We start from the raw sequence: 57,671 nt of genomic DNA, 5'->3' as shown, positions 1-57,671 counted from the left end.
GTCTGGCCAGACCACCGAGGCATTCTATAACTCCATTGCCCACGCACGGCCGCTCAGTGTCGGCCTGAATTGCGCCCTGGGCGCCACCGAACTGCGCCCCTATGTCGAGGCCCTTTCCGGGGTTTGCGCCGAGCATGTTTCTGCCCACCCCAACGCCGGGCTGCCCAACGAGTTTGGAGAGTACGACGAAACACCGGAAGAGACCGCGGCGATCGTGGCGGAGTTCGCCCGCAGCGGCTTTATCAATATCCTCGGCGGCTGTTGCGGCACGACCCCCGAGCACATCGCGGCCATCGCCGCTGCCGTGGCCGATATCGCGCCGCGCAAACTCCCCCAGATCAAGCCAGCCCTGCGCCTGTCGGGCCTGGAGCCCTTTACCGTGGACGAGGACTCCCTGTTCGTCAACGTGGGGGAGCGCTGCAATGTCACCGGCTCTGCGCGCTTCAAGCGCCTGGTCCTCGACGACGACTACGACACCGCGCTGGAGGTGGCCGCCCGGCAGGTGGAGGACGGTGCCCAGGTAATCGACGTCAATATGGATGAGGCGATGCTGGACTCGGTCGCCGCCATGCGCCGCTTCCTGAACCTGGCCGCCACCGAGCCCGAAATCGCCAAAGTGCCGTTTATGGTGGACTCCTCCAAGTGGGAGGTTATCGAGGCCGGCCTGAAGTGCATCCAGGGCAAGCCGATCGTGAACTCCATCAGCCTCAAGGAAGGCGAAGAGGACTTTGTCGACAAGGCCCGCCTGTGCCTGCGTTACGGCGCCGCTGTGGTGGTGATGGCGTTTGACGAGAAAGGCCAGGCGGACACATTCCAGCGCAAGCGGGAAATCTGTGAGCGCAGCTACCGGATCCTGGTGGACCGGGTGGGCTTCAACCCGGGCGATATCATCTTCGACCCGAACATCTTTGCCGTCGCCACCGGTATCGATGAGCACAACAATTACGCGGTGGACTTTATCGAGGCCACCCGCTGGATTCGCCAGAACCTGCCGGGTGCACAGGTGAGTGGTGGGGTCTCCAACGTTTCCTTCTCATTCCGCGGCAACAATCCGGTGCGGGAGGCGATCCACTCGGTATTCCTCTACCACGCCATCAAGGCCGGCCTGAACATGGGCATCGTCAACGCCGGCCAGCTGGCGGTCTACGACGACCTGCCGCAGGAACTGCGCGAGCACGTCGAGGACGTGGTCCTCAACAAGCGACTGGACGGCACCGAGCGGCTGCTGGAGATAGCAGAAAAATATCGCGGCGATGGTGCCGGCCAGGCGCGCAAGGAGGACCTGGGCTGGCGCGAGTGGCCAGTCAACAAGCGCCTCGAGCACGCGCTGGTCAAGGGCATCACCACCTATATCGAGGAAGACACCGAGCTTGCCCGCGAGGCCGCCAGCCGGCCACTGGAGGTGATCGAGGGCCCGCTGATGGACGGCATGAACGTGGTCGGCGACCTGTTTGGCGAGGGCAAGATGTTCCTGCCCCAGGTGGTCAAGTCGGCCCGCGTGATGAAACAGGCAGTGGCCTACCTGCAGCCCTATATCGAGGCGGAGAAGACCGCCGACACCAAGCCCAATGGCCGCATCCTCATGGCGACGGTCAAGGGCGATGTGCACGATATCGGCAAGAATATTGTGGGCGTGGTGCTGGCCTGTAATAACTTCGAGGTGATCGACCTGGGCGTGATGGTCCCCGCAGAGACCATTTTGCAGACCGCGAGGGAAAAACACTGCGACATTATCGGCCTGTCAGGCCTGATCACGCCTTCCCTGGACGAAATGGTCCATGTTGCCGCCGAGATGGAACGCCAGGGTTTCGACCTGCCCCTGCTGATCGGCGGCGCCACCACCTCCAAGGCCCACACGGCAGTGAAGATCGAGCCGCAGTTCAAGCGTAACCAGGTGGTTTACGTTCCCGACGCCTCGCGGGCAGTGGGCGTTGCCAGCAACCTGCTTTCGGACGAGCACCGCCCGGGTTACGTGGCGGGCATCCGCGCAGAGTATGAGAAAGTTCGCCATCGCACGGCCAACCGCAAGCGCAATGACAAGCGCCTGAGTTACGAAGAGGCGCTGGCCGCGGCGCCACAATTCGACTGGCAGGGCTACACCGCGGCGGCCCCCCGCAAGCCTGGCGTCACCGTGCTCGACGATATTCCCCTGGACGCCCTGGTGGACACCATCGACTGGACGCCTTTCTTTATCTCCTGGGACCTGGCCGGCAAGTACCCGGCCATCCTCAACGATGAAGTGGTCGGCGAGGCAGCCACAGACCTGTACAAGAACGCCCGCATGATGCTGCAGCAGATTATCGACAAAAAGCTACTGCGGGCCCGTGCAGTGATCGGCCTGTGGCCGGCCAACAGCGACGGCGATGACGTGGTGGTTTACAGCGATGAGTCCCGTACCACCGAGCTGGCACGACTCCACCAGATGCGCCAGCAGGTGCAGAAGCGCGGCGGCGATGGCTTGTGTCGCTCCCTGGCGGACTTCGTTGCACCTGTGGGCTCCGGCGTGGCCGACTATGTGGGCGGGTTCGCCGTGACTGCCGGTATCGGCGCCGACGAGCTGGCGGCGGAATACGAGGCTGCACATGACGATTACAACGCAATCATGGTCAAGGCCCTGGCGGACCGCCTGGCGGAATCCCTGGCCGAGCACCTGCACCGCCAGGTGCGCACCGACTACTGGGGGTACGCCCCGGACGAATCCCTGAGTAACGAGGAGCTGATCCGCGAGGCCTATACCGGTATCCGCCCTGCCCCGGGTTACCCGGCCTGCCCGGACCATACCGAGAAAGAGACACTCTTCCGGCTGCTGGAAGCCGGGGAAAACGCCGGTATCAGCCTGACCTCCCACTTCGCCATGATGCCGGCGGCGTCGGTGAGCGGCTGGTATTTCGCGCACCCGGAGGCAAAATACTTCAATGTTGGCAAAATCGGCCGCGACCAGCTGGCGAGCCTCGCCGAACGCAAGGGCATGGGCGAGCAGGAACTGGAGCGCTGGTTGCGCCCCAATCTCGACGATTAAGCAATGAACGGGAATCGAGCCCCATGCAGAACGAGCCACAGGAAAACCGGGACAGGGATGGGCAGCGTGACGCTGAAGCGCAAGGCAAGCCCCCCTCATTCGGCCAGGTCGTGCTGAGCACCCTGGCCGCCGCTATCGGAGTCCAGAGCAGCAGGAATCGCGAGCGCGACTTCCGCGGCGGGAATATCAAGACCTATATTGCCGCCGGCATTATCTTCACCGGCCTGTTCGTGCTGACACTGGTGCTGGTGGTGAAACTGGTGCTGGGAAACATGGGCTGACACCAGCGACGCGTGTCACCGGGCTTGCCAGCGGGAGGCAGGAATCGCAGGGGCGTGATCAGCCCACCCGGTACCGCAACTACCCGGGCGGCTGGGGGCTGTGGCAGCTTACTGGGAAGCTACCCAGTAAACACAGGTGACCACAAAAATGGCAACCAGCGCCACCGCGGCGATGGCATCTACAGCATTATCGCTATCATTTGATACAACTACTTCTTCACTCATCGGAAAACTCCGCTTACGCATTATTCTTATTCAGGTAGCTGTGGCCGTTTTGCAACGGTCAGCCAAGTAGAGCAAATAGCCACAGGCAGCGCAAGCGGGTGGCGCACAGCACCGGCCCCGGGCCTGTCCGGCCCCGTCTTGCATATAACCATTAGTTACTGATTTAGCAAAAAATATTGTTATTTTTTGCATAAGCGCGCTGGTATGTTATGCGCCATCGGAGAATCAGCGGAGCTTTTCCCGCTGCTCCGGATTGCGCAAAAAAGGCAATGGAATCAAGCTCTTATGTATCGATATGACGAACGGGACCGGACCATCATCGGCGAACGCGTGGCGCAGTTCCGCGGCCAGACCGAGCGTTACCTTGCCGGTGAACTGAATGAGGAGCAGTTCCTGCCACTGCGCCTGCAGAACGGCCTCTATATCCAGCGCCTGGCCCCCATGCTGCGTATTGCCGTGCCCTACGGGCTGTTGAACAGCGACCAGCTGCGACGCCTGGCGCGCATCAGCCGCGATTACGACAAGGGCTATGCCCACTTCACCACCCGCCAGAACCTGCAATTCAACTGGCCGCGCCTGGAGGATGTGCCGGAAATCCTGGCCGAGCTGGCGGAAGTCGAAATGCATGCGGTGCAGACCAGCGGTAACTGCATCCGCAATACCACCTCGGACCCCTACGCCGGCGTCGCCCGCGATGAAATCGCCGACCCCCGGCCCTACTGCGAGCTGATCCGCCAGTGGTCCACCTTCCATCCGGAATTCGCTTTCCTGCCGCGCAAATTCAAGATAGCCGTCAATGGCGCCAAGGCAGACCGGGCCGCGATCCGGGTACACGATATCGGGGTGCAGGTCATCGAGCGCGACGGCGAGATCGGTTTCCAGGTCTATGTGGGTGGTGGCCAGGGCCGCACCCCGGTGATTGCGGAGCTGATCCGGGACTTCCTCCCGGAGCAGGACCTGCTGTCCTACCTCGAGGCCATTGTACGGGTCTACAACCAGCTGGGCCGCCGTGACAACAAGTACAAGGCCCGCATCAAGATCCTGGTCAAGGCCCTGGGCCCTGAAGAGTTCGGCCGCCGCGTGGAGCGGGAATGGGAGCAGATCAGGGACGGCGCCGACCGCCTGACGCCCGAGGCCCTCGACTGGGCGCGCGCATTCTTCGACGCCCCGGATTACGCCCGGTTTGATGCCGCCGCGACGGAGTCCGACCTGCAGGCGCAGGCGGATGGCGACAAGGCATTTGCACGCTGGCTGGAACGCAACACCTTCCCGCACCGGGTTCCCGGTTACCGGGCCGTGCGGCTGTCCACCAAGCCCACCGGCGTGCCGCCGGGTGACGTAACGGATTCCCAGCTGGAGGCCATTGCCGACCTGGCTGACCGGTTCAGCTTTGGTGAGGCACGGGTCACCCACGACCAGAACGTGGTGCTCGCAGACGTGCAGCAGGACGAGCTCCAGGCCCTGTGGCAGGCCGCCCGCAAGCATGGTTTTGCCACACCCAATATCGGTACCCTGACCGACATGATCTGCTGCCCCGGCGGCGATTTCTGCTCACTGGCCAACGCCAAGTCGATCCCTGTGGCAGAGGCGATCCAGCGCCGCTTCGACGATATGGATTACCTCTACGACCTGGGTGACCTGAACCTGAACATCTCCGGCTGTATGAATGCCTGTGGCCACCACCATGTGGGCCATATCGGCATCCTCGGCGTGGACAAGAAGGGAGAGGAGTTCTACCAGGTGCAGCTGGGGGGCAGCTCGTCGGAGAATGCCAGCCTGGGCAAAGTGCTGGGTCCCAGTTTCTCCCGGGCCGAGGTCCCCGACGTGATCGGCACAATCCTCAATATCTACGTGGAGCAGCGCCGCCCGGACGAGCTGTTCCTGGATACCTACCAGCGCATTGGCCTGCAGCCATTCAAGGAGAGAGTCTATGCCAAAGCCTAAAGCCGGACCGCAACCCCAGAACCCGGCCCAGCTGATCCGCGGTGGCGCTGTCGCCAGTAATGAATGGCGACTGCTGCCAGCCAGCGATGAGGCCCCGGAGATCACCGCCGATACGCTGGCTCCGGGCAAGGTCATATTGCCTTTCCCGGTCTGGCAACGACTGCGCGAGGACCTGTCCGACCGCAGCGGGGAGATCGGCGTATGGCTCGACAGCAACGAGACCGCCGACCTGCTCGGTGAGGCGGCCCGCGAGCTGCCCCTGGTTGCCGTGCATTTCCCGGCGTTCGCCGATGGCCGCGGCTTTACCACTGGCAGGCTCCTGCGCGAGCGCTTTGGCTTTACCGGCGAGCTGCGTGCTGTGGGCGCCTTTATCCGCGACCAGCTGACATACCTGCGCCGCTGCGGTTTTGACGCTTATGCCTACGAGGGCGAGGAGTCCCTGGAAGACCTGCTCCCGTCCCTGCATGACTTCAGCGACAGCTACCAGGCCGCCGTGGACGAATCCCGGCCCATCTTTCGCCGCCGCCCCCTGGCGGGATAACACCCTGCCCGTCGGCGACGACGGGCCCCTCCCTCCCCCTGGTCGTCCGCAGGGCGCGTCCCAGGTTCCACCACCCCCCTGGGACCCGCCCGGGGGCTGGATTTCCGCTCGCCAACAGTCCAATATGCCCGCCGTAATTGACCCGCGCGGTACTGTGCAAAATTCAGGCACCGCCGATGACTAGCCAATACAGAGCGAGAACAATGCAAGTCGAGTCTGTAGATACTCTTTTGAAATCCAGCGGTCGCGAGGGCGAACAGGCCCGGCTGCAGGGCTGGATCCGTACCCGCCGCGACTCCAAGGCCGGGCTGTCCTTCCTGGCGGTCCACGATGGCAGCTGCTTCGATCCCCTGCAGGTGGTGGTCGAGTCATCCATCAGCAACTACCAGTCCGAGGTTTTGCGCCTTACCACCGGCTGTGCCGTCGATATTGTCGGCACCATCAAGCCGTCCGAGGGCAAGGGCCAGGCAATCGAGCTGCTGGCGAGCGAAGTCCATGTAGTGGGCTGGGTCGAGGACCCGGACACCTATCCCATGTCCCCCAAGCGCCATACCATGGAGCACCTGCGCGAACACGCGCACCTGCGCCCGCGCACCAACGTGGGCGGCGCCGTGGCCCGCGTGCGCAACTGCATCGCCCAGGCGATCCACCGCTTTTTCCACGAGCAGGGATTCAACTGGATACACACCCCGATCATCACCGCATCCGACTGCGAGGGCGCCGGCGAGCTGTTCCGCGTCAGCACCCTGGACCTGGAGAACCTGCCGCGCACCGACAAGGGTGCGGTGGATTTCAATGAGGATTTCTTTGGCGAGGAGACTTTCCTCACCGTGTCCGGCCAGCTGAATGTGGAGAGCTACTGCCTGGCTCTATCGAAGGTGTACACCTTCGGCCCGACCTTCCGCGCGGAAAACTCCAACACCACCCGCCACCTGGCGGAATTCTGGATGGTGGAGCCCGAGATCGCCTTCGCCGAACTGGCTGATATCGCAGCGCTGTCAGAGAAGATGCTGAAATACGTGTGCAAGGCAGTACTGGAAGAGCGTGCCGATGACATGGCATTCTTTGCCCAGCGCATCGACAAGGAAGCCATCAGCCGGCTGGAAAACATCGTCGAGAACGACTTTGCACGTATCAATTACTCCGAGGCCATCGAGATCCTGGAGAACTGCAAGGAGAAGTTCGAGTTCCCGGTTTCCTGGAGTATCGACCTGGCTTCCGAGCACGAACGCTACCTGGCCGAGAAGCATTTCAAAAAGCCCGTTGTGGTAATGAACTACCCCAAGGACATCAAGGCGTTTTACATGCGCATGAATGACGACGGCAAGACCGTCGCGGCGATGGATGTCCTCGCCCCGGGTATTGGTGAAATCATCGGTGGTTCACAGCGTGAGGAGCGACTGGACAAGCTTGACGCGCGCATGGACGAAATGGAAATCCCCAAAGAGCACCTGGACTGGTACCGGGACCTGCGTCGTTACGGCACCGTACCCCACGCGGGCTTCGGCCTGGGCTTCGACCGGATCGTGTCTTACGTCACCGGCATGGGCAATATCCGCGACGTGATCCCCTTCCCGCGCACACCGCGCAACGCAGCCTTCTGATCGCTATCAACTGACCGATAGCGCACCGCCAGAGCCCCGGCCCGAAGCCGGGGCTTTTTGTTTCTGGCGCGACCAGAAAACTGGTGACCGCCCTGACCTAGGGCCGGTCCCCGCATTGGGCGAACGCGCTGCGGTGCTGTTGCTGGCCTGCATACCAGCGACTGTCAACGCATCTCAGGGGGGCGTCCGCGCTGCCGGCAGGCTGCAACAGCAGCTCGCCATCGCCCAGCTCCAGGGTCAGGGATGCCCCCGCATAGCGCCTGCCCGGGACACCCCCGGGGGGCACCATAAAGATATCCCGGCCGCGGAACGCTGCTGTCAGTGAGGGGACGCTGGTATCGTAAAATCGCAGGGTCAGGGCTTCGCCACGACAGTCATACCGGGTTACCCGCGCGGGGCCAGCCAGCGCCAGCTCAACCTGCAATTCGGCGATGCGGCGACGATAGTGGCGCAATGCACAGGTGCGAGGGTTTTCCGCCTGCCAGCAGCCATTGCGCGATTCCAGCCAGTCGCGCTGGGAGGCCTGCAGGCGCTTGCGCGCCGCCCCACCGAGATCCCGCAAGGTCGCGGCGCCGTCCATCACCTCCCGCAGCACGCGATCCAGGGCGCCCAGCTCCGCGTCCTGGCACACCAGGTTTTCTATTGCCAGGCCTGAAAGGTCTCCGCAACTGACCCGGCTCGCCGCCCCCTGGGCATCCATGGCCAGTAACGAAAGAACCCATAGCGCGAGGAAACAACCGACCAGGGGCATTGCCCTGCGCCGAAAACCTGAGACAGACATCACTTCTCACCGTCTTGGAATTCGTCTTTTACCAATCTAGCACTGGCGCAGGAATCTTTCCTGTTGACCCGGAAGTTCACCGACTGAAAGCCGCTGTGGAAATACAGGAATTCAACACCGGCATGCAGCACTCGGCCAGATCTGGGCTGCTATGCTGCAAAAACCTGATGTTTATATACCTGCCCACGGGGAGTGACATGGCCAGGCAGTTTTTTGTTTTTGGGCTCGCGCCCCTGCACCGCGAGTACCTGAATGCGGTGCGCGGTGCAGAACAGTTCCACTGGCATAAACTCTTTACCGACGACGAGATCGTCTGGTTTCCCGAACGGCCCATGGCGCAACTGCTCGACGACGCCGAACAGCAGGTCAGCGCCTACAACGGCGAGCTCGCCGGCATCATCAACCACTGGGACTTCCCCTCCAGCACCCTGCACCCCATCCTCTGCCGGCAACACGGCCTGCGCTCGGCAGACCTGCTGGCGGTGCTGAAATGCGAGCACAAGTACTGGAGCCGGCTGGAACAGCGTGCCGCCCTGCCCGACTGGATACCGGACTTCTGCCCGGTGGACCCGTTTGGGGACGATCCCCTGGGCCAACTCCAGTTCGGCTTCCCGTTCTGGCTCAAGCCAGTGGTCAGCCACTCCTCCCAGCTCGGCTTCCGGGTCGAGGACGAAGCGGGCTTCCACCGCGCAATCGGCATTATTCGCGGCGAGATCCGCCAGCTGGGGGAGCTGCTCAATTACGCCCTCGACCGGGTCGACATTCCGCCCGAGGTCGGTTCAGTGGATGGCAACTGGTGCCTGGCGGAAAAGCTCCTGAGCGGCAAGCAATGCGGTATCGAGGGCACCATGATCAATGGGCGCTACCGGGTTCACGGGATTGTCGATACCGTCAAGGACAGCCGCAACCAGAGTTTCACCCGCTACGAATACCCGTCAGTGTGGCCGGATTATGCGCAGGAAAAGATCTGTGCCGCCGGCGAGCGCCTGTTGCGCCAGATCGGCTTCGACAACTCCGCCTTCGGGATCGAGTTCTTCTGGGACCCGGCCACCGACAGTTTCCGGGTGCTGGAAATCAATACCCGGATTTCCCAGTCCCACAGTGACCAGTTCGTCAAGGTCCACGGCGTCTCGAACCACGAAGCGGCCCTGGACGTCGCGCTCGACCGCGTCACGGACTTTTCCATACTCCAGGGCCCGTTCAGGTGTGCCGCAAAATTCATGTTGCGCCGCTATCACGACACCGTCGTCACCCGCGTCCCCCCGGAGGCGGAAATACGGGCCCTGGAAGCGTCAATCCCCGGTTGCCGCATCCACCCGATCGTAGAAGAGGGCCAGCAACTGAGCGACCTGCCAGGCCAGGACAGCTACAGTTATGAGATAGCCGATATCTGCCTGGGCGCCCAGGACCAGGATGAACTCCTGGAAACCTACCGGAAACTGGCCGGCCAGCTGAGATTCGAATTTGCAGACGGGCGCAGTTTCGAGCCGTTCCAGTTCGAGAGCGTTCGCTTCTGAAATCAGCGTTCACGCAAGCCTTCGCCTGGGGAGTGTCGATGCGGGTAGTGACCGAATTCCCGTGCAAGATCACCGCGATCGAACATATCGAAATCCCGCTGGCGGACGGCGGCTGGCTGGCGGCGCGTATCTGGATGCCGGAGGATGCCCCCCAGCGGCCGGTACCGGCCATCATGGAATATATTCCCTACCGCAAGCGGGATAAAACGCGCCTGCGTGACTCCATCATGCACCCCTACTATGCCGGGCATGGTTACGCCTGTGTGCGCGTGGACCTCCGTGGCAGCGGCGAGTCCAGCGGCGTCATGATCGACCAGTATCGGGAGCAGGAGCTCAGCGACGCGGTGGAGGCCATTGACTGGATTGCGCGGCAACCCTGGTGTGACGGCAGTGTCGGCATGCAGGGTATTTCCTGGGGCGGGTTCAATGCCCTGCAGGTGGCCGCGCGGCGCCCCGGACCGCTCAGGGCCATCGTGTCCTGCTGCTCCACCGACGACCTTTACGTCGACAACATGCATTACATGGGCGGCTGTCTGCTCACCGACAACCTGTCGGAGGCCACCACCATGTTCTCCATCAATACCTGCCCACCGGACCCCGAACTGGTGGGCGACCGGTGGCGCGATATGTGGCTGGAGCGACTGCGCGGCAGTGGCCTGTGGCTGGATATCTGGCTGCGCCACCAGTACCGGGATGGCTACTGGGAACACGGTTCCGTCAGCGAGAACTACCACGCCATCCAGGTCCCGACGATGCTGGTGGGCGGCTGGGCCGATGGTTATACCAACGCCATCTTCCGACTGCTGCAGCACCTGCAGGGGCCCCGCATGGCCCTGATCGGCCCCTGGGGCCACAAGTATCCCCACCAGGGAATACCGGGCCCGGCCATCGACTTCCTCGGCGAGGCATTGCGCTGGTGGGACCAGTGGCTCAAGGGAGAAGAAACCGGTATTACCCGCGAACCCACCCTGCGGGCGTGGATGCAGGACAGTGTTCCCCCCACCACATACTACTGGCAGCGGCCGGGGCGCTGGGTCGGCGAGGACAGCTGGCCCTCGGACAATATCATCGAGCGTGTCTACGATCTCTCCGCCTACCGGATACTGTTCGGCAACGAGCCACCCTGTGTGATGGAGAATGTGCTCAGCGTACAGTCCCCCCTCAGCGTTGGCCTGTTCGCCGGTAAATGGTGCTCGTACACCGCCGCCCCCGACCTGCCCCACGACCAGCGCCAGGAGGATGGCGGAGCGCTGGTATTCCAGAGCGCACCCCTGCAGGACGACATCGAGATCCTTGGCGCACCGCGCATGGAGATTGAACTCTCCTCATCGCAACCGATGGCGATGGTCGCGGTGCGGCTCTCGGATGTAAATCCCAACGGGGCCGCGACCCGGGTTACCTACGGCCTGTTCAACCTGGCCCACAGGCACGGGCACGACAAACCCGCAGAGCTGGTGCCGGGAATGAAATACCGCATCAACGTGGCAATGAACCATGTCGCCCAGGTATTCCCGAAGGGCCACCGACTGCGGGTGAGCGTATCGACTTCCTACTGGGCCCTGGCCTGGCCGCCACCACGGCCGGTCAGGCTGGATATTTACTGCTCCTCCAGCAACCTGGTGCTGCCATTGCGCAAGCCCCGCGCCAGCGATGCGGATATCCAGTTCGACGAACCGGTGGGAGCAAAGCCGGAACAATCTGAATATATCAAGTCCCCACACAATAACTGGCTGGTGCATTCAGACCTGGCCGAGGATATCTGGACCCTGGAGGTGATCAAGGATGACGGCCTGATCCGCATCGATGAGATCGACCTGGAGTTCGCCAGCCGCATCTGGAACTGGTACACGTTCCAGGAAAACGACTTCAACTCCCTGAAGGGCGAGACCCGTACCGAACGCACTTTTTCCCGTGGCGACTGGTCTGTGCGCACCACCACACGCACAGTGCTCACTGCGGATGCGGACTTTTTCTATATCCACGCACAACTGGATGCCTGGGAGGGCGATGGCCGGGTGTACGCGGAAAACTGGCAACGGAAGATCCCCCGGGATTTCCTCTGACCAGTTCACTGGCCGGTGCCTGCAGGCTGTTCCTTTCTGCTTTCTTCATTTCCCGGATCCGGCAAGCAATGCTATGTTGTCTGCCCGGACGCCGGCGCGGGCAAACCCCGCCCGCAGCAAGTGGAAAATACAGGGATGGAATAACAGGGATGCCACAGGAGATTTCCGCCACAGAGCCCGACTGGACGCGCGAACAGCCCAGGGGCTTCTGGGACCCATCGCGCAGGCTGCTGAAAAGCATACGCGAGTACCAGTCTGCCGGCAGCGGTCCACTGGACAGGCTCCGCCGCAAGCTGGCGGTAGTGCGCCACCGCTTCTGGAGCATCGTTTCCGGGGCGGATATCCCCCTGAACTGTCGCATTGGCGGCGGCCTGCAGATGCCCCACCCCAACGGGGTTGTCATTCACCCCGGTGCCAGTGTGGGAGTCAATTGCCTGCTGTTGCAGCAGGTCACCCTGGTGAACGGGGTCACCCTGGGGGGCAATGTCGACATCGGGGCCGGGGCTAAAATTATCCGGCCTGTCACCATCGGTGACTATGCGCGTATTGGCGCCAACGCGGTGGTTCTGGAGAATATTCCCGCCGGTGCCGTCGCTGTCGGCATTCCCGCACAGGTCGCCAGGACCAGCACATTGAGCGATAGGCGGGAAAGTTCCGGGCCAATTCCAGGTGAGTCCCCAACGGACTGGGCTGCAACACTGGCGGAGTGAACACCGGCAGTACAACCCGGGGCAGCCTCTCTGCTCCCCCCGGGTCAGCCCCCGTAATCAGACAATTTTCTGCTTGCGCAACTCTTCGATCTCGCCGGCGCCCTTGCCCAGCAGGTCCCGCAGGATCTCCTCGGTATGCTGGCCGAGCACCGGCGGGGCCTGGTCGTATTGCAGCGGCGATGCAGAAAACAGCACCGGGTTGCGCACGGTACGCACAGTGCCCGCGGTCGGGTGCTCCTGCTCCACCACCATTTCCCGCGCCTGCACCTGGGGGTCCCCGAATACCTGCTGCAGGTTATTGATCGGCCCACAGGGTACGTGGGCTTCACTGAGTTTCTCCAGCCACCAGTCCGAATCCCGCTCCCGGGTCGCCTGCTCGATCAGCGGAACCAGCTTCTCCCGCGCCAGCACCCGCGCCGCGTTGGTAGCGTACGCGGGCTGCTCCGCCACTTCTGGCAGGCCGGCAATCTGGCAAAAGCGCTTGAACTGGTCATCGTTGCCCACCGCCAGCATAAAATAACCGTCCCGGGAGGGAACCGCCTGGTAAGGAACGATATTGGGATGGGCAGTGCCCTGGCGTTCGGGACTGCGACCGGAAGTAAGGAAATTCTGCGCCTGGTTGGCGAGCCAGGCCACCTGGGTGTCCAGCAGTGCCAGGTCGATATACTGGCCCTCGCCGGTCTGCTGCCGGTGGATCACCGCTGCCAGCACCGCCGACACCGCGTACATCCCGGTCATCAGGTCGGCAACCGCGACACCCACTTTCTGCGGGCCCGCGCCCGGCTGGCCCTCGGGCACCCCGGTAAGGCTCATCAGGCCTCCCATGCCCTGGATCATGGCGTCGTAGCCGGCGCGGTTGGCATAGGGGCCAGTCTGGCCGAAGCCGGTAATGGAGCAATAGATGATGCCGGGATTGATCTCGCGGATGGACGCGTAATCCAGCCCGTATTTCTCCAGGCCACCCACCTTGTAATTCTCCAGCAGCACGTCGCAGCGCGCCGCAAGGTCACGCACAATCTGCTGTCCCTGTTCCGTGGTGATATCCAGGGTCAGTGATTTCTTGCCCCGGTTGGCGCTCAGGTAGTAAGCCGCCTCACTGGTGTCGGCACCCTGGCCGTCTTTCAGGTAGGGAGGGCCCCAGTGGCGTGTGTCGTCGCCGCGCTCGGGGCGTTCAACCTTGATTACCTCGGCACCGAAATCGGCAAAGACCTGCCCCGCCCAGGGGCCGGCGAGAATCCGGCTCAGGTCGAGAACCTTCAGGTGGGAAAGCGGACCCGGCATAACTGTGTACTCCTTTATTCTTCACACCCGTGACCTACTGCAATGGTGGCACAGGCCCGGCGGGCTCAAATCCGGAACGCAGACTACCAGATTCTCCGGCGCGCTGTTGCCAGAAGCTTCGCCGGTGCCCGGGGAGAGGCCCCACCACAGGGAATGGCGCCGGAGTTTACCGCCGGCGACCGGCTTGGAGCCGGCCGCGTACGGGCGTACACTCTTGGCGAGAATAAAAATACCCACACTGCCCAGCACAGGAGGGCCCAGTGATGACGACAGAATCCCGGCAAGAGTCCCACACTTCAACACCTGGAGAGGAAGGCCAACCGGAAGCATTCCGCTCATTCGCCGACTTCTATCCCTATTACCTGGGTGAGCACGCCGATATCACCTGCCGGCGCCTGCATTTTGTCGGCACTTCACTGGTGATCGCGCTGCTGCTGCTCACGCTGGTTACCGGCAACCTGCTCTGGCTCCTGGCCATGCCATTGGCGGGATACGGGTTTGCCTGGGCCGGCCACTTCTTCTTTGAGCACAATCGCCCCGCCACGTTCAGGCACCCCCTCTACAGCCTGCTGGGCGACTTTGTGATGTTCCGGGATATGCTGCTGGGGCGGATCCAGCGCTGAACCGCGGACAACAGCTGAGGAGCCGCCCGGCCTCAGCGGGCCAGGCCGTGGCGGCGCAACTTGTTGGCTACTGACGTATGGGAAATCCCCAGCCTGCGGGCCATTTCGCGGGTCGACAGGCGCTGCTCCAGCAGCGCCTGCAGCAGCCCCAGCTCCACCTTGTCCATCACCTCGCGGTAACCCAGGCCCCGCGCCCAGTCAAGCGGCAGTCCATCTCCCGCCCGTGCCGGCTGTGGCAGGTCCCCAGCGCTGATCTCCGTTGCCCCTCGGTCGCGACAGCGGCGCACGGCCGCGGCGAGACAATCATGCAGGCCGGCAAAGTTACCGGGCCAGTCAAACCCATGCAGGCACTCCGCAGCCTGCTCGCCCAGGGCCAGCCCTTCCCGCTGACCCGCCGCCCCGGGTTTACCCAGCTCTCGCAATGTCGCACTGGCAAAACGGCCGATCGCGGGACGCATACTGCGCAGGGGTGGCAGCTCCAGTACCAGTTCAGAGAAAAACTGGGCCAGGGCCGGCTGCAGGAGCGCGGGTTGCTGGCTCGTGGCCACTGCCCGGACGGTTCGGGGCAGCGCCCGCAGCTGCCGCAGGAGTGACTGCTGCGCGGCCGGAGCCAGCCGCTCCGGCTCCTCGATCACCAGGGTTCCGGCATCCGGCCAAGCACCGGAAGGCAAGCCAGCCTCGAATCCCGGGGAAGGATCCAGGCGCATACAGTCCCCCCGGGAAGCCAGCGGCGACAGGTAATGAACCGCGCCGGCAAAGGTGCTCTTGCCGCTTCCAGCCTCTCCGGTTATCAAGAGCGGCGACGCCAACGCCGCCATTTCCTGCAGGTCCAGGCAGGCCTGCCGGCGAAGATCGAAATCCCACAACGCTACCGGTGATGGCAGTCGCGACAGGGCCGCTGTATCTGCGTCTGGCTGCAGGGTCAACACTGCGCCAGCGAGGGATTCCACCGCGCTGTCGTCCCCCAGTGCAATGGGTACCCACTCCAGCCGGAAATCCTGCCCGCGCACGGTAACCGGCACCCCATAGCGTGGCACAGCAAAATCCCGCAGTAACTCCGCCACCTGCAGCAGCGGCAGGAAGCGCTGCAGTTGCATGCCCGGCACCCGGTCCATACTGACGCCGAAGGCCCGTGCTGCGGCCAGGTTGGCCGCGACCACCCGCCCCTCGCGGTCGACCGAGAGTACCGGCTCCGAGACATGGCGCAGGAGTGTGTCCAGCTCGAAGTGGCGGCGTTCGGAGGGAATCAGGGAAATACGGCGTACCCGTTTCAGGCCGGGCACCTGCAACAGGGATTTCTCGATCGCGCTGAACTGGGTATTGAGCATCCCCGGCGCCGACAGGTAGACCTTGTCACCACTGTCGCCACCGAGCTCACCGGAAGTCACGTTAACGCGAAAATCGGCAAATATGGCCGTAATTTCCTGCAATATACCTACACGATTTTCACATGTTATTTCTATTCGCATAAGAATCTGTAAACAATTATTTACAGAAATCTTAGTCCCGGCGCACCCCAGGGCGCAACTATGGGCCCCGGGGACTGCCGTTCGGGCCTGCGCCTGTCTAAGAATGTACGGGTGATAACAACAAAGAGTTAACGCGCCCGCGGGACCCTGCGGCCATCGGCACGCAGGGACGTCAAAAGCGGAGCGACGGGAGAACAGAGCCATGAAGAAAGAATCACAAGCCAACGGCAAGAAACCGAGCAAGTATGTGGCCCGGGAGCCGGACGCGCAGGGCTATATCCACTACACCGATGTGGAGCACCAGACCTGGCAGCGCCTGATCGAACGCCAGCTGGAAGTGGTGCCCGGACGGGCCTGCGACGAATACCTGCGCGGCCTCGAGCTCCTGGACCTGCCCCGGGACCGCATCCCGCAACTGGAAGAAGTCAGCAGCGTCCTGCGTCGGGAGACCGGCTGGGAAGTTGCACGGGTGCCCGCCCTGATCGGCTTCGAGACCTTTTTCGGGCTGTTGGCGGACCGCAAATTCCCGGTCGCCACCTTTATCCGCACCCCGGAGGAGTTCGATTACCTGCAGGAACCGGATATTTTCCATGAGATTTTCGGTCACTGCGCCATGCTGACCAACCCGGCTTTTGCCAACTTCACACAGAAATACGGCCAGCTGGGCCTGGCGGCATCCCCCAAGGAGCGTGCGTACCTGGCCCGCCTGTACTGGTTTACGGTGGAATTTGGCCTGCTGCAGACCAGTGACGGCCTGCGCATCTACGGCGGCGGTATCCTGTCTTCTCCCAAGGAGACCCTGTATGCACTGGGCGATGAACCGGCCCGCTACGACTTTGACGTGCTCGATGCGCTGCGCACCCCCTACCGCATCGATATCGTACAGCCGATTTATTACGTGCTGAACGACCTGCAGCAATTGCAGGAGCTCACCGAAATAGACCTGATGAGCCATGTGCGCGAGGCCATCGACCGGGGCCTGTTCGAGCCCCGCTTCCCGCCCAAGAACGCAGCCTGACCCGGTACGCGCCACAGGCCCCCTGTGGCGCGCATTCGGCAATGCCCACCTCCCGCTTCCCCACTCCCCAGCCCCGGGGAGAAATCCGGGCTACCGACTCGCCTCACCGGAGATTAACGTTACCGGTGTGAGTGCAGTGAGAGGCCAACGATTCCCAATGTCGGATCCCCGCACTGCATACAAATTAGCCGGGGTATTTTGTTGCCATTGACGGCCCCCAGTTTACGGTTCAGGGATACACACCCCGCGTTATAGGGAGCCTTGTAGAACAATGTCCTCACTTGACGCGATTGACAGACAACTTCTTGCTATCCTGCAATCAGATGTTAGCCTCTCCATTGAAGAGCTGGCCGAGCGTGTGGGGCTGACCAAGACCCCATGCTGGCGGCGGATCCAGAAGTTGGAAAAAAGCGGCATCATCCGCCGCAAGGTGGCCCTCCTGAATGCGGAGGTGCTGGGGTTGCCGGTATCGGTTTTCGCCCAGGTGAAAACCGACCAGCACACAGCCGAGTGGGCCGAATCATTTGCGGCCCTGGTGGCAAAACTGCCCGAGGTGGTCGACTGCTACCGCATGGCCGGTGAGTACGATTACCTGCTACGCATCGTAGTCAGTGATATCGCCGCGTATGACCGCTTCTACAAGGAACTGATCCGCCAGGTGGGCATCAGCGATATTGTCTCCAACTTTGCCATGGAGCAGATCAAGAGCACCACCGAACTGCCGATCCCCTCCGGAGAGTGACACCGGCCGCTCGAGTACCGTACCCGATAATTTTAACAACGATCGACGGCGGGCCACGCACCACCCCACGCAGCGGAAGCACTGCCGGCGTGGGGCCCGGGGCGCGTCCCGGGCCGTCAGGCAGTAGAGGTAGACATGCAAGACCTTGCCCCCCTTCTCGAGCGTATCCGTACCAGCGTCATCGGTGAGCGCCTGCCGCTCAGCACCCCCTTCGGCACCCGGCCACTGGTCTACGCCGACTACACCGCATCCGGTCGCGGCCTGACATTTATCGAGGATGCCATTCGTAACCAGGTCCTGCCCTGGTATGCCAACACCCATACCGAGACATCGGCGACGGGCCGCCAGACCACAGCTTTCCGGGAGCAGGCACGGGCGGCGGTGCGCAAATCCGTCAATGCCGGAGAAGAGCACGCGGTAATTTTCTGCGGTGCCGGTGCCACCGCCGCGGTCAACCGGCTGGTGGATTGCCTGGGACTGCGCGCCGACCATTACCAGCGCTTCGGCGCCGCCTCTGCGGAAATCCCCGCGGCACAACGGCCAGTGGTGTTTATCGGCCCCTATGAGCATCACTCCAACGACCTGCCCTGGCGCGAGTCAGTCGCGGAGGTGGTGACCATTCCACAGGGCGACAATGGCAGCGTGGACCTCGAGGCGCTGGAACAGGCACTGCGCCAGTACGCGGACCGCCCCCTACGCATCGGCAGCTTCTCCGCCGCCTCCAACGTCACCGGTATCCGCACTGACGTGGATGCCGTGACCGCACTGCTGCATCGCCACGGCGCCCTGTCGTTCTGGGATTACGCCGCCGCCGGGCCCTATGTCCAGATCGACATGCAGGGGGATGGCAACAGCACCTGCAAGGATGCGCTGTTCCTGTCACCGCACAAGTTCGTCGGTGGCCCCGGCACGCCGGGCCTGCTGGTGGTGCGCAAATCCCTGCTGCCGGCGGAACAGCCGGCGGTACCCGGAGGCGGCACCGTCTCCTGGGTGGGCCCCGAGAGCCACACCTACCTCCCCGCCGGTGAGCGTCGCGAGGAAGCCGGCACCCCGGCCATCGTGGAATCCGTGCGCGCCGGTATGGTCTTTGCACTGAAAGACCGGGTAGGCGCGGCTGAGATCGAGGCGCGGGAGGCCCAGTGGCTGGACCGCGCCTTCAGCCGCTGGGGACAGAACCCCAATATCGAGATCCTCGGTGGTACCGGGGCACCGCGGGTGAGCATCGTATCGATGCACATTCTTCGCGACGGCAAGCCCCTGCACCACGGGTTTGTGGTGGCCCTGCTGAACGACCTGTTTGGCATCCAGGTCCGCGGTGGCTGCTCCTGTGCCGGCCCCTACGGCCACCAGCTGCTGCACCTGACCCCGGAACAGAGCGCCGCGCTGGAACAACTGGTCAGTGAGGGCGAGAGTATCCTCAAGCCAGGCTGGGTGCGCCTCAACTTCAATTACTTCCTCGACCAGGAGACTGCCGATTACCTGATCGAGGCCATCGAGATCATCGCCGCAGAGGGCTACCGGCTTCTACCCTATTACCAGTATGACGCCGCCGGCGGGGTGTGGCGCTACCAGGGCGAGGCGGCCAAACCGCCACTGCAGCTGGAGATCGACAGTGCCGGCACCGACATCCCGGCCCCGGTGACCGGCGCACTGGACGGTTTCCTGGCGGAAGCACGGGAGATCCTGCGCGCACCACAGGGCAAGACCTGCGCCCAACCGATCCTGTCGGAGCGGGCCGAGAACCTGCGCTGGTTCAACCTCTGAATGTTCGCCCCTGCCGGGGCGACATTGCCTCGGTGGTTTCCGCTGCGCCGGCTTCCGTGGATAATGGATGCGGGGACCAGCCCCGGACGGGACAGCGACACAAGGAGCGACAGTGGCGGAAACCTCCCTCTTCCAGTCTTTTTTCCTGATCTTCAGCGGCGCCGCGCTGATTGCCACCCTGGCGCTGTATGGCCGGCAGCCTTTGCTGGTAGCGTATATCGCGCTGGGGGTGCTGCTGGGCCCGTCCGGCGTGGGCGTGGTCAACAATGTCCAGCTGCTGGCCGACATGTCCACCATCGGCATCATCTTCCTGCTGTTCCTGCTGGGACTGGACATGCAGCCCCGGGCACTGGTTTCGGTAATGCGCAAGGCCACGTTTGTGGGCCTGATCAGCTGTGCGCTGTTCCTGGGAATGGGCTATGCCATCGGCCAGCTGTTCGGTTTCACCAACGCCGAATCCTGGGTGATCGGCATGGCGATGATGTTTTCCAGCACCATCATCGGCATCAAGCTGCTGCCCACGACCGTACTGCACCACAAGCACCTGGGCGAGATCATGGTGGGCCTGTTGCTGTTCCAGGATTTCGTCGCCATTGCCTGCCTGATGATCCTCCTGAGTGGCAGTACCGGCGAGGTCGATTTCGTCCGCCTGGGCATGTCGTTTGCCGCCCTGCCCCTGCTGGTGGTCGCCGCCTGGGCGGTGGTGAAATACGTCCTGCTGCCCCTGCTGACGCGCTTCGACCGGTTCCACGAATACGTCTTCCTGGTGGCACTGGGATGGTGTATGGGTATGGCGGAAGTGGCCGAGATAGCGGGCCTGTCGCGGGAAATCGGCGCCTTTATTGGTGGCATCACCCTCGCCACCAGTCCCATCTCCCAGTACATTGCCCTGAGCCTGAAACCGCTGCGGGACTTCTTCCTGATCCTGTTTTTCTTCAGCCTGGGGGCCCAGTTCAACCTGGCCATGGTGCCGGAGATAGCCCTGCCCGCACTGGTGACGGCGGCGGCTGTGCTGGCGGTAAAGCCGGTGGTGTTCCGTTACCTGCTGGGAAACCAGAGCGAGCAGAATGTGCTGTCCTGGGATGTGGGGTTTCGCCTCGGGCAGATCAGTGAATTCTCGCTGCTGATTGCCTTCCTCGCCGCAGGGCAGCAGTTGATCGGCAGTGCCGCTTCGCACCTGATCCAGGCCACCGCCATTATCACCTTCCTGGTGTCGTCCTATATTGTGGTGCTGAATTTCCCCAACCCGATCGCCATCAAGGACCACCTGCGTCGGGACTGAGCGGGGAACGCCGGCCGGTGCGCAGCAACCCGAACCGGGCCGGAATGTCCCGCGCAAACATCAGGTACAGGCAGGGCACCAGCAACAGGGAAATGGTGGTTGCGGCGAGGATGCCGTAGCCCAGCGAGATGGCCATGGGAATCATAAAGCGCGCCTGCACCGAGGTTTCGAAAATCATCGGCATCAGGCCGCAGAAAGTGGTGACAGTGGTGAGAATGATCGGCCGGAAGCGGCGCGCCGCGGCCCGCTTGATCGCCTCGGTGATCTCGACACCTTCTTCCCGCAAGCGGTTGCCGTACTCGATCATGACCAGGGTATCGTTGATCACCACCCCAGCCAGCGCCACCATCCCCAGCAGGCTGACCATACTGAGCCCGTAACCCATTACCAGGTGCCCGAGCACCGCGCCGATGACACCAAAGGGAATCGCCACCATCACCGTCAGCGGCTGGATATAACTCTTCAGCGGAATCGCCAGCAGCAGGTAGAGCGCCGCCATGGTCAGGGAAAAGGTGAGCCCCAGGGACGACAGCCCCTCGCGCTCCTCGGCCTGGCGCCCCTCATAGGAAATGCCCAGCCCTGCGTACTCTGCACGCAACTGTGGCACCACGGAGGCGTTCAGTTCGTTGATTACCAGGGTGGCCTGGTCCGAGGGTTCGACGTTGGCAGTCACCGTCATTACCCGGCGCCCCTCGCGCCGGTTGATACCGGCGTAGGCACGCCCCTTGTCCACCTCGACCAGGTCCGGCAGCGGCAACCAGAGGTTGTTGCCGGCACGGATCATGATACTGGACACGTCTTCAAGGGTGCCCCGCTGTGCTTCCGGCAGCCGCACCATCACCTTGACCTGGTCGCGCCCGCGCTGCTGGCGCATGGCCTCGGCGCCGTAGATCGATGAGCGCAACTGCCGGCCGATTTCCTCCGCGGTAAGCCCCAGGCTCTTCGCGGTTTCCGTCAGGGTGAGGTCCAGCTGCTGCTTGCCCAGCGAAATACCCGGATCGATATCGCTGACATTGGGGAAATCCTCCAGCGCCGACGCCAGCCGCAGCGCCACCTCTTCCAGGATCCGGGTATCCGTGTGGCGCAGCTCAACCGTCAGCGCCGGACCGGCACCGGGACCGCCGCGGTCCGCGGCAAAACGGGAACTCAGGGCCCCGGCCACCGGCCCCACCGCGCGCCGCCAGTCACGGACAAATTCCCCGGTGGTAAAAGTGCGCTGGTCGGAAGGCACAAAATAAACATCCACCTGCACCTCATTGCCCTGGATCAACCCCCGCATTCCCAGGAACACATCCTCCCGCCCCCTTTCATCCAGGACACGGTTTGCGGCGTCGATAATCTGGGCGCGGGCACGCTCGAGTTGCTGTTCCGCGGTGCCCGCCGGAAAAGTGATCTGCACCCGGCCCGAGTCCCGCTCAACCCTGGGCATCAGGGTGAACCCCATACGCCCGCTGGCGGCATAGCCGGTTACCACCATCAGTGTCGCCAGTGCCACCGCAATGGTCGTATATCGATGGCGGATGCACAGGTCCAGGAATGGCCTGAAGCGCTTTTCCACGAAGCGATCAAGACTGCGGGCAACGATTTTCTGGCGCGCGGCGAAACGTCGCGCCTGGTTGTTACGGTAACCGCGCCGGGAATATGCCAGGTGCGACGGCAGGATAAACAGCGCCTCCACCCAGGAGATTACGAATACCGAACCCACCACCAGCGGGATAATGCCGAAAATCTTGCCCATGAATCCCGGCAGGTGCATCAGCGGTATAAAGGCAACGATATTGGTGAGGATGGCAAATGTGAGAGGCACCGACACCTGCCGCGCACCGGCAATCGCCGCCTCCAGGTTGCTGTAACCCAGCCGCCGCCACTCGTAGATATTTTCCCCGGCGATGATCGCATCATCCACCACGATACCCAGCGCAATGATGAACGCGAACATGCTCACCATATTGATGGAGAGATCCATCGCCGGCAGGAACAGCAGTGCACCGAGGAAACTGGTGGGAATACCAAGCGTCACCCAGAAAGCCAGGCGCAACTCCAGGAAAGCCCCCAGGACCAGGAATACCAGCATCAGCCCGATAAACCCGTTTTTCAGCAGCAACGACAGGCGCTCGCGAAAAATCTTTGAGTCGTCATCGCGCACGCTGATCTGTACACCCTCCGGCAGGGTGCGACGCACTTCGGCCAACACCTCGTGCGTGGCCTCGCTGACACTCATGGGGGTCTGGGTACCGATACGGAACACGTCGATGCCCATTGCCGGCTCGCCGTTAAAGGTCATGTTGCGCGGCTCTTCCACCAGCGCGTCGCGCACCGTGGCGATATCCCTGAGCCGCACCGTGCCCCCACCGGTGCCCTGCACCACCACGATATCACCGAACTCCCGCGCCCAGTCGCGGCGCTCGGTAACCCGCACCAGCACCTCGCCGGCCCCGGTCTTGACGCCCCCGGCGGGCACATCCACCGCCGCATCGCGCACCAGTGCCGCCACATCTGGCAACGACAAGCCGTAGCGACGCAGGTCCTCACGCCGGACTTCCACCGCCACCTCGAAATCCCGCACACCATAGGTTTCCAGCGAGGTGATACCCGGGTGAGCTTCCAGCTCCTCGTAAATCTGCATGGTGATGGCGCGCAGCGCGCGCACGTCGATATCGCCGTGCACCACCAGGTCGAGTACATCCCGCTGGCGGTCGGCAAGACTCACCTGCGGGCGCTCGATATCACCGGGGAAGGTGGTTACACGGTCGATCGCCTGCTGGATATCCTGGTAGACCTTACTGCCGTCAGCGTCCTCGTCCAGCTCCAGGGTCAGCGAAGCACTGCCCTCGCCCGCACTGCCACGCATCTCGCGGATTCCGGGAATGCCCTGCACCGCCTGTTCGGCCGCCACCAGCACGCCGCGCTCCACTTCCTCGGGACTGGCGCCGGGATAGGAGATCTGCACCGTCACCATGTCCAGGCTGAAATCCGGGAATACTTCTTTCTTCACGATCATCGAAAATGCCAGCCCACCAACGATCAGCACCAGCATCAACAGGTTGGCAGTGACATGGTTGTGGGCCATCCAGGCAATGGCGCCACCGCGGGTCTCCACCACCGGGCGGCGTGCGGTTTTTTCCGCAGACGGGTCACTCATTTGTGCACTCCCCGGTCCTTCACTGGTGCGGCCGGATCATCGGCCGGCGTTTCCGCGGGACCAGCCTGCCCGGACCCGGGCGGGCGACTAGTGGGGCGCCTGCCGGCGCGGTTCGGGTCCCCGGCGGGCCGCTCGCTGCCACGCATCGTGGCCGGGGCAGCGACGCTGACCTTCATTCCATCGATCACCGTATTCAGGCGCGTGGTAACCAGGATCTCACCACCGGTAAGGCCCTCATCCAGCAGCGCAAAATCGCCACTAAGGTAGGCCACCTCGACCGGTTGTATACGGATCCTGCCGTCTGCCACGACCCAGACCACATCGCCGTCCTGCACCGCCGACAACGGCACCCGCACGCGGTCCCGTGACGCCGGGCTGACAATACGGACCCGTGCCAGGTCATTCAGCAACAGCTGCGGCTCGCCGGGATTGGCGATCGCCAGCGGGTCCTCCAGCTCCACCAGTACCCGCGCGAGCCGGCCCTGCTCTTCCAGCACCGGGATCAGCCGCACGAAACGGCCCGCCCGAAAACGGTTGGCCGGCCACTGGCTCCCCTGCACATTCACCTCCACGCCCTTGCTACGCAGGCGCGCGAGCTGGTTTGCCGGCACCTCCACCTCGATATGGAAGCGATCAGCCCCGGCCAGTTCGTAGAGCACAGTACCGGGCCCCACCCTGTCCCCCACATCGACAGTGCGGCTGACCAGCAATGCCTTGAAAGGCGCGCGGATCTCAGTCAGGCGCAGGTCCCGTTGCGCCAGCCGCAGCTGGGCCTCGGCCGCATCTACCCGGGCACGAGCCGCCGCCAGCTGGGGCTCACGCAGTACCAGGGCGCGGTCCGCCTCCGGTAGTGAGCTGCCCAGCAACTCGTACTCCTCCTGCGCCACCTGTCGCTGGCCCTGCTCCTGCTGTAACTCGGCACGTCGCTCGGCCAGGGTGCTGCGCGCGGTCTGCAGGGCCAGTTGATAGGGCTCGGTTTCGATACGGGCCAGCAGCTGGTCTTCCTCCAGTGTCGATCCCTGCCCCAGGTCGTAATCGAGCCAGTCCACCCGACCTTCCACCTGTGGCTGCAATTCCACCATTTCCCGGGCCTGCACCCGGCCCAGCGCCTCCACGGTCACCGGGAAGCGCCCGCGCTCAGCCACGGCGACATCCACGGTCGGAGCAGGCGGTGCCCGGTCGGCGCGGCTCATGGTGGGTCTCTCCCGCAGGAACCAACTGGCAAGCAACACGGCACCAACCAGCAACCCAATGGGCAATACGAAATTCCAGTTGAGGCGTCTCGCCATCAGGATTCCCCCGCCCGGTACAACTCCAGCTCCACCGGCAGCGCCGGGGGCAGGTCCTCTCCGGGTATCCCACCGGACAGCGCCCGGTAGAGGGTTACACGGTTCTCGATCAGCTCTCGCCTGGCGGTGAGTAGTTGCCGCTCCAGGCTCTGCTGGTCATTGGTGGCAGCCAGGACATTGAGAAAATCCACGGTGCCGCGGCTATAGGCGCGCCGCTGGCGCTCCACAATCAGGTCAGACAGCGCCGCCCGCTCTCGCAGGTGTTCCAGGCGCACGCGCACCGCCTGTTCCTGCACCAGCGCCTGCTCCACCTCAGACAGGGCCTCGAGTACCGTGGCCCGGTAGAGCTGCCACTGCTCCTGCTCCGCGGCTTGCTGCCGCTGTTGCTCTGACGACAGCTGCCCGCCGTCGAAAATCACTCCCTCGGCGGCGGCGGTCAGGGTCAGCAACCAGTCCCTGGCGATATCACTGATGGCCGGACCGCCCCCGCTATAGATCGCCGACAGGCTGATCACCGGCAACCGCTCGGCCCAGGTCTGTTTGGCCAGGTAGTGGCCCTGCAGCAGGTTCCGCTGCGCCTCGCGCACATCGGGACGGCGCAGCAGTAACCGGGAGGGGACCCCCGTGTCGGGCAGTGCCGGCAGCGCCGGGAGACCGGCCGCCGGTTGCACCATGGTTTCGAGCTCACCGGTATTCACGCCCACCAGGGTGGCGAGCTGTACTTTCAATATCTCGATATTGAACCCGGCCGCATCCAGCTCCTGCTGTGACTGCTCCACCAGCTGGCGCTGCTGCAGGACATCTGCGGCAGCGCTGGTACCGCCACCAAACCGCAGTTCCAGCACCCGCAATGTTTTGCGGTTGGTATCCAGCTGCCTGGCCAGCAGCTCCCGCTGGCCCCACTGCTCGCGCAGTTGCAGCCAGGTGGCTGCCACCTCCGCTGCCAGGCTGAGTGCGGCCGCCTGCAGGCTCTCTTCCTGCGCCAGCTTCGCTGCCTCCGCGGCGAGTGCACCGGAGCGCACCCGCCCCCACAGGTCCACCTCGTAACTGGCCGCCAGGCGGCCACTCCAGCTGCCGCCCTCGTTCTCACCACCGGAAAAGTCGAAATCACTGTTACTGGAGCGGCGCTGCTCGGTGTGGTCGAGGCCACCGGTCAGCCGTGGCCACAGGCCCGACCGCGCCCCGCGCGCTGTGGCCTCGGCCTGTTGCAGGCGCCACAGCGCCCCCCGCAGGTCCGGGCTGTCGGCGAGCGCTCGGGTGACCAGCAGGTCCATCTGCGGATCCCGGAAATTGTCCCACCAGCGCAATCCCGGCTCCGCCTCACCCGACAGGGAAAAGGCGTCCGGCAACCCCAGGGCCTGCTGCGGCAGTCCCGGTGGCAATGGCTGGGTGGCACAGGCCGTCAACAGGGGTAACAGCAGTGCCAGTATTCGCGAAATAGACAAAAAACGTCCGCCAGTTGTGTTATTCAATCGAAAGCCGGGAAATTATTGCGCAGCCAGGCGCCCGGACAAGCGTATTTACGCTTGTTTACCCTTCCGCTCTCGCTCCTCTCTACGTTCTTCGGGTGGTAATGGCCTTTCCATCCGGAACTGGGGAGTGCCCTCTGCCGCGGACTCCGGTATCATGGCCACCACTGGAAAGTGATCACAAATTCCAGCAAGGATGACCATAGCCATACTAGCGGCCGCCCAGTCAGGCGCCGGTCGCGGACCTACCCGTGGCAATTATGGTGCAACTGATTACCATGCAAGCAGCAATGCCCGGGGCCGGCCCCGGAAGCAACCGACAGCGAAGGTAGACGAGACAAATAATGAGCAAACAGCAACCACTCGCCCATTGGGACGATATCCTGCTCCTGGACCGCCAGCTCACCGACGAGGAGCGCATGGTGCGCGACACGGCGCGCGAATACTGCCAGACGCGGCTGATGCCGCGGGTGCTCGAGGCCAACCGCCACGAGGAGTTTGACCGCCAGATCATGAACGAGATGGGCGAGCTGGGCCTGCTGGGCTCCACCATCGAGGGCTATGGTTGCGCGGGACTCAACTACGTTTCCTACGGCCTGGTGGCGCGTGAGGTGGAGCGCGTGGATTCCGGCTACCGCTCCGCCATGAGCGTGCAGTCGAGCCTGGTGATGTACCCCATCTCCGCCTACGGCAGCGAGGCGCAGAAAGAGAAGTACCTGCCGAAGCTGGCCACCGGTGAGTGGGTCGGCTGTTTCGGCCTCACCGAGCCCGACGCCGGCTCCGACCCGGGTGGCATGAAGACCCGCGCCCGCAAGGTCGACGGCGGCTACCGCCTGAGCGGTTCCAAGATGTGGATTACCAACAGCCCCATCGCCGATGTATTCGTGGTCTGGGCCAAGGATGACGACGATGTAATCCGTGGCTTTGTACTGGACAAGGGCATGGAAGGGCTGAGCGCCCCCAAGATCGAGGGCAAGTTCTCCCTGCGCGCCTCCATCACCGGTGAAATCGTGATGGACAATGTGTTCGTGCCGGAAGAGAACAAATTCCCCGATATCGGCGGGCTGCGCGGCCCGTTCGGCTGCCTCAACCGGGCCCGCTACGGCATTTCCTGGGGCGCCATCGGTGCGGCGGAATTCTGCTGGCACGCGGCGCGCCAGTACGGCCTGGACCGCAAGCAGTTCAACCGCCCGCTGGCCCAGACCCAGCTGTTCCAGAAGAAGCTGGCCGACATGCAGACCGAAATCACCCTGGGCCTGCAGGCTTCCCTGCGGGTGGGTCGCCTTATGGATGAAGGCAAGGATTTCGACCCCACCATGATCTCGCTGGTCAAACGCAACAACTGCGGCAAGGCGCTGGATATTGCCCGCGTCTCCCGTGACATGCACGGTGGTAACGGTATCTCGGACGAGTTTCATGTGATCCGCCACGTCATGAACCTCGAGGCGGTCAACACCTACGAGGGTACCCACGATGTGCATGCCCTGATCCTGGGCCGGGCACAGACCGGGCTGCAAGCCTTCTTCTGATGCCTGTATGATGCGCCTGTAGCCGCCCCCGGGCGGCCTGCAGGCGCACTCTCAACACGGGCACCTCCCAATGGAACAACTGCTGTACTGGTTCGATCTTATCGGCATTGTGGTCTTTGCCTTTACCGGTGTCCTCGCCGCCGGCCACAAGCAGATGGACCTGTTCGGCGCAGTGGTGCTCGCCTGTGTCACCGCTACCGGCGGTGGCACCACCCGCGACATGATCCTCAATATCCCGGTCTTCTGGCTGCAGGAGAGCCACTACCTGTGGCTGGCGGCGGGTACGGGAGTGGTCAGCTTTTACCTGATCCGCTACCTGCAGGTGCCGATGCGGCTGCTGAAAATTGCCGACGCCATGGGCCTGGCAGTGTTTGTGGTGATCGGCACCCAGAAGGGCCTGGACCTTGGCCATAGCCCCGCCATCGCCATTGTCATGGGCGTCATGACCGGCACCTTTGGCGGACTGATCCGGGACATCCTGGCAGGTGACATCCCCCTGCTGTTGCGCCGTGAAATCTATGCCACCGCTGCGCTCTCCGGTGCCGCAACACTGGTGTTACTCGACGCCAGCGGTAAACTTCCCGGTGAGGCGGTGGTGGCCATCGCCGTACTGGTTACCCTGGGTATCCGCCTGGCCGCCCTGCGCTGGAACCTGAGCGCGCCTATTGCGCGGTTCGGCAACCATTGAAAGCAACCGGCCGAAATCCCCGGTCCGTAGATTACAGGTGACTACGCTTGACTGAACTCCGTATTGCCAGGGCAGCCCTGGCGCTGCTGATGTGCGCTACGCTCTGGGCCTGCGAACGCGACCCACGCACGGCCGCCGTGGGCGAAGAGCCCACTCGACTGGTCCCCAAGCCCTGCTGGTTCGAGACCGATGGCGACTGGCCCCTGGCACAGTGCTTCATGATGGAAGTACCGGAGGACTACGCTGAGCCGGCCGGTCGACGGATCCAGTTCCCGGTGGTGCGGTTTGTCGCTTTCGAGCCGGATCCCGACAAGGTTCCACTACTCCACCTCGGCGCGGGGGGCCCCGGTGCGGCACTGGGGCTGGAACCTGAAAACGCCTCCGAGTGGTTGTGGATCAACTATGCCGAGATGACGGTCGACGATGGCCGCGACCTGATCGTGATGGACCCCCGCGGCACGGGCATGGCCCGGCCCCGGCTGACCTGTGACGAGTTTATCCGGGATGCGGAGACCGCTTTCCAGCGCCACCTGTCGCGGGATGAGGAGGCCCGGGTCTTCACCTTCAGCATGGAGCGCTGCTACAGCCGGCTCAGCGAGCAGGCTGACCTGGCCCAGTACCACAGCGCCAATGTGGCCCGCGATGTGGATGCCCTGCGCCAACAGCTGGATCTCGACAAGCTCAACCTGTACGGGGTCTCCTACGCCTCCCGCTACGCCCTTACCGTGGCCCGGGACTTCCCCCAGTCGGTGCGTGCGCTGGTGCTGAACAGCGCCGTATTCCCGGAAATCAAGTACACCCAGCAGTTGCCTGCAGACACCCTGGAAGCGTACCAGCGGGGCCTGGATTTCTGCCGCGAGGACAAGCAGTGCAACAGCCGCTATCCGGACCTGCAACGCCGCCTGGAAAGCCTGGTGCAGACCCTGGACGAGAATCCACGCAAGATTGATATCCGGCATCTCTACTCCGAGGAGGAATACCCGTTCGTACTGACCGGCCAGCGGCTGCTGCGGGTCCTGTTCCAGGCCCTGTACGACGAGAGCTTCTACCCGGAACTGCCGCGAGTGATCGAGGGGCTGGAAAACGGCAACAATGCCCCGGTAAAAGAGGCGATCGGCAAATTCATGAACATCCTGCTGGACCCCTATTTCGGGGATGCCGCCGGGGTGAGCCATTTCTGCCACGAGGAGGCGCCGTTCGTTAATTTCGACCGGGCACGGACAGAAGCGGCAGAATCGGGCATCCTCGGTGGCGCTGTGCGCGCCGATGTCGACCTCCTGCAGGTACAGTGCCGGATCTGGGCCATTCCCTCGGCACCACTGGACGAGTCCAGGCCGATCCGCACACCGTTACCGGCCCTGGTACTGCACGGCGCCCTGGACCCGGTGCTGGATGCCGCGGATGCGGACGAGGCCCGGCAGGAACTGCCCAATCACCAGTGGCTGCTGTTCCCGAAACTCGCCCATGATGTGATCTCCGCCAGTAACTGCGCCGAGAGCGCCGCCGCCCGCTTCCTCGACAACCCAGGCAACGACGCCACAGAGGGGGTTGCCCAGTGCCGCCAGGAGGAACTCGCAGCGGAAAAGGCTCCCGTGCAACCCGAGGAGCACCCGGGCGACAACGGGGAGAATCCGCTCGCAGAGCCGCCGGAACAGGCAACCGGCCAGGCTACCGACGGGACCTCTCCGGCGGATCCCGGCAGCCGTAGCGACGCGGTGTCGCAGGAAACACCTGCTGCGCAGTAATTGTCCCGGGGCGGCGCACCAGAGGTGTCGCCGCTATCTTTCCGCCCCTACCTTTCCCCGTTCTTTCCCTTCGCCCCCACGGGGAAACGATATCGAAGTTGTCGGCCCCTGCCACGCCCATGCGCCCCAGCCTTCTAGACTAAACGGGGTTTCCTGTCAGGACTCTCTGCCCGGTTACCGTTACCAGTCGCCTCGACGAGCATTGGAGAATTTCATATGGCGCGCGTTTCAAGTGGCAACCTTGGCACCTTCCTCCGGACAATCCACAGGCAGGGACCGGCTCCCTGTGTAGCCCTCTGTCTCGCGACACTGCTCGCCAGTGGAGCCACAGGGCAGGACAATAGTGTTCCCGAAGATGCCCTCTTCCACGATTCCCATTTCCACCTGACCAACTACGTTCAGGAAGGCACCGATATTGACGATTACCTGGACATAATGGGTGACACTGTCGGGCGCTCTACGCTGTTCGGGATTCCGCTGCAGCAAACCTGGTCTTACGAGAATACCGGCGAGACAGCACCAACCTATTACCTCGAGTCGGACTCACCCCTGTATTACTACTCCTTCACCGACGCCCACATTGCCGAGGCCTATAACAGCCTCTCGGACGAGCAGAAGGCCCGGCTCGACCCCATGATCACCGGCTTCAACCCGGCTGACATGTACGCTGCCGACCACATCCGCCGCGTGCTGGAAACCTACCCGGGCGTATTTTCCGGGATCGGGGAATTCACCATCCACAAGGAGTTTGTATCGTCCAAGGTCGCGGGCGATACCGCCAGCCTCACGGACCCCGCGCTCGACAAAATTTTCGACTTTGCCGGGGAGACCGGCCTGGTGGTCATCCTCCACAACGATATCAATACGCCATTTCCCAAGCCGGGCAAGGAACCCTTTGCCCTGAAGCAGTTAAAGGCCCTTTTTGAGCGCCACCCGGAGACAACCATTATCTGGGCCCATATGGGACTGGGGCGTGTGGTGAGGCCAATCAAGGACCAGCTTGCGATCGCGGAAAAGATTGTTACCAATCCCAAGATGAAGCACGTGAATATCGATATTTCCTGGGATGAAGTGGCCAAGTACGCCACGGAGACTCCAGAGGCTGTACAGAAAACAGCAGACCTTCTCAACAAGTATCCCGACCGGTTCCTGTTCGGTTCCGATGTGGTTGCCCCCGACTCCATCGAAGCGCAGAAAGCGGTCTATGAAAAGTACAATCCGGTCTGGGACAAGCTTACACCGGAAGCGAAAGAGAAGATTACCAAGGGCAACTACGAGCGTATTTTCAATGAAGGCCGGCGCAAGGTGCGCGCCTGGGAAGAGAAAAACGTAAAGCAGTGAAACGCCCTGTTACCTGCGTACGCACCTGCAACTGCTGACTGTCCCGCTTCCGGGGCAGCTTCCACCCGACAGGGGCCGGGAATGGCCCCGGTCCACACCCGGCAATGATCACGGAAGATTCATGAGAGCTTTACAACCTGACGCTGCCTTCCCCCGGCAAGGACTGCGACTGCGGCCGGCAATATTCCTGGCACTTGCATGGTTAACAGCACCGGTCTCTGCCGCACAGGACGGCGGTGAGCTGTTCGGCAAGCCACACCTCAACCTCTACACCACTATCCAGCTGGATATGGGATACGAAAAGAACCAGACAGCAGACGACTGGTTTGATGTCATGCGGCCTACCAAATTGCCAGCGTTCGAGGATGAATTCCCACCGGATGGAAATTTCTATGCCAGCGTGCGGCAGACACGCATGGGCTTCAAGGGAAACTGGCAAACCCGTTGTGGCGAGGTAAAGACCTGGTTTGAATACGAACTTTTTGGTTCCGGCAGCAATGTCGGGGAGACCACCTTCCGTTTTCGCCATGGCTGGGCGGAATTCTGCCAGGTGGGCGCAGGCCAGACCTGGACCCTGTTCATGGACTCCTCGATATTCCCCAATGTGGTAGAGAAGTGGGGCCCCAACGGCATTCCTTTCTTCCGCAATGTCCAGCTTCGCTGGACTCCCTGGAGGGACGGTGATTCGCATTTTGCAGTGGCGCTGGAACGCCCCGGGGCAACCCGGGACGAGAGCGACTACGACGAATTTATCCAGCTAGAGGGCGTTGTGGGGCATTTCCGCCTTCCGGACGTTACCGCCCAGTACCGACAATCGACCCACTGGGGCCACTTCCAGATGGCCGCCCTCGCCCGCCGGATCGAATGGCAGAATTCACCGAATAGTGAGTTTGACCTGGACGGCGATGTGACCGGCTGGGGCATCAACTTCTCCGGCAGTATCAAGATGGATTATACCGAGCTAAACCTGAGTGCAACATACGGGGAAGGCATACAGAGCTATATGAATGATGCGCCCGCGGACATCGGCGTGGTGGAAAACTTCAACAACCCGGTAACCCCTCTCACCGGTGAGCCACTGCCGATGCTGGGACTCATGGCATACCTGGACATTGACTGGAACGACAACTGGACGACTAGCGTCGGCTGGTCGGGTCTCGACATCAACAATACCGATGGCCAGCTGGAACGGGCCTATGAACAGGGTGAGTATGCGTCCATCAACCTGCTGTACCACCCGGTGAAGAGTGTAATCCTGGGCCCGGAACTGATCTGGGCCGACCGCGAGGCCCGGGACGATTTTCGCTCGGAGGACTGGCGCCTGCAGTTTTCCTTCAAGTACAAATTCAATATGGACCTCGTTGGAGACTGACTTGCCCCCGCGAGCACCAGCCAGGACCCGGCGCAGCCCGGCTGCCTCGCGGGATGCCCCCCGCATCACCCAGCTGGCTCCATTCCGCGGCAACTGGAGCCGCTTGGCTCAGCGCCGTCTTTACCCCGCCAACTGTCATCCGCTAGAGGCTGGACACGGCCACCGTTTGTCCGTAATTTCTACCTCATAACAATACAAAGACGTTACGGAAGATGAATACCCAGGCCGTTATCGAAGTTGCCGAACTGTCGGATCTCCTCAAGGATCCCGAACTCGTTATCCTTGACTGCCGTTACGACCTCGCCCAACCGGATGCCGGCCAGGGCTGGTTTGCGCAGTCCCATATCCCGCGGGCCCAGTATGCGAGCCTGCACGGGGACCTCTCCGGGCCGCACGAGCGCTATGGTGGCCGTCACCCCCTGCCCTCGGTAGAGCAATTTGCCGAGGTTGCCCGCCGGCTCGGGATCAGTGCCGATTCCCGTGTGGTGGTCTACGACGACCAGCGCCTGGCTTTTGCCGCGCGCGCCTGGTGGCTGTTGCGCTTTTTCGGGCTGGGGCGGGTATCTGTGCTGAATGGCGATTTCTCGGCCTGGCGCGAAGCCGGCCTGCCGGTGGAAAGCGGCGAGGCGCAACCGGTGCCCCATGGCACCTTTGCCCCCAGCCCGGATCCCGCCGCGGTCGCCGACCACTGGGAGATCTACTCGGGCCTGGCCAACCCCGCCTGGCAACTGGTGGATGCCCGGGACCCGGCGCGCTTCGACGGCACTGACGAGCCCATGGACCCGGTGGCGGGCCATATCCCCTCCGCCATCAACAAACCCTGGCAGGAAAACACCGGGGAGGACGGCAGACTGAAATCGCCACAGGCGCTCAGGGAGCATTGGCAGGACGTCCGTTCCGATGAGCCATTGATCTGCTACTGCGGCTCCGGCGTCACCGCCTGCGTCAACCTGCTGTCCCTGCATCTCATCGGTCGGGACGATGCACGCCTGTACCCGGGCAGCTGGAGCGACTGGTGCGCCCACATACTGCATCCCACTTCCCATGAGGCCGGCTGACGCCGGGTAGCGGCCCGCCCAGCCCCAAAACAGAAGCGGCCGGCACCCTGCTGGTCGCATCGGGGCCGGCCGCGTCGGCCACTCATCAGGCTATGGAAAAACCTTAGCGAATCAGGCAGGCGCCGGTACCCGCCAGGCCGCAGTAACCCTCGGGGTTCTTCGCCAGGTATTGCTGGTGCTCCTCCTCGGCGTAATAGAATTCCGGCGCCATGGCGATTTCCGTGGTGATTTCGTCATACCCCTTGTCTTGCAGGGCCGCCTGGAACTTCTCTTTCGACTTCTTCGCCTGTTCCAGCTGGGTTTCGTCGAAACAGAAAATACAGGAGCGGTACTGGGTACCCAGGTCATTGCCCTGGCGCATACCCTGGGTGGGGTCATGCTCTTCCCAGAAGCGCTTCAGCAGGTGCGCGTAGCTCACCTTGTCCGGGTCAAACACTACCAGTACCACCTCGGCATGGCCGGTGCGGCCGCTGCAGACTTCCTTGTAATTCGGGTTCTCGGTACAGCCGTCCGCATATCCGGCAGCTGTGACGTACACTCCGTCGATTTCCCAGAACAGGCGCTCGGCCCCCCAGAAACACCCCATGCCAAAAATGGCCTGTTGCATTCCCTCGGGAAATGGTCCCTTCATGGGTTTGTCGTTGACGAAATGAATCCCGGTGATGTCCATGGGCTCTTTGCGGCCCGGCAGTATCTGGTCCGCGCAGGGCATCTTGAACTTGTCGTATTGCATCGTCTCTCCACCTCTCCGGGCCGGCTGGCCCTGGTAAATCTTAACTCCCGGCTTCACCGGCAACCATGATGCAGCCGCTGGCCTTCATCGGCCTGCTGACCTGCCATTCCCGGTAATCCGCCCCCAGCTTGTCCTGTGCGCGCTCCGCCAGTCGCCGGAACGGTGAGCGGCCGGGATCCACCAGGACCACCCTCTCTACGCCGGCCCGCAATGCCCGGCGCGTCAGATTGAAGAGTGGCGCCTCCAGCTTGTCCCAGAAACAGATGTCCGTCCCGATGATCGCGTCAAAGGCGGCAAGGTCCTTTTCAGTGACTTTCTCGTAGCGGCAGCGCCAGGTTTTGACATCGACCCCATTCAACTCTGCATGATAGTCGACAAAAGGGAATACGCTGGGATCCGCATCCAGACCAGTCACATCAGCAGAAAACTGCTTTGCACAGAAGATTCCACCCAGCCCCCAGCCACATCCCAGGTCCAGCACACGTGCGCCCTTCCTGAGGGGATGGCGCTTGAGGTAGTCCATGGTGAGGCAGGAACTCTTCCAGAACTTGTTGCCGTGCAGGGTGGGGTCACCGGCTTCACGCCGCAGGCGGCGCATATCCGGATGGGCGTTCTTGCGTACGGTCAGCCCGAACAGGCGACGGGTATCGTTTTGCGTGCCAGTCACGTTTTTTTCAGCTCCCGGGTTCAGTTCGCTCAACCAAAACAAGGCAGTAGCCGTCAGTTGGGCGCCAGTTTAACTATTTAGGACTGTGGTTTCAGCTTACTGGGCTATTTTTCAATGACCAATCGCAGTGCAATGCACTGTGAATCACCACATGGATATCGTGGACTTAGGATGTACAAGCATATAGCAACCGGTATTGCCGGTGTCACCCTGCTCGGCGCAAGCCTGGCGAACGCAGTCCCGGTTTACGAATCGGATGAGGTCACGCTGTTTATATCCGGGTATTTCAGCGCAAACCAGATCAATACCGATGGCAACACCTTTCTGGATGATGGCTTCAACCGCATTCGCCTGGGCCTCAATACCTCTGCCTACAAGGACTGGAATGTCGGTTTCAATGCAGAGTGGGGGGTCAATGCGATCTCGGCGGGGCAACCGCTGATCATCGCCGGTGACCAACAGGCGGGCCTGGGCGATCGCGGTCGGTCGCTGTTTATCCGCCAGGGCCATGTATTCGCCAAGCACGAACACTGGGGTGACTTCGTCGCCGGCAAGCAATGGGCCGTCTATTACGATGTCGCTGGCTATACCGACTGGTATGAGATTTCCGGTGGCCTTGCCAGCGGCGCCTTCTCGCTGGGCAGCGATGGCGGCATCCTCGGCACCGGTCGCGCCGACAGCGCCATCACCTGGCACAAGAGCTGGGCCGGCCTGGGCGGCGAAATGAAGATTGGCCTGCAATACCAGGCCCACACCGCCCCGATTGATGTCAGAGTAGAGAACGTGGTCGGCGAAGACCTGCTGCTGGAGTGCCCGGAGGGAGACTGTGAATTCGGGCTGGGACACTCGATTTCACTCCAGTATACGGCCGATGTCGGCGACGGCCTCACACTCGGCGCGGCCTATAACCGCGTGAAGATTGACCTGGAAACCACGCGCGGGCGCGTGTTCGATATTACCGATCCCCTCAATCCGATCCTGATAAGGACCGACTTCAGTATCGGTGCCAGCAGTAACTCCTGGGCCCTGATTGCCGGATTTCAATACGGCAAAGGACCCTACCAGGAAGGCCTCTACGCCGGGGTTGTGGCCCAGCGCTCGCAGAACAATGAGCTGGCCCCGGAGGGCTCCACCGAGGGCATTACCAACTTCTTCGATGCCGAAGGCAGTGAGTCCATCTTTACCTACACCTGGGGCCTCAAGGACTGCTACTCGTTCTATTTCGGCCACAATATCCTGCGCTCCGATGATCCCGGTTTCGAGGAGGCGCTGATCGACGAGGACCTGTTCGAGCTTAAAAAGTATTTCATCGGCTTCCAGTATCGCTGGAGCGACCGTGTCAAGCTGTATACGGAAAACACCATCGATGACAGTAACTCGCTGGGTGCGGCGTTCGCCGGTGATGTGATTGCGGTCGGCATGCGCGTCGACATCTGATAACCTCACGGCCCCGGGTTATTTAACAAGGAACACCCAGTGGCCAGAATCATCCTGCTGATTGCGCTCGGCATCTTTGCCTGGATTGCGTGGCAGAAATTTACCGCCAGCCCCCCGCGCCAACGCCGCAAATTGTTACTGCAGTGGACGCTGCTGGCCGTGGCAATGGTGGCGGTATTACTGGCTGTCACGGGCCGCCTGCACTGGGTCGGTGCCGCCGTGGCGCTGGTACTGCCGGTACTGGGCCGCATCCTGGGCTGGCTGGGCCGGCACCTGCCCTGGCTGGCTCCACTGATTGCCCGCCACGCGCAGGCGCGGCAACAGGAGTCAGGACAGGATACACAGGGGCAATCCACGCAGGGCACGGGCGAGAGCCCACTTACCGTGGCAGAGGCACGCCGGATTCTCGATGTACCCGAGGGTGCGACCCGGGAAGAAATACTCGCCGCCCATCGCCGCCTGATCCAGAGGATGCACCCGGACCGGGGCGGCAACGACTACCTGGCTTCCCGCATCAATGCCGCCAAGGAATTACTCCTGAAGCAGCTCTAGCCAATTAATGACCTGGCCAGCTTTCCAACAGGCCGCCCCCGCTGCAAGCCCTACCAGCCCGCCCTGAAAATCACCCTGCCCCGCATCAGAGGGGCCTCCGGCACAGCAGGTGCACATAACGCGCCAGCTGCCGGTAGGGATCCCGCCGTGAAAACTCCAGCTCCTTTCCCACTACTGCACTGGCAGGCAGCTTGTCGCGGATCGAGGGCGTCATAAAATCGTTGAAACAGCGAATACCGCTGTGTGCCGTTACCGTCAGTCCTGCCTGCAGCACCCAGTCCTGCACCCATTCCGGGCACAGCGGGTTATCCGGGGTCAGGCTGCCAGGGTGGCCGCCCCAGTAGCCACTGTCGATATTGCGATCCAGCTGGCGGAAACTGCCCCGCTGCAGCAGGCGAAACTCCAGCGCGCGCCGGTTGTAGAACGTCAGGGACAAATGCCCCCCCGGGCGCAGCATCTGCACGAGCTGCTGTACGGCCTCATGTGGCTTCTCCAGCCACTCCAGCACCGCATGACACAGTACCAGGTCGTTGCCCTGGTGCTTTTCCTCCCGCCCCAGCGCCTGCAGGGGCCCCTGCACGAACGCAACCCGCTCCTGCAGGTGGCGCTCGGCCGCCAGCTCCCGCGCCTGCGCCAGCATCCTGGCGGAGATATCGGCGATAGTGACCTGGTGACCCGCCTCCGCCAGGTCGAGCGCGAACTGTCCCTGGCCGCCACCGGCATCCAGCACCCGCAGCCTGGCGCCGGTGTCCAGCACCGGCTGCAAGTCCCGGTTCAGTACCGCCAGCCGGATATCGCCCTTGAGCCCGCCGTAGATACGCTTGCGGAAACGCTCTGCCAGGTCATCGAAGTTCCTGTCCGCCATTGCGCTTCAGTCACCCCGGCCCGTTTCGGCGGGCAAGAAGCGCCGCCGGTTCTCTGTGATCTTGCCGGCAACGGCCGCTTCCAGGTCGACCCCCATCACCGACGACAGCTTGAGCAGGTACATCTGGATATCCGCCAGCTCCGATGCCATGGCCGCCCTTGCTTCGCTTTCCGGCTCCGCCAGCAGCTGCTCGATATCGCCATCGGTGCGCCACTGCAGGTGGCGGCCGAGCTCGGCCACCTCCACCGCAAGCGCCATGGCCAGGTTCTTGGGGGAATGCAGTGACTGCCAGTCGCGCGCCCGCGCAATGGCATCGAATTCCCGCAGGATTTGCCCGGTATCCATAGTCACTCCCCCTCTCTAGCTTTCCCCGGCACGCTCGAGGACCTTGCCCTCGGCCGCCAGGATTGCCCGCAGGGTGCGCGAGCGGAATTCCCGCAGGAACAATACCAGCGCCACCACCAGGTAGCCGGCAACAAACAGCAACGGGTGAACAAACCAGCCCATTACCGCCATCGCGAAATAGTATGAGCGCAGTCCGTAGTTGTAGCTGTGACCCGCCTGGTCGATCACCTTGGCGGTGCTGATGGCGAAGCGGCGCCGCTCCTCGTCGGACGTATCATCCGCGTCGGGCAGCGGGGCCGCACCGATGAGGACGTTGGCGAAGGAATACTGCCGCAGCGACCAGGTGAAGTTGAAGAAGGCGAAGATAAAAATCAGGATCAGCAGCAGGATCTTGAGTTCGAACTGCTGCACCGTGGTCTCTTCGGCAAACGGCAGGGTACTCAGGACCTTGATCGCCGCCTGATTGGCACTCAGCGCGGTCACCAGGCCCGCCAGGATCAGGATGCTGGTAGAGGCGAAGAAGCCGATCACCCGCTCCAGGTTGCCGATGATCGCCGCATCCGGCATACGCATGTCGCGATCGAGCATCCGCAGCATCCACTCCACCCGGTACCACTGCATGGATGAAGCGAGGCACCACGACACCTTCGCTTTCTTGCGGGCGAACAGCGTATACCCGCCCCAGGTAACAAGAAATCCAGCCACGCTGGCAATGTCCAACCAGGTCAACATCTGTCTCCGTATTCGTCTACATTTATCCTGCCGGAATCCCGGCTATAGTGCCGGGACGCCAGAGCCTGGAACAGCTGTCCGCAGTCTTTGGCCTGCTGGCACCCTTGTCAACACTGTTTTTCCCGGACGGCGAGGCGGTAGAATAACGGCCAAATCCTGCCGGGCCCGCCCGGAGCAGCCGGCATCACCGGCCCGCAAGCTAACTCATGGAGCTGTCTTTTGAGTAATTCACATCCCGCTTTCGAACAGGTCACCAGCGCTGAGATTGAGTCCCTCGGCGTCAGGGTGGAGGAATACCGCCACAAGGTGACAGGCGCGCAGCACCTGCATATCGCTGCGGACAACCCGGAGAACGTCTTCCTGGTGGCCCTGCGCACCGTGCCCCAGGATTCTACCGGGGTGGCCCACATCCTCGAGCATACGGCGCTCTGTGGCAGTGACAAGTACCCGGTACGCGACCCGTTTTTCATGATGATACGGCGTTCCCTCAACACCTTTATGAACGCCTTCACCAGTTCCGACTGGACTGCCTACCCGTTCGCCAGCCAGAACCGCAAGGACTTCAACAACCTGCTCGATGTCTACCTGGACGCAGTTTTCTTCGCCAAGCTGGACCCGCTGGATTTCGCCCAGGAGGGGCACCGGCTGGAATTCAGTGAGGCGGGTAACGCCGACAGCGAGCTGGTGTACAAGGGCGTGGTGTACAACGAGATGAAAGGTGCCATGAGCTCTGTCACCTCCCAGCTATGGCAGTCGCTCAGTCGCTACCTGTTCCCCACCACCACCTACCACTGGAATTCCGGCGGGGAGCCCGCAGACATTCCCAAGCTCACCTATGAACAACTGCAGTCGTTTTACCGCACCCATTACCACCCCAGCAATGCCACCTTTATGACATTCGGGGACATCCCCGCCGCCGAGCACCAGGCAGCCTTTGAGGAAAAGGCCCTGGGCAGGTTTGAGAAACTGGACAAGGTCATCGAGGTCGGCCGCGAAGACCGCTACCTGGCGCCGGTGTCGGTCGAGGAGTTCTACCCCCTCAGCGAAACCGAGAGCGAAGAAGGCGACAGCGGGAACGTAGGCAGCAAGACCCATATCGTGCTGGCCTGGCTGCTGGGCGATGTCACCGATCTCGAGTCCGTGCTGACCGCCCACCTGCTGGCAGGCGTCCTGCTGGACAACAGTGCCTCGCCACTGATGAAGCTGCTGGAAACCACCGACCTGGGTACCTCGCCCTCCCCGCTCCTGGGCCTCGACGATACCCAGCGGGAGATGGCATTTGTCTGCGGCATTGAGGGCAGCGAGCGCGACCGTGCCGATGAACTGGAGCAGCAGGTCATGGATGTGCTGCGGGACGTGGCCGAAAACGGTATCCCCTACGAGCAACTTGCCGCCAGCCTGCACCAGCTGGAGCTGCAGCAACGGGAGATCGGCGGCGATGGTTTCCCCTACGGCCTGCAATTGATCATGACCGCCCTCACCGGCGCCACCCACCGCGGCGATGCCATTGGCCTTTTGAATATCGACGCCACCCTGGAAAAGCTGCGCGAACAGATCAAGGACCCCCGCTTCATCGCCGATGTGGCCCGCGAACTGCTGGTGGACAACCAGCACCGGGTCCGCCTGGTGCTGCGCCCCGACACCGAGCTGGCCGGGCGCCGCGACCAGGCCGAGAAAGCGCGCCTGGCGGAAATTCGCGCGGCCCTGAGCGAGGGCGAGAAACAGCAGATTATCCAGACCGCCAGCGCCCTGCAGGAGCGACAGGAACGCGAGGACGACGCCTCAATCCTGCCGCGGGTCGGGGTGGAGGACATTCCGCCGGAGATGCCCCGGGTCGAGGGCGAGGAAGTGGAAGTCGGGCGGCAGAAACTGACCCGCTATAGCGCCGGCACCAACGGCCTGGTTTACCAGCAGGTGGTCTGCGCCCTGCCGGAATTCACCGAAGAGGAAAAGCAGCTCCTGCCCTACTACTGCCAGGTGCTGAGTGAAGTCGGCCTGGGCGATAAGGACTACCTGGAAGTCCAGCAGTGGCAGGCCCGCGTCTGCGGTGCGCTGCACAGCTTTACCAGCAGCCGCACCGCCATCGACGACCTGCAGCAACTGCGCGGGCATTTCGTCCTGTCCGGCAAGGCACTGGCGCCAAACCAGGAAGCGCTCACGGAACTGATGGACGCCACCCTGGAGCAGGTGCGGTTCGACGAACTGCCGCGTATCCGCGAGCTGATGTTGCAGACGCTGGCGCGTCGGGAACAGGGCGTGGTGGGCAACGGCCATGCACTGGCAATGGCCGCCGCCAGTGCCGGTTTCAACCGTGCCGCCTTTGAGAGCCACGCTACCGGGGGACTACTGGGCCTGCGCCACCTTAAGGGCCTGGTGCGCAGCTTCGATGACAGTGGACTGGACGTCCTCCAGGAGAAACTGCAGGCGATCCATCGCAAGATCCTGTCAGCAGAGCGACAGTTCCTGCTGGTGGGGGAAGAGGAAAAACTGCCGGAGTTTACCCGCGCCATGGCCAGCCTGGGCAACGAAGCCAGCGGTGCCGGCGCGACCGAGAACGGCTCATTCAACCCCCACCAGGTGGGGGAGCTGTGGCTGGCTAACAGCCAGGTCAACTTCTGCTCCAAAGCCTATGCGACCGTCCCCATGAGCCACCCCGACTCTGCCCCGCTGGCAGTGCTGGGCGGCTTCCTGCGCAATGGCTTCCTGCACCGCACCATCCGCGAACAGGGTGGTGCGTACGGCGGCGGTGCCGGCCATGACAACAACCTGGGGGTCTTCCGCTTCTTCTCCTATCGCGACCCGCGCATGGCGGAGACCCTGCAGGATTTCGATGCCTCCCTGGAGTGGCTCGCCAATGGGCAGCACCAGGATTCGCAGGTGGAAGAGGCCATCCTCGGGGTGGTCGGCGGGCTGGATAAGCCCGGTTCTCCTTCCGGCGAGGCCAAGAAGGCGTTCCACTCCGCGCTCTACGGCCGTACCCACGAGGTAAGGGAAGAGTTCCGCCGCCGTGTTACCGAGGTAAAACTCGGCGACCTGCAACGCGTGGCAGCCACTTACCTGAGCCCGGAAAAGGCCGGTACTGCGGTAGTCACGGGCAACCAGGGGCGCGAGGCGGGACTGGCTCTCGGGCTGGAGGAAGAAAAGCTCTAAGCGGAAATGGGCACACTGGCCGCTGGGTGCAGTGCACCGACGGCCACCAGCCTATTCCACGCAATCGCTTTGCAGAAATTCATGAGCAAGAAAGACAGCATTTACGCCAATCCCCTGGGCGACGTGGCGGGCTTCCGCTTCGACCAGTCCGTGGTGGATGTTTTCCCGGACATGATCCAGCGTTCAGTGCCGGGCTATACCACCATCGTCGCCATGATCGGCACCCTGGCCGAGCGCTATGCCCAGTCGGGTAGCCGTTGCTATGACCTCGGCAGCTCCCTTTGCGCTGCCACGCTGGCCATGCGCCACCGCATCCCGGCAGCGGACTGCGAGATCGTAGCGATCGATAATTCACCCGCGATGGTTGAGAGGGCCCGCACTGTCCTGGCGGCAGACAGCGGCCAACTCCCGGTCCAGCTAATCTGTGATGACCTGCAAAATGTAGCCATCGAAAACGCTTCCGTGGTGGTTCTCAACTTCACCCTGCAATTCATTCCCGTTGCCGAGCGGGAAAGTATCCTGCGGAGAATATTCGAGGGGCTGAGACCGGGCGGAGTCCTGATCCTGTCGGAAAAAGTCGCCTTCGAGGATCGCGACCACCAGGAGCTGATGATCGACCTGCACCACTCGTTCAAGCGCGCCAATGGCTACAGCGAACTCGAAGTGGCACAGAAGCGCTCCGCCCTGGAGAACGTCCTCATCCCGGAGACCCTGGCAGCACATCGGGACCGCCTCAAGGGAGTCGGGTTCGGCAGTGTCGACGTATGGTTCCAGTGCTTTAATTTTGCCTCGATGATCGCCATCAAGGCACCGCACTGAGGTCGGGAACAAGCAATGATCGACTACACCCAGCTCTATCAAGGCCTCCAGCATACCCCTGCCCTGCGCGGCTGGCTGGCCACGCTGCCCCAGCAGGTAGCTGCCGGTCTGAGCGAGCATCGCTGGGGCGACCTGCCCGACTGGCGCGCGGCATTGAGCAACCTGCCCGCAATCACCTGCGACTCCACCGAGTTTGTCGATGGCGTAGTGATCGGCCAGGCCGGTGACGCCACACCGGGACAACTGGAAAGCCTGGAGCGCGAGCTGCGCCGCCTGCACCCCTGGCGCAAGGGGCCCTGGGAAATATTTGGCCTGCATATCGATACTGAGTGGCGCTCGGACTGGAAGTGGGAGCGTGTCCTGCCGCACCTGGAGTCGATGGAGAATCGTCTGGTACTGGACGTCGGCTGCGGGAATGGCTACCACTGCTGGCGCCAGTATGGCGCGGGTGCGCGCCGCGTGATCGGCATTGACCCTTCGGCCAAGTTCGTCGCCCAGTTTTATGCGCTTAAAAAGTACATGGGAGACGAACTGCCGGTGGATGTCCTGCCCATCGGCATCGAGTCAGTCCCGCCGCAATTGCGCGCCTTTGATACCACTTTCTCCATGGGGGTGCTGTACCACCGCCGCTCACCCATGGCCCACCTGCGCGAATTGCGCGAAACCCTGCGGCCCGGTGGCCAGCTGGTGCTGGAAACCCTGGTGATCGACGGGGAGCTGGGCCAGTGCCTGGTGCCCGAGGGGCGCTATGCCAAAATGCGCAATGTCTGGTTCCTGCCCAGCTGTGCGACCCTGGAAAGCTGGCTGCGCAAAAGTGGATTTACCAATCCGCGCACGGTGGATGTTGCCCCCACCAGCCTGGGTGAGCAGCGCCGGACCGACTGGATGCATTTTGAGTCCCTGGCCGACTTCCTCGACCCGGAATTCCCGGACCGCACCATCGAGGGTCACCCCGCGCCCAAAAGGGCCATCCTGGTCGCAAATTCACCGTAGCTTGTGCCACAAAGACGCAATTTAGGCACTTAAACTCGGTCAAAGACTGTAGTGGAAGGATATTCTGTGGAATGCCGCCGTGTGCCTTGAATGTCTGCCACGTTGCGGCAAAGTGGCCACACCACAATTTTCGGACCAGTCAGTCCAGGAGCGCCAGCGTCAATGAGTATCAGCGTTTTCGAACTGTTCAAGATCGGTATCGGCCCCTCCAGTTCGCATACCGTGGGGCCCATGGTCGCCGCACGGCAGTTTGTATCGGATCTCGGGCAGCGCGGTGAACTCAGGCAGACCGACCGCGTCCAGGTGCACCTCTACGGCTCCCTGGCCCTGACCGGCATCGGCCACGGCACCGATATGGCGGTACTGATGGGGCTACTGGGGGAATCCCCCGACACCATCGACGTCGACAGCATCGACAGCAAGCTGGCGCGCATCGAGCGCGGTGAGCAACTGTGCCTGCATGGGGACCACGACATTCGCTTCGTTCGCGAACATGACCTGGTTTTCCATGAGGACGAATTCCTGCCACAGCATGCCAACGGCATGACCTGCCAGGCCTATGCCGACGGCGAGCTGCTGTTCGAGCGCAGTTATTTCTCCATCGGCGGCGGCTTCGTACTCTCCGAAGAGGACTTTGCCCACAAGGACCAGATCGCCACCCTGCTCCCCTATGATTTCAGCAATGCCGCCGAGCTGATGACAATCTGCGAAAAACACGGCTGGACCATTGCCGAACTGGCAATGGAAAACGAAAAGGCCTTCCGCCCGGAGCAAGCGGTGAAAGATGGCCTGTGGGAAATCTGGCAGGTGATGGACGCCTCTATCCAGCGCGGCTGTCACCAGTATGGCCTGCTACCGGGTGGGCTGAAGGTCCGTCGCCGGGCCGCGGAAATGTACCAGGAATTGAGCAAGCAGAGCCGTGAGGAGCGTGAGGATGGCCTGGCTATCCTGGACTGGGTCAGCCTCTATGCGCTGGCGGTAAACGAGGAAAATGCAGCCCGGGGCCGTATCGTGACCTCTCCCACCAATGGTGCAGCCGGGGTAATCCCCGCAGCCATCGCCTACTACGTAAATTTTGTGCACAAGCCGGAAAAACACGGTGACCTGAAAGACCAGGTGGTGAAATTCCTGCTCACTGCCGGCGCCATCGGCATGCTGTTCAAAAAGAATGCATCGATCTCCGCAGCGGAAGTTGGCTGCCAGGGCGAAATCGGGGTGGCCTGCTCCATGGCTTCCGCCGGACTCGCGGCGGTCCAGGGCGGCAGCAACCAGCAGATCGAAAACGCGGCCGAAATCGGCATGGAACACAACCTGGGCCTTACCTGTGACCCCATCGGCGGACTGGTGCAGGTTCCCTGTATCGAGCGCAACACCATGGGGGCAGTCAAGGCCATCAATGCCGCCCGGCTGTCGCTGCGCGGTGATGGCGCCCACATCGTACCCCTGGACAGCGTGATCGAAACAATGCGCCAGACCGGTATCGACATGCAGAGCAAATACAAGGAAACATCCCAGGGCGGCCTGGCTGTGAATGCCGTCAACTGCTGAAGATCGAGCCCGCCATCCCCGTGCCCGCGCGTCAGCCGGGCACTCCGTGCCTGGTATAAAGGTCAAAACGCCCGGACTTCCCTTCCAGCGACAATGACGGCTTTCGCCCTGCCAGCCAGGGCGCCAGACGCGGACGCTTGACCACGGTGCGGTAGTAGCAGGCGGCGAGGGCCGGCTCGAGCAACGCATCCGCATCCAGGTCCTCGCCAACCAGCTGGTGGAAAGCGGCCATTTCCTTTTTCACTTTCGCACTCTTGCCGCGTGCCGGGAACATCGGGTCCAGGTATACCACCGGGATCGACTCGGCCGGCTGCGCCTGCAGCCAGCTCACCGAATCCTCGACAGCATCGGACAGCTGTAGGCGGGCCGCAACTCCCGCAAGTTCAGGATCCAGCTCGGCAGCCGCGCGCAGGCGCGACAGGCCATCGGCGAGCAGCGCCCGGACAATAGGATTACGCTCCAGCAGCACTACCTCACTACCCAGTGATGCCAGTACAAACGCATCGCGCCCCAGGCCACCGGTAGCGTCCACCACCCGCGGCCTGAACCCCGCACGGATACCCACGGCCTTGGCAATCTGCTGGCCCTTGCCCCCGCCGTATTTACGTCGATGGGCCGCGGCACCGCTGACAAAGTCCACCGTTACGGGACCGGGCGCCTTGCGACCGGTAGCGCACAGCTGCAACATCTCGCCACGCCGCAAAACATAGGGGTATTGTGAAATTTGGGTGGGGTCGATTTCCTGCAGCAGTTCGAGGCCAAGCTGCACCGCCAGTTCACGTGCAGCCGGCAGCCACTCTGGTGCTGCGGCGATCACTGCCAGGGTATGGGTCACGCGGGTTCCGATCCAGTTACTGCAGAAACGCGGATACTAACCGGGCTCGGCCAGCCATTCCAGTGCGCGCTGCCGTTCTTCGCCGGGAAACGGACGCACATCCGCACTGACAAAATGGTCCACCAGCCGCGGCATATACCCGAGCAGGGGCTGATCGGAAACCACCGCAATCTTGTGCACATTGCGGTGATGATCGCGTACAAACGTGAAGTGCGAAACAAGCCCGGAGAAGTCCTCCCAGCCCGGGAAGCTGGCGGCATTGATGAGGACCCCGGCGAGGCTGCCATGCTCCTCGATTACCGGATCAACCTGCTGTGCCAACGCCTCAAAGTCTTCCCTCTGCAGCGGTGCCCTGGGCACAACCTCCAGCACGGAGTGATTGCGATGCCAGTGATGCTCGATCATAGCCAACACATAAAATCGGCGCCGCGGGAAAGCGGCGCCGATTGCCGGTAACCGGGGATACTGTTACTGATTCTGAGGTTCATCAGTGCTCTTGGTTTCCTTATCCTCGTCGCCGCTAATCCTGTCCATTGTGTCCTCGGCCGCTTTCTTGGTGGCCTCGCCGGCATCTTCAATCGCCTCGCCGGCCTTTTCAGCCGCACCCTCAATCACTTCACCGGTTTCCTCGGCCGCCTCCTTGGTGGCTTTCATTGCCTCCTCCGCCTCTCTCTCGAGGGCACTCTCCTCGCCCGGCGGCACGGTATCGGGCTCATCACTTTCCCGCGGAGTATCAGTATCGGGGGTGCCGGTATCGGGCGCGGTGTCCGGTGATTCCATGGTACCCATGCCGTCCGGCGGAGTCTGGGACTCATCGGGGGTCGTGGTGTCCGGCGTACCCTGGTCCATGGTCTCGCTGTCAGGCGTCTCGAGCGAATCGTAAGCATCGCCGGCCGTATCATCGCCGCCCCGCGACATGAAGTACCCGATAATCAGCAGCAGAATAATCAGCGGAAGCAGTAACTTTTTCATAAACCCACCTTTGAGCCCTGGCTGTAACACGAATTCAAGACATCGCCGCGGAAAGCCCGGGGCCCGCTCCGGGACGGCCGCAATCAAGGTCGGTTCCCGAAGGGCCGGGAAAATGTTTTCCCGCTGCCTGTCCATGACGCCGGGCGAGGTATCGCCTGTTGACTCAACTTGGAAGATGTTGGCGCCAATATTGATAAGAATAACTCGCCAATCGGGTTATTCAAGGAACATTGTTCCTATACCTCAGGCAGTCTTGCTGTAGCCGGCGCTGTGGTAATAACGAATAGTTTTAAAAAGATGTCGATCAGGCGACCCTGACGGGGATTAACGGCGAGACACCCGGGGCATCAAGCGACATCCGCGACAAACCAGGGAACGCCGGCAGCGGATATCACTCGCTGTTCGCAGTGTGGTGGCGGGCAGTACCCCAGACAAGCCTGGAGCCCAACCAGAGCGCCCCTACCCCTGCAGCCCGGACTCCTTCATGCGTGCCAACAGGGGCGCCGCCTCGGACTCCGGCACAGCAGCCTCGCAGCTGTGCAACTGCAACCTGCCGTAAATATCGGGGCTGGCAAAAATCAGGTAGCGTGCACCTTTCTGGAGTTTTTTCTCACACGCATCCAGCCCGCGCCGGAAAGCCACCAGCCGGTTGGACTCGCCTTTCCAGACCTGCTCTGATACGGCCGAGTAAACGTAGCCCTTGATCGCCACCATGCCGGGCTCCGACAGGGCCTGGTCCACGTCGCGGTGAATCCCGGCAATTTTCACCTCTGCGACAAATGCCGCCTCCTGATAGCGTGTGGCGATGGCATTGCCGACACTCCCCACAGTTGTTACCGCAGAGCCACTATCGGTTAGGGTGGATTCCTGATCTGGCCCGGAGGAAACTCCAGACGCCTCGCCGGGGTTGCTGGCTGCACTCGAGGGACCGGCGAGCGGCAGCATGGCGAGCAGTGCAGCTGAACATATTGACCGGCAAAAGGATCTGGGTATTCGGCAGGTAAGGCCCTGCAGGGTTTTATCGCAAGTAATATCCTGGCCCAGCAAGAAGTTCTTCACCGTTCTCACTCCCTTGTGTCTGGTATCCCTTTTATCTCACTACCCTGTTCGGGGCTGTCAGGCCTCTGTCGGTCTCAGCTACCCGGCGCTTGCCGCCAACATTACGACAGGAAGTTTCCAATACTCCTGTGTACTTTACTCCTGTGTACTTTCACCGATGGCAGAAATGGTGCCGGACATTCCCCCGAGGCAGGGAAAGTGACGACATCCAGTATGTGCCGTGCACAAAAAAGGGCACCGAAGTGCCCTCTTTTGTCTCACATTATTTGATCGGCAGCAACTCGAGCTCGACGCGGCGGTTCGCCTGCTTACCGGACGCGGTGTCATTTGCGGCAATGGGGTAACGCTCACCGTAACCCACAGCCTGGACACGACCGCTGGCAATTCCGCCATTGGTAAAGAAACTGGCGACAGAGTTGGCGCGACGCTCACTCAGGGTCTGGTTGTAGACGTCAGAACCGGTGCTGTCAGTGTGCCCGCTGACACGGATGGCAGTCTTGTCGAACTCCTTGAGAACGAGTACTACGGAATCCAGGGTGTCATAGAAGTCACGGCGGATATCAGCACGATCAGTGGCGAAAGTGATATTGCCCGGCATAATCAGGCGAATATTGTCACCTTCACGCTGGACACGCACACCGGTGCCTTCCAGGCGCTCACGCAGTGCCATTTCCTGGCGATCCATGTAGTAGCCCACGCCACCACCGATTGCGGCACCACCCAGGGCACCAGTGATCGCACCTTTCTTGCGGTCATCCTTGCTGGCAGTCGCGGCGCCGATGATAGCCCCCGCCACGGCACCGGCACCGGCACCTTTCGCGGCGTTGCTGGTTTTGCTCTCGCCGGTGTACGGATCCAGCGTGGTACAGCCAACCAGTGAGCCCAGTGCGAGAATTGCGACCCATTTTTTCATGTAAGGTTCTCCTAACGCTTTTAGTGAACGGGAATTACGTCGCGGCGTGGCAGAGGCGCCCGCCGCATTAGTGGAAATGTTGCCGCGGAACAGCTGACTCGCAGCTGAACCGCCCCCCTTCCTCAGGTTGCGAAGACTAGGCGGAATTTGCGCCGAGGTCCATAAAGCAATGCGCATTTATGGACAACAGAAGTCGGTATTTTCTGCATGCACGTTGAAATCCACATGACCGGGCAGCAAATGCTGCACTGCCACAACCCGGGTATCGCCGGCATATCTTCCACAACTTCTGTGGATAACTCTGTTAATGAATGGGTAAAAGGCTACGCCAAGCGGCGACTTCACTTGCTCCCAGCGTTTTGCGCACTTTTTAATCTTCGGATTTTATCCTTAAAAAACAATATGTTACGACTACATCAAAAGTTATCGTACCAACTAGGGAAGGTTGACCAAGCATTCACAAGGGCCCCTTCGCCATGTGGAAAAAGTTTTGTCAACACTTGACGAGGGCAAACCCGGAATTTTTTTGCAAAATAATCGTCATCGAGGACTTCACCAGTCGAACATGGCGCAGAACCAAGACGATCGTGTTATACAAGCATGAAGAAGCGGTAACTATGTCCCTGGCGGCAATAGTTCCAGGCTGTTTTCCGAGCCCGCTGCACGGCAACCAGCCCAGATGAAGATCGATCATATTTTGACCGGCAAGCTACACCCAAAATCCCGGATCCACTGGCAGGCAGGTCTACAGGTCCCCGCTTTCAGTTCCGGGCGGGCATGAACGAGCCATTAGTAATGCGGGGGCTTCTCGTTGGCATCCGCGCCACCGCGCCCACCACCGTGCAACTCATCGCTAAGGTCCCGGTAACGCTCTCCCATTTCCCGCAGCCGTGCCACCAGGGTCCTGATATTTGCATCCTGTTCGGCAATCACATCATTCAGCTGCACCAGGGTATCCTCCTGGAAAGCCAGGCGAGTCTCGAGCTCCTCGACACGGCTGCGCAGGTCTGCCAGTTCTTCACTCATCGGGCCACCCGGTGTTGTTTCACAGAAAGGTATACAGAAGGTCAACCAGCGCCACAGCGCGCCGGTCCATAAACAGGCTTTGCCCCAGTCGCGAGGTCACGTAACCGACCCCGATGCCGGTTTCGGGATCGGCAAAGCCAACGCTGCCACCAGCTCCCGGGTGGCCGAAACCGCGCTCACTGCCAAACCGCAGGTCAGCCGCAGAGCCACTCCGAATGTAACCGCAACCGAAGCTGATCTCCGCCTGCAACACCGTATCCCGCTCGCAGCTCTGCTGTCGAACCGCCTCTGAGAGCACTTCCCGGGGCAGCATCGCCGGCTCCTCTCCCGCCAGGTCACCGTAAATGGTTGCCAGGTCGAGCGCACTGAAGTGCCCGTTTGCAGCCGGAATCAGCGCCCCGCGCCACTGCTCGCTGTTGCTGCTCATCATCAGGCTCATAGGGTTTGTGAAGGCCCTGGCAACCGGCCCTTCACGATCCGATTTCATTGCCCGGCCCACTGCGTTCTCCCGCAGCTCCGGCAGGGGCTGCTTCAACGGAACGACGTCCGCCAGCCGGTCGGAAAGATGGTTCACACCGCCAAAGCCACCGTGCAACTCCAGCGGCTCGGCCAGGGACTGGCGGTACAGCGTCCGCAGGGACTCACCGCAGGCACGCTCCAGCAAACCGCCCAGGGCCCAGCCATACAGGAACGGGGAATAACCCTGGCGACTACCGGGCGACCACCAGGGTTCGGTCGAAGCCACCGCAGCACAGGAACGCTCCCAGTCATAGATGACCGCGTCCTCCATCCGCTCCCGGAAAGCCACCACACCGGAACGGTGGCACAGCAGCTGGCGCGGCGTCACCGCCTGCTTGCCCGCGGCCGCGAACTCCGGCCAATAGTCTGCAACCGGGCGATCCAGCTCAATGCGGCCCGCCGCCACCTGCTGCAGGGTCAGCAGTGCAAGCACGCCCTTGGAGCAGGAGAATACATTGGCCAGTGTATCCTCTGTATAGGGCACCTCTCCGGCCCGGTCGGCGAACCCGGCCCATAGGGACACAATTGTCTCGCCGTCCTGGCGGACCGCAAAGGCCGCTCCCGTATCACCATGGTGGCGAAAGTTGTCGGCAAAGCAGTCGTACAGTGCTTCGAACCCGGGGGCGCAGTGTCCGTAAATCTCCATCGATACCTGTCCAGCAACAAAAACGAGGCGCAAGGGTAGTTTCTTCCCCTTCCCCGCGCAAATGGTTAGCATTGCCAGCTATTGTAATGACGGCTTCCAGGGGGACCCATGCCAGCAGAAACCGCAATCCAGGACCAGATCCCGCATAACCACTGCTTCGGTTGCGGCCCCGAGAACAGCGCGGGCCTGCAGATCAAAAGCTACTGGACCGGGCCCGACAGCAGTCACTGCGAGTTCATACCGGCAACCCACCACTGTGCCGGGCCCACCCACTACCTCAATGGCGGCATCATTGCCACGGTAATCGACTGCCACACCATCTGTACTGCGATTGCCGACGGATACCGCCAGGCCGGCCGTGAGGTGGGGACAGGGGATAAAATCTGGTATGCGACCGGTAAACTGGATGTGCAGTACAAGGCCCCGGCCGCAATCGACAAGCCGGTGGTACTCGATGCAAAGATTACCGAACGGTCAGAGCGCAAGACGGTCCTGGCCTGCACCCTATCCAGCGATGGCCGGGTCTGTGCCACTGCTGACGTGGTAGCGGTCAGGGTGCCCGACAACTGGTAACGCACCAGGTGATGGCGGTAGCGGACAGGCCCAGCCTACCCGCTGTCGTCCCCACCAGATTCGGGTTTGCCGGTCTGCCGCCGGCTCTCCTCCTCGGCATAGGACCGCACCTTCCTGTGAGCCTTTCTTTCAGCTTTCTTTTCCGCTTTCCGCTCTTGCTTCTTCTCCGCTTCGCGCTCCACGTCCTCCAGCTTGTAACCGCAATGCTTACAGTATTCCGCATCGCGGTCGTGACCTGCCCGGCTACAATTGTCGCAGCGAATCGACAGGCGTTCCCGCCCCAGCTCAGAGGCCAGCTCCGCGGTCACAATGCCAGTGGGCACCGCGATAATGGAGTAACCGATCAGCATGGTCAGTGATGCAATCCCCTGGCCCAGTGGCGACTGCGGTGTGATATCGCCAAAACCTACTGTGGTCAGGGTGACAATGGTCCAGTAAATACTCTTGGGAATGCTGGTAAACCCGTGTGCAGGTCCCTCAACCACAAACATCAGCGAGCCGAAAATAATGCATACCACCAGCACACCGGCATAAAACACCAGGATCCTGCGTCGCGCCTGCCACAGGGAGCGCAGCAGCAGGTTGGCATCGCGCAGGTAGCGCACCAGCTTGAGAATCCGGAAAATCCTCAGTACACGCAGCAGGCGGATAACCAGCAGGTAACTTGCCCCGGTAAAGAGTAGTGCGAGATAACTGGGCAGGATCGCCAGCAGGTCGACAACCCCGTAGAAACTGAAAATATAACTGCGCCGGTCGACCGCACAGTAAATCCGCGCCAGGTACTCGACCGTGAACAGCGCGGTAAAAACCCACTCGAGGATAAAGAACAACTCGCCATAGCGGCCGGCGATACTCTCCACCGATACCAGCAGCACCAGCAACACGCTGATCAGGATGGCCCAGATCAGGAAGACGTCGAACCCTTTCCCCAGTGGCGTGTCAGTGCCGAAGATGACTTCGTTGAGCCACTTTCTCTTTCCGGTTAATGCCATATCCCCTCCACAATAGCCATGACTATAGCGCCACAGCCGTCCCCCTGCCAGAGTGCAGGGGGACCAGACAATGTCTTCAGATGGCACCGGCGGACCTTTGCCTGTAATCTTGCCGCCGGGGAGCCTCGGCATGAAGTACAACTGGCCGGGACCGCCAATTCAGCGGCCCCGGGCCGGTACCGGGCTTCCCGCAGTTGGAGAACGAGCGGAAGGCAGCGATTATGGCTAAAGATACCCGCCGGGTATATTCCACCGATGTAGGGCGGATCAAAGAACAACCGGAACAGCAACGGCGCCATGAGGGCGACGGAGTAGTGCGCATCCAGCGGGAGACCAAGGGGCGCAAGGGAAAGGGGGTGACCTGCGTGCGCGGCGTACCGGGCACCGACAGTGAGCTCAAGTTACTGCTGGCCGAGCTGAAGAAGCGCTGTGGTTGCGGCGGCGCCCTCAAAGACGGGGTCATCGAGATCCAGGGCGACAAGCGCGCAGAAATCAAGGCGCTGCTGGAGGCGCGCGATTTCAAGGTCAAGCTCGCCGGAGGCTGAAACCGGCGCGCAACTGCGCCGGCAAAGGGTAGCCCTGCCTAGCTCAGCTCCCCCACCAGCCGCAACGGCTTCACCTGCAGGGCTTTTTCCAACTCGAGACACTGCCTGAGCAGCCGCGCGATGTGCCGGTGGTAATGCTCGTTGACCGTGGCACTGACGGTTTTGCAACGGAGCTCCATTTCCTGCAGGGCGTCAACCAGCGCCTGGCGCTCCCCGGGCAACTCCTCCATACCGACACGTCCCGCACCCGCCAGCCGCTGCTCCAGCGCTGCGCCCAGGCCAAGGCTGGTGAGCGTCTCGCTGTTTTCCACCCGGTGCTGGACGATCTGCAGGCCGCGCCGGGCCAGGCCATGGAATTTCTGCAGGGTCTCGCGCTGGCCCGAGTCCAGTGACAGCCGGTCAATCCCGAGGCCCAGAATCCGCGCCAGTTCATCGAGCCGGTCCAGGTGAGGTGCCAGGCCGCCGAATGCCTCAAGTTCGCGCCGGGCAGAATCCGCCCAGCTGCGGTCATCGCTTTTCATGGACCCAATCGCGCGCTTCAGGCGCAATGCGAATACTCCCTGGATCTGCAGGTACTGCAGCTGCGCGCCATCGCGCTGCTGCCGGAACTCCCTCAGGGTCGCCTCTGCCGCAGCTGCGCCCGACCCCTCGAGATAGAAGTCAGAAGGCTGTATTTTTACGGAATGCCGCAATAACTCGATACCCAGTTCCGCCGCGGGTGTGCGCACGGCCAGCTCATCGAGGCGACCTGTAAGCTCGCGCAATTCCACCAACCTGGTGCGCAGCCAGTCGATACACTCCTGCAGCCCCATGGCCGCCAGGCTCTCCTCAGTCGGCGGCTCCAGGAGCAGGAAGCGGCGAGGCGGGATACGATTGAAATATTCACCGATAACCCGGAGGGCCTGCTCGGCGTCCTCACTGGAAGTGAGCAGCTGCTGGTTGTCGACTGGCCGCGTGTCCGGAGCGGCAATATCGGCACTGACATCCACTGCCAGGCCAGGCAGGTCGTCGATCAGGCGCTGCACGGAGAACTCTGTGCGGATCGCCGCAGGCAGGCCCAGCTCCTCGGCCGCCGCTATCCGGTCGTTATCCGCCGGTGCGGCGGTATCCCAGCAATCAGATCGCTGGCCCATCGCCAGCTCCAGGTTGGAAAGGGTCTCCCGGTCCAGGTTTCGCATGTTCCACTGAATAGCGCGCGGGTAGTTCTCCAGGCGCTGGCCCGCGATGGAGGCCTCGCGGTTGACCTCGGCCACCACCAGGTCCGCATGCACCATGTGATGCCACTTTTCCGCAAATGGCGCCATCGCGTCACTGCCGATCAGGCAGGCGGCACAGCGGTCACCCTCCCGCTCCAGCATACGCGCGGCAGGCCCCGCCACTACCTGGTGGAATGCCTCGAGCCGGTCCAGGATCGGGATCACACCGCGACCGCACAGGGTCAGCAAGTGGTGCAATGGTCGCATTGCCGCGCCCGTATTACCGGCCGGCGCGATAACGCTGCGGTCATTTTCCATCGCCCATTGCATCCACTGCAGGCGCCGCGGTGTTTCCAGGGCCAACCATGCGACTGTCGCCCGCAGGCGACCACGGTAAATTCCACGCTGTCGCGCCACCAGCGCCAGCAGCTCATTACCGGTCAGGCAATAGGCCGTGCCCAGACCCACCTGGAGCGGCAGGTTCTGCCTGAAGGCCTCCGACAGCTTCGTTGCCTCTACCCGAATATCACTGCCCGCGGTAACTGTCACCGCAGGTGTGCGGGGCAGGCCTGTCTTTTCAGCCAGCACATCCAGCAACAGGTAGAGCCCGCGGGCGTCACTGCGCTTGAGCGGACGCGCCTCTGGCAACAGGTCCCGCGCAAGCCGCGGCGCACCAAAAAATGGCCATGCCAGTAGCGCGGCCACCAACCCACTCAAAAGAAGTGACAGGAGCAGGCCGGCGACCGATCCCGGGCCCGCCTCACCGGCCACCAGCGCCAGGCCGAACTCCCACAGGGCGCTGCCGGCACTGTAAATGCAAATCGCCAGCAATAGAGAGAACGCCGCTGGAACGAGTACGGCTCCGGGCAAACCAGCCAATAGAGCACTCCGGGATGAAAGGGGATCAGCAATAGTGGCATCGCTGCCATCGAACAACGATTCAAGTTGCCGCTGCGCCCTGGAACCGCGCGCTCCCTGCGTCCCCTTCACCGGCTGCTTCTCACTACGCCCTGCCGGGGTGGCATGGGCCGGTGGAGGGGCGACTGCAGCATCCCCCGGCGATGACTTCACCACCGGCTCTTCCGGGCGGCGTCTCTTTCGCGCGTGCTCCAGCCGGGCTATGAGTGCCCGGTTGTCGTATTGGCCCGCTGGGAAAACCTCGACCCGAAGCCCGATACGCTGCAGGCGTGAACGGTATTCAAGTACTTGCTGGGAAGAGAGGCGGTCCCTGATCACCCACCCCTTCAACAGCAGCTTGCGCGCCTTTGCCTCGGGGATGGAAAAGGCCTTTGCGGCCGCCTGCAAGACTTCTCCCGGGGGCTTACCACGCAGGGTTTTCCCGGCAGATACAACTTGAAATAGCTCGGCAGACATCGCGCGCTCCGGTGACACTTGTTCCTGTTATTTTCCCGGGGTGTCGGGCAGTGTGCACGAAGACTAATTTATTATTATTGGCCAGGGTGGGCACTGGTTCTCACAGCCCCTGGCCCATAAGGGTCATTCCGGGAAAAAAGCGTGGTCGCACACACACCGAGTGATAACCGCGTCTCAGCAGCAAGCATGCATACTGCTCAGGCAGCGCCCTGGCGGGCGAACAGGGAGAGGACCTGCCCGGCCAGCTCATCCAGCGACAAGCCCTGCCTTTTCGGCCGGTACCAGTTGTAACTGTGGGACAGTGCGCCCTGCAGCAGTCGCCGGGCCAGCGCCGGATCATCCATCCGGCCGGCATCTGCCAGCACCTCCCGCCACAGCTGCTCATAGCCCTCCCGCAGGCGCAGGACCTGCTTCTGGCTCTCCGGGCTCAGGCTCCGCCATTCCGATACCAGGATGGTAAAGCCGGGCACGGCCCTGCCGTGGATGGCTTCCAGCTCGCAGAGTATGCAGGCCCTCAGCCTGCCCCGAGGTGAGCGCTCCCGGGTAACCGCCTGCTCCATGCGCGCCCGCGCGAAGGTCGTGACTTCCCGCATCACCTGGCAGAGTATGGCCTCCTTGCTGCGGAAATGGTGGAAAATACTGCCGGACAGTATCCCCACTTCAGCGGCAATATCCCGCACTGT

The 57,671-nt window shown here is 62.4% G+C and carries 47 protein-coding genes and 1 pseudogene (2 of these 48 cut by a window edge); 27 read left to right on the top strand and 21 right to left on the bottom strand.

Translation table 11 applies throughout. The features are described 5' to 3' along the window. From metH to asnS, 5 genes are all read left to right on the top strand, one after another. Positions 1-3,019, top strand: partial view of a methionine synthase gene (gene metH, locus LVD10_RS00740; RefSeq protein ID WP_237061392.1) — the 3' portion only. 677 nt of this gene lie to the left of the window's left edge; only the last 3,019 of its 3,696 coding nucleotides appear in the window; its start codon lies off the left edge, out of view; it ends in the stop codon at positions 3,017-3,019. A 23-nt stretch (positions 3,020-3,042) separates the two neighbouring features. After that, the gene (locus LVD10_RS00735) at positions 3,043-3,300 is read left to right on the top strand and encodes a DUF2970 domain-containing protein (RefSeq protein WP_237061390.1); all 258 of its coding nucleotides are present in this window, start codon (positions 3,043-3,045) and stop codon (positions 3,298-3,300) included. 510 nt (positions 3,301-3,810) lie between these two features. Beyond that, positions 3,811-5,469 (top strand): nitrite/sulfite reductase, encoded by a 1,659-nt coding sequence (locus tag LVD10_RS00730; protein WP_237061388.1) that lies wholly within the window; start codon positions 3,811-3,813, stop codon positions 5,467-5,469. Next, entirely contained in the window at positions 5,456-6,010 is a 555-nt protein-coding gene (locus LVD10_RS00725; protein ID WP_232942273.1) for a DUF934 domain-containing protein, read from the top strand. The genes LVD10_RS00730 and LVD10_RS00725 overlap by 14 nt, the downstream gene beginning before the upstream one ends. Before the next feature lie 203 nt (positions 6,011-6,213). Continuing rightward, the gene (asnS, locus tag LVD10_RS00720; protein ID WP_237061386.1) at positions 6,214-7,614 is read left to right on the top strand and encodes an asparagine--tRNA ligase; all 1,401 of its coding nucleotides are present in this window, start codon (positions 6,214-6,216) and stop codon (positions 7,612-7,614) included. Positions 7,615-7,711: 97 nt separating this feature from the next. On the opposite strand, the gene LVD10_RS00715 is transcribed toward asnS, so the two are convergent. Beyond that, the gene (locus tag LVD10_RS00715; RefSeq protein WP_232942269.1) at positions 7,712-8,365 is read right to left on the bottom strand and encodes a lysozyme inhibitor LprI family protein; all 654 of its coding nucleotides are present in this window, start codon (positions 8,363-8,365) and stop codon (positions 7,712-7,714) included. Positions 8,366-8,592: 227 nt separating this feature from the next. Between LVD10_RS00715 and LVD10_RS00710 the strand changes: the two genes are divergently transcribed. The 3 genes from LVD10_RS00710 (at position 8,593) to LVD10_RS00700 (ending at position 12,685) form a co-directional block, all read left to right on the top strand. After that, the gene (locus LVD10_RS00710; RefSeq protein ID WP_237061384.1) at positions 8,593-9,912 is read left to right on the top strand and encodes an ATP-grasp domain-containing protein; all 1,320 of its coding nucleotides are present in this window, start codon (positions 8,593-8,595) and stop codon (positions 9,910-9,912) included. Between the two features lie 38 nt (positions 9,913-9,950). Then, a complete protein-coding gene (locus LVD10_RS00705; protein ID WP_232942265.1) occupies positions 9,951-11,975 on the top strand; it encodes a CocE/NonD family hydrolase in 2,025 nt (674 codons plus the stop codon). 149 nt (positions 11,976-12,124) lie between these two features. Next, the gene (locus LVD10_RS00700; protein WP_237061382.1) at positions 12,125-12,685 is read left to right on the top strand and encodes a serine acetyltransferase; all 561 of its coding nucleotides are present in this window, start codon (positions 12,125-12,127) and stop codon (positions 12,683-12,685) included. 57 nt (positions 12,686-12,742) lie between these two features. On the opposite strand, the gene LVD10_RS00695 is transcribed toward LVD10_RS00700, so the two are convergent. After that, positions 12,743-13,966, bottom strand: a complete 1,224-nt coding sequence (locus LVD10_RS00695; RefSeq protein WP_232942261.1) for a CaiB/BaiF CoA transferase family protein — start codon at positions 13,964-13,966, stop codon at positions 12,743-12,745. A 263-nt stretch (positions 13,967-14,229) separates the two neighbouring features. Between LVD10_RS00695 and LVD10_RS00690 the strand changes: the two genes are divergently transcribed. After that, positions 14,230-14,589 carry an Mpo1-like protein gene (locus LVD10_RS00690; RefSeq protein ID WP_232942259.1) on the top strand — a complete coding sequence of 120 codons (360 nt, stop codon included), beginning with the start codon at positions 14,230-14,232 and terminating at the stop codon, positions 14,587-14,589. A gap of 32 nt (positions 14,590-14,621) precedes the next feature. Here LVD10_RS00690 and LVD10_RS00685 read toward each other — a convergent pair whose 3' ends face one another. After that, on the bottom strand, positions 14,622-16,058 hold the full coding sequence (locus LVD10_RS00685; RefSeq protein WP_369413269.1) for a TyrR/PhhR family helix-turn-helix DNA-binding protein: 1,437 nt from the start codon (positions 16,056-16,058) through the stop codon (positions 14,622-14,624). Positions 16,059-16,227: 169 nt separating this feature from the next. On the opposite strand from LVD10_RS00685, the pseudogene phhA reads away from it, so the two are divergent. The 4 genes and pseudogenes from phhA to LVD10_RS00665 form a co-directional block, all read left to right on the top strand. Next, positions 16,228-17,076 (top strand): annotated as a pseudogene (gene phhA, locus LVD10_RS00680) (phenylalanine 4-monooxygenase); the annotation flags it as partial. 271 nt (positions 17,077-17,347) lie between these two features. Next, entirely contained in the window at positions 17,348-17,818 is a 471-nt protein-coding gene (locus LVD10_RS00675; RefSeq protein WP_232942253.1) for an Lrp/AsnC family transcriptional regulator, read from the top strand. 135 nt (positions 17,819-17,953) lie between these two features. Continuing rightward, positions 17,954-19,582: an aminotransferase class V-fold PLP-dependent enzyme gene (locus tag LVD10_RS00670; protein ID WP_237061373.1), complete on the top strand. Its 1,629-nt coding sequence runs from the start codon at positions 17,954-17,956 to the stop codon at positions 19,580-19,582. Positions 19,583-19,694: 112 nt separating this feature from the next. Beyond that, on the top strand, positions 19,695-20,864 hold the full coding sequence (locus LVD10_RS00665) for a cation:proton antiporter domain-containing protein (RefSeq protein ID WP_232942249.1): 1,170 nt from the start codon (positions 19,695-19,697) through the stop codon (positions 20,862-20,864). Here LVD10_RS00665 and LVD10_RS00660 read toward each other — a convergent pair. From LVD10_RS00660 to LVD10_RS00650, 3 genes are read right to left on the bottom strand one after another with little or no spacing between them, the layout of a single operon-like run. Next, positions 20,839-24,006 (bottom strand): efflux RND transporter permease subunit, encoded by a 3,168-nt coding sequence (locus LVD10_RS00660; protein WP_237061371.1) that lies wholly within the window; start codon positions 24,004-24,006, stop codon positions 20,839-20,841. The two genes, LVD10_RS00665 and LVD10_RS00660, sit on opposite strands and share 26 nt — an antisense overlap. Continuing rightward, positions 24,003-25,295, bottom strand: a complete 1,293-nt coding sequence (locus tag LVD10_RS00655; protein WP_237061370.1) for an efflux RND transporter periplasmic adaptor subunit — start codon at positions 25,293-25,295, stop codon at positions 24,003-24,005. The genes LVD10_RS00660 and LVD10_RS00655 overlap by 4 nt, the downstream gene beginning before the upstream one ends. Further along, positions 25,295-26,740 (bottom strand): efflux transporter outer membrane subunit, encoded by a 1,446-nt coding sequence (locus LVD10_RS00650; protein ID WP_237061369.1) that lies wholly within the window; start codon positions 26,738-26,740, stop codon positions 25,295-25,297. Before LVD10_RS00650 ends, LVD10_RS00655 begins: the two co-directional genes overlap by 1 nt. Before the next feature lie 368 nt (positions 26,741-27,108). On the opposite strand from LVD10_RS00650, the gene LVD10_RS00645 reads away from it, so the two are divergent. The 6 genes from LVD10_RS00645 (at position 27,109) to LVD10_RS00620 (ending at position 34,497) form a co-directional block, all read left to right on the top strand. Beyond that, entirely contained in the window at positions 27,109-28,293 is a 1,185-nt protein-coding gene (locus LVD10_RS00645; protein ID WP_232942241.1) for an acyl-CoA dehydrogenase, read from the top strand. A gap of 70 nt (positions 28,294-28,363) precedes the next feature. Beyond that, complete coding sequence (locus LVD10_RS00640; RefSeq protein WP_232942239.1) at positions 28,364-28,981, top strand: trimeric intracellular cation channel family protein; 618 nt, start codon at positions 28,364-28,366, stop codon at positions 28,979-28,981. Between the two features lie 47 nt (positions 28,982-29,028). Beyond that, entirely contained in the window at positions 29,029-30,726 is a 1,698-nt protein-coding gene (locus tag LVD10_RS00635; protein WP_237061368.1) for an alpha/beta fold hydrolase, read from the top strand. 216 nt (positions 30,727-30,942) lie between these two features. After that, entirely contained in the window at positions 30,943-32,067 is a 1,125-nt protein-coding gene (locus tag LVD10_RS00630; protein ID WP_232942235.1) for an amidohydrolase family protein, read from the top strand. A 121-nt stretch (positions 32,068-32,188) separates the two neighbouring features. Further along, positions 32,189-33,439, top strand: a complete 1,251-nt coding sequence (locus LVD10_RS00625; protein ID WP_232942233.1) for a DcaP family trimeric outer membrane transporter — start codon at positions 32,189-32,191, stop codon at positions 33,437-33,439. A gap of 212 nt (positions 33,440-33,651) precedes the next feature. After that, positions 33,652-34,497, top strand: a complete 846-nt coding sequence (locus tag LVD10_RS00620; protein WP_237061366.1) for a sulfurtransferase — start codon at positions 33,652-33,654, stop codon at positions 34,495-34,497. A 103-nt stretch (positions 34,498-34,600) separates the two neighbouring features. Here LVD10_RS00620 and msrA read toward each other — a convergent pair whose 3' ends face one another. Both msrA and LVD10_RS00610 read right to left on the bottom strand, forming a co-directional pair. Further along, a complete protein-coding gene (msrA, locus tag LVD10_RS00615; RefSeq protein ID WP_232942229.1) occupies positions 34,601-35,230 on the bottom strand; it encodes a peptide-methionine (S)-S-oxide reductase MsrA in 630 nt (209 codons plus the stop codon). Between the two features lie 40 nt (positions 35,231-35,270). Next, positions 35,271-35,897, bottom strand: a complete 627-nt coding sequence (locus LVD10_RS00610) for a class I SAM-dependent methyltransferase (protein ID WP_232942227.1) — start codon at positions 35,895-35,897, stop codon at positions 35,271-35,273. 171 nt (positions 35,898-36,068) lie between these two features. Here LVD10_RS00610 and LVD10_RS00605 point away from each other — a divergent pair, with 171 nt between their 5' ends. Together LVD10_RS00605 and LVD10_RS00600 are read left to right on the top strand one after the other, a co-directional pair. Then, the gene (locus LVD10_RS00605) at positions 36,069-37,334 is read left to right on the top strand and encodes a porin (RefSeq protein WP_232942225.1); all 1,266 of its coding nucleotides are present in this window, start codon (positions 36,069-36,071) and stop codon (positions 37,332-37,334) included. Positions 37,335-37,373: 39 nt separating this feature from the next. Beyond that, complete coding sequence (locus LVD10_RS00600) at positions 37,374-37,886, top strand: J domain-containing protein (RefSeq protein ID WP_232942223.1); 513 nt, start codon at positions 37,374-37,376, stop codon at positions 37,884-37,886. A gap of 85 nt (positions 37,887-37,971) precedes the next feature. Here LVD10_RS00600 and LVD10_RS00595 read toward each other — a convergent pair whose 3' ends face one another. The 3 genes from LVD10_RS00595 to LVD10_RS00585 are packed head-to-tail and all read right to left on the bottom strand — an operon-like array spanning position 37,972 to position 39,828. Continuing rightward, positions 37,972-38,751, bottom strand: a complete 780-nt coding sequence (locus LVD10_RS00595) for a methyltransferase domain-containing protein (RefSeq protein WP_232942221.1) — start codon at positions 38,749-38,751, stop codon at positions 37,972-37,974. Between the two features lie 6 nt (positions 38,752-38,757). After that, a complete protein-coding gene (locus LVD10_RS00590; protein ID WP_232942219.1) occupies positions 38,758-39,096 on the bottom strand; it encodes a nucleotide pyrophosphohydrolase in 339 nt (112 codons plus the stop codon). A 15-nt stretch (positions 39,097-39,111) separates the two neighbouring features. Beyond that, a complete protein-coding gene (locus LVD10_RS00585; RefSeq protein WP_237061361.1) occupies positions 39,112-39,828 on the bottom strand; it encodes a DUF599 domain-containing protein in 717 nt (238 codons plus the stop codon). A gap of 219 nt (positions 39,829-40,047) precedes the next feature. On the opposite strand from LVD10_RS00585, the gene LVD10_RS00580 reads away from it, so the two are divergent. The 4 genes from LVD10_RS00580 (at position 40,048) to LVD10_RS00565 (ending at position 46,338) form a co-directional block, all read left to right on the top strand. Further along, positions 40,048-42,978 carry an insulinase family protein gene (locus tag LVD10_RS00580; RefSeq protein WP_237061359.1) on the top strand — a complete coding sequence of 977 codons (2,931 nt, stop codon included), beginning with the start codon at positions 40,048-40,050 and terminating at the stop codon, positions 42,976-42,978. 81 nt (positions 42,979-43,059) lie between these two features. Further along, entirely contained in the window at positions 43,060-43,797 is a 738-nt protein-coding gene (gene cmoA, locus LVD10_RS00575) for a carboxy-S-adenosyl-L-methionine synthase CmoA (RefSeq protein WP_232942213.1), read from the top strand. Between the two features lie 15 nt (positions 43,798-43,812). Then, positions 43,813-44,790: a tRNA 5-methoxyuridine(34)/uridine 5-oxyacetic acid(34) synthase CmoB gene (cmoB, locus tag LVD10_RS00570; RefSeq protein ID WP_237061348.1), complete on the top strand. Its 978-nt coding sequence runs from the start codon at positions 43,813-43,815 to the stop codon at positions 44,788-44,790. 162 nt (positions 44,791-44,952) lie between these two features. Continuing rightward, complete coding sequence (locus LVD10_RS00565) at positions 44,953-46,338, top strand: L-serine ammonia-lyase (protein ID WP_232942209.1); 1,386 nt, start codon at positions 44,953-44,955, stop codon at positions 46,336-46,338. A gap of 31 nt (positions 46,339-46,369) precedes the next feature. On the opposite strand, the gene LVD10_RS00560 is transcribed toward LVD10_RS00565, so the two are convergent. The 7 genes from LVD10_RS00560 to LVD10_RS00530 all read right to left on the bottom strand — a co-directional run bounded on the left by LVD10_RS00560 (position 46,370) and on the right by LVD10_RS00530 (position 52,341). Further along, complete coding sequence (locus LVD10_RS00560) at positions 46,370-47,173, bottom strand: class I SAM-dependent methyltransferase (protein ID WP_237061339.1); 804 nt, start codon at positions 47,171-47,173, stop codon at positions 46,370-46,372. A 36-nt stretch (positions 47,174-47,209) separates the two neighbouring features. Beyond that, a complete protein-coding gene (locus LVD10_RS00555; protein WP_237061337.1) occupies positions 47,210-47,578 on the bottom strand; it encodes a SpoIIAA family protein in 369 nt (122 codons plus the stop codon). Between the two features lie 63 nt (positions 47,579-47,641). Continuing rightward, complete coding sequence (locus LVD10_RS00550; protein ID WP_232942203.1) at positions 47,642-48,145, bottom strand: hypothetical protein; 504 nt, start codon at positions 48,143-48,145, stop codon at positions 47,642-47,644. Positions 48,146-48,604: 459 nt separating this feature from the next. Beyond that, the gene (locus tag LVD10_RS00545) at positions 48,605-48,973 is read right to left on the bottom strand and encodes a hypothetical protein (RefSeq protein ID WP_232942201.1); all 369 of its coding nucleotides are present in this window, start codon (positions 48,971-48,973) and stop codon (positions 48,605-48,607) included. Between the two features lie 493 nt (positions 48,974-49,466). Further along, positions 49,467-50,117, bottom strand: a complete 651-nt coding sequence (locus LVD10_RS00540; protein ID WP_232942199.1) for a YiaD family glycine zipper/OmpA-like lipoprotein — start codon at positions 50,115-50,117, stop codon at positions 49,467-49,469. Positions 50,118-50,906: 789 nt separating this feature from the next. After that, positions 50,907-51,143, bottom strand: coding sequence for a SlyX family protein (locus LVD10_RS00535; protein WP_232942197.1), 237 nt, complete (start codon positions 51,141-51,143; stop codon positions 50,907-50,909). 19 nt (positions 51,144-51,162) lie between these two features. After that, positions 51,163-52,341, bottom strand: coding sequence for a serine hydrolase domain-containing protein (locus LVD10_RS00530; protein WP_237061335.1), 1,179 nt, complete (start codon positions 52,339-52,341; stop codon positions 51,163-51,165). Between the two features lie 75 nt (positions 52,342-52,416). Here LVD10_RS00530 and LVD10_RS00525 point away from each other — a divergent pair, with 75 nt between their 5' ends. Then, a complete protein-coding gene (locus LVD10_RS00525) occupies positions 52,417-52,881 on the top strand; it encodes a PaaI family thioesterase (protein ID WP_237061333.1) in 465 nt (154 codons plus the stop codon). 35 nt (positions 52,882-52,916) lie between these two features. Here LVD10_RS00525 and LVD10_RS00520 read toward each other — a convergent pair whose 3' ends face one another. Continuing rightward, positions 52,917-53,873 (bottom strand): ion transporter, encoded by a 957-nt coding sequence (locus LVD10_RS00520; protein WP_334078925.1) that lies wholly within the window; start codon positions 53,871-53,873, stop codon positions 52,917-52,919. A 221-nt stretch (positions 53,874-54,094) separates the two neighbouring features. On the opposite strand from LVD10_RS00520, the gene yciH reads away from it, so the two are divergent. After that, complete coding sequence (yciH, locus tag LVD10_RS00515) at positions 54,095-54,418, top strand: stress response translation initiation inhibitor YciH (RefSeq protein ID WP_255774483.1); 324 nt, start codon at positions 54,095-54,097, stop codon at positions 54,416-54,418. A gap of 38 nt (positions 54,419-54,456) precedes the next feature. Here the strand turns inward: yciH and LVD10_RS00510 are convergent, their stop codons facing one another. Both LVD10_RS00510 and LVD10_RS00505 read right to left on the bottom strand, forming a co-directional pair. After that, the gene (locus LVD10_RS00510) at positions 54,457-56,919 is read right to left on the bottom strand and encodes a hypothetical protein (protein ID WP_237061331.1); all 2,463 of its coding nucleotides are present in this window, start codon (positions 56,917-56,919) and stop codon (positions 54,457-54,459) included. 266 nt (positions 56,920-57,185) lie between these two features. Next, a protein-coding gene (locus LVD10_RS00505) for a TetR/AcrR family transcriptional regulator (protein ID WP_237061329.1) crosses the window boundary here: on the bottom strand, positions 57,186-57,671 show its 3' portion. 171 nt of this gene lie beyond the right edge of the window; only the last 486 of its 657 coding nucleotides appear in the window; its start codon lies beyond the right edge, outside the window — the gene reads right to left on this strand; the stop codon is at positions 57,186-57,188.

Origin of the sequence: Microbulbifer zhoushanensis (assembly GCF_021729055.1) — a bacterium.
Taxonomy (GTDB): Bacteria; Pseudomonadota; Gammaproteobacteria; order Pseudomonadales; family Cellvibrionaceae; genus Microbulbifer; species Microbulbifer zhoushanensis.
This window is presented reverse-complemented; position numbering and strand designations above follow the sequence as displayed.

Bases quoted from the DNA above. Each gene is read 5' to 3' on its own strand.
- LVD10_RS00735 (WP_237061390.1), top strand. From the start codon at position 3,043: ATGCAGAACGAGCCACAGGAAAACCGGGACAGGGATGGGCAGCGTGAC.
- LVD10_RS00730 (WP_237061388.1), top strand. From the start codon at position 3,811: ATGTATCGATATGACGAACGGGACCGGACCATCATCGGCGAACGCGTG.
- LVD10_RS00725 (WP_232942273.1), top strand. From the start codon at position 5,456: ATGCCAAAGCCTAAAGCCGGACCGCAACCCCAGAACCCGGCCCAGCTG.
- asnS (WP_237061386.1), top strand. From the start codon at position 6,214: ATGCAAGTCGAGTCTGTAGATACTCTTTTGAAATCCAGCGGTCGCGAG.
- LVD10_RS00715 (WP_232942269.1), bottom strand. From the start codon at position 8,365: ATGCCCCTGGTCGGTTGTTTCCTCGCGCTATGGGTTCTTTCGTTACTG.
- LVD10_RS00710 (WP_237061384.1), top strand. From the start codon at position 8,593: ATGGCCAGGCAGTTTTTTGTTTTTGGGCTCGCGCCCCTGCACCGCGAG.
- LVD10_RS00705 (WP_232942265.1), top strand. From the start codon at position 9,951: ATGCGGGTAGTGACCGAATTCCCGTGCAAGATCACCGCGATCGAACAT.
- LVD10_RS00700 (WP_237061382.1), top strand. From the start codon at position 12,125: ATGCCACAGGAGATTTCCGCCACAGAGCCCGACTGGACGCGCGAACAG.
- LVD10_RS00695 (WP_232942261.1), bottom strand. From the start codon at position 13,966: ATGCCGGGTCCGCTTTCCCACCTGAAGGTTCTCGACCTGAGCCGGATT.
- LVD10_RS00690 (WP_232942259.1), top strand. From the start codon at position 14,230: ATGACGACAGAATCCCGGCAAGAGTCCCACACTTCAACACCTGGAGAG.
- LVD10_RS00685 (WP_369413269.1), bottom strand. From the start codon at position 16,058: ATGCGAATAGAAATAACATGTGAAAATCGTGTAGGTATATTGCAGGAA.
- LVD10_RS00675 (WP_232942253.1), top strand. From the start codon at position 17,348: ATGTCCTCACTTGACGCGATTGACAGACAACTTCTTGCTATCCTGCAA.
- LVD10_RS00670 (WP_237061373.1), top strand. From the start codon at position 17,954: ATGCAAGACCTTGCCCCCCTTCTCGAGCGTATCCGTACCAGCGTCATC.
- LVD10_RS00660 (WP_237061371.1), bottom strand. From the start codon at position 24,006: ATGAGTGACCCGTCTGCGGAAAAAACCGCACGCCGCCCGGTGGTGGAG.
- LVD10_RS00655 (WP_237061370.1), bottom strand. From the start codon at position 25,295: ATGGCGAGACGCCTCAACTGGAATTTCGTATTGCCCATTGGGTTGCTG.
- LVD10_RS00645 (WP_232942241.1), top strand. From the start codon at position 27,109: ATGAGCAAACAGCAACCACTCGCCCATTGGGACGATATCCTGCTCCTG.
- LVD10_RS00640 (WP_232942239.1), top strand. From the start codon at position 28,364: ATGGAACAACTGCTGTACTGGTTCGATCTTATCGGCATTGTGGTCTTT.
- LVD10_RS00630 (WP_232942235.1), top strand. From the start codon at position 30,943: ATGGCGCGCGTTTCAAGTGGCAACCTTGGCACCTTCCTCCGGACAATC.
- LVD10_RS00625 (WP_232942233.1), top strand. From the start codon at position 32,189: ATGAGAGCTTTACAACCTGACGCTGCCTTCCCCCGGCAAGGACTGCGA.
- LVD10_RS00620 (WP_237061366.1), top strand. From the start codon at position 33,652: ATGAATACCCAGGCCGTTATCGAAGTTGCCGAACTGTCGGATCTCCTC.
- msrA (WP_232942229.1), bottom strand. From the start codon at position 35,230: ATGCAATACGACAAGTTCAAGATGCCCTGCGCGGACCAGATACTGCCG.
- LVD10_RS00605 (WP_232942225.1), top strand. From the start codon at position 36,069: ATGTACAAGCATATAGCAACCGGTATTGCCGGTGTCACCCTGCTCGGC.
- LVD10_RS00595 (WP_232942221.1), bottom strand. From the start codon at position 38,751: ATGGCGGACAGGAACTTCGATGACCTGGCAGAGCGTTTCCGCAAGCGT.
- LVD10_RS00590 (WP_232942219.1), bottom strand. From the start codon at position 39,096: ATGGATACCGGGCAAATCCTGCGGGAATTCGATGCCATTGCGCGGGCG.
- LVD10_RS00585 (WP_237061361.1), bottom strand. From the start codon at position 39,828: ATGTTGACCTGGTTGGACATTGCCAGCGTGGCTGGATTTCTTGTTACC.
- cmoA (WP_232942213.1), top strand. From the start codon at position 43,060: ATGAGCAAGAAAGACAGCATTTACGCCAATCCCCTGGGCGACGTGGCG.
- cmoB (WP_237061348.1), top strand. From the start codon at position 43,813: ATGATCGACTACACCCAGCTCTATCAAGGCCTCCAGCATACCCCTGCC.
- LVD10_RS00565 (WP_232942209.1), top strand. From the start codon at position 44,953: ATGAGTATCAGCGTTTTCGAACTGTTCAAGATCGGTATCGGCCCCTCC.
- LVD10_RS00555 (WP_237061337.1), bottom strand. From the start codon at position 47,578: ATGATCGAGCATCACTGGCATCGCAATCACTCCGTGCTGGAGGTTGTG.
- LVD10_RS00550 (WP_232942203.1), bottom strand. From the start codon at position 48,145: ATGAAAAAGTTACTGCTTCCGCTGATTATTCTGCTGCTGATTATCGGG.
- LVD10_RS00540 (WP_232942199.1), bottom strand. From the start codon at position 50,117: ATGAAAAAATGGGTCGCAATTCTCGCACTGGGCTCACTGGTTGGCTGT.
- LVD10_RS00535 (WP_232942197.1), bottom strand. From the start codon at position 51,143: ATGAGTGAAGAACTGGCAGACCTGCGCAGCCGTGTCGAGGAGCTCGAG.
- LVD10_RS00525 (WP_237061333.1), top strand. From the start codon at position 52,417: ATGCCAGCAGAAACCGCAATCCAGGACCAGATCCCGCATAACCACTGC.
- LVD10_RS00520 (WP_334078925.1), bottom strand. From the start codon at position 53,873: ATGGCATTAACCGGAAAGAGAAAGTGGCTCAACGAAGTCATCTTCGGC.
- yciH (WP_255774483.1), top strand. From the start codon at position 54,095: ATGGCTAAAGATACCCGCCGGGTATATTCCACCGATGTAGGGCGGATC.